The following is a 48323-nucleotide window of genomic DNA, read 5'->3' on the forward strand; positions in this document are numbered from 1 at the left end:
CGGCCGCGGGGCCCCCGCCGAACCGGCGCGAGGGCCGCGCCAACCCACCCCCCCGTGGTCACGGCTTGCGCGTCAGGATCCGGACGTCCCCCGATGTGCTGCGTGCCACGATGGTGCGGCTGCTCTTCTCGTCGTGCTCGACCTCGGACCGCTCCCCGCCGTCCCTGCTCTTGACCGTCACCGCGTACGCCCCCGGCGGCACGGTCGCCGTCACCCGCCCGTCCCGGGACTGCAGGTCGAGACCGGTCGGCTCGCCCGCGAACGTCAGGTCGATCGCCCCGTCGGCGGTTCGGCACCGGACGTTCGCCGACCTGAGCCCGTCACCGGTGATCGAGCCCTCGCTGAGCAGCCGGAGCCGGCCCGAGGTGCCCGACACCTGGATGCGGTCCCGGCTGGACACGTCCACGTCCTGGCCGAGGTCCTTGAGGATGACGCCGTCCGACGCGTCGATCGAGAGCCGCACCCCGGGCGGGACCCTGATGTGGTAGCGGGCGCCGCAGTCGCCGAAGACCATGGAGCAGTTCGCGCTGAGCCGGAGCGTGCCGTCCCGCAGCGACCAGGCGGGGGAGTTCGCCGCCTTGCCGCGTAGCCACCGCTGCACCTCGACCTTGCCCCCGCCGCCCGGCAGGACGCGGACTCCGCCCAGCGAGGATCTGATCTTCAGCTCGGCCCCGGTGAAGGGGAACGACTGGGTGGAGCCGACCTCTACGGCCTCCATCCGCACCCCGCAACCGGCCGTCGCCGCCGCCAGTGCCGCACTCACCGCGAGTGCCACGACTCGCCTCATGGGTCGCCTCATGGGAAAGATCGTGGCCGAAGGCGGAGCGCCCGCCATCGGCCATCCGACCGACCACCATCGACCATTCGGCCAGACGCACAGACCACGGAGGGCACGACGGCCCCAGTGGACACCGGCGGGCCCAGCAGGTCCCAGCGGGCGCGCAGGCGGCTACATGGCCGACAGGATCGCGTGCACGTGCCGAAGCGGATCGGCCCCGAGAGGCCGCAGGGCCACGGTGTGCGCCCCCGCCGCCCAGAACGCCTTCACCTGAGCCGCCGCCTCCGCGGGCGTCCCGGCGGCCATCACCACCTCGTCCGGCCTGATCCCCAGGAACTCGGCCTGCCCCGCCACCATGTCCGCGGTGGCCTCGGCGGCGCCCGCCCCCGTGTGGAGGTAGGTGAACACCACCAGCTCGTGCTCCGCGTCACCGCCGATCTGCGCCAGGATCTCCGGCACCTGCGCGGGCCCCACCCCCTCGGGGACGATCGTGCCCTGCGCCACGCGGCCGGACAGCGCCAGCGAGCGCGGCCCCTTCACCCCGGCGAGCACGGGTGGCGGCTCGGTCGGCGGATGCACGAGCGAGACGCCCTCCAGCCGGACCGACTTCCCGTCCAGGGTGACCGTCTCGCCGCGCAGCAACGCGCGTACGGAGGTGATCGTCTCCTCCAGGAGCGCGAGCGGCGACGGCGCGGCGGCGCCCACCTGGCGCATCCAGTCCTGTACGCCGTGGCCGATCCCGGCCGCCAGCCGTCCCGGGTGCACGCGGGCCAGGTTGGCCAGCTCCATCGCCAGCAGCATCGGGTTGCGCAGGGGAGCCGGCGTGATGCCGATGCCGACGCGCAGGCGGGAGGTGACGGCGAGCGCGGTGGCCGCCGCCGAGATGCCGCCGGTCCAGCCCAGGTCCTCCACCACCCACAGGTCGTCGACGGCGCTCTCGCCGTCGAGTGCCCTGGCGAACGGGATCAGCTGCTCGGGCGGCAGGTCCCTGTCGAACATGACCCCAAGTCTCACGACGTCCTCCAGTAATAGCGGTAGAGCCGGCCGACCTCCGAGTATCCAGCACGGAAGAACGCGTTCGCGGTCGGGACGTTGGCGACGTCCGTGGCCGCGACGATGCGCTGCAGCCCGGCCTCGGCCAGCGTGCGGGTGCCCCTGGCCAGGAGGTCGTCGACGTAGCCGTGGCCGCGGTGCTCGGGGACGACGCCGATGTAGGCGATCGAGTGGTCGTCGGGGGCCACCAGGCCGACGGGGGAGTCGCCCAGGTAGCCGAGCACGAACCAGTCGGGCTTGCCCTTGCGGTTGACGAGGTCGTCGTACATCCAGCGGGCCTCGTGCTCGGGGCCCGCCGTGGCCACCTCGATCTGGGTGTCGTAGTCGAGCGAGCCCTCGGAGATGCGTACGAGCAGGTCGAGCACCTCGGCGGGGTCGTGCCCCCGCGCGGGGCGGTAGGTGAGCCGGCCCGGGTCGGCGGGCAGGTCGGTGCCCGTCACCCATTCGAGCATGAGCCGCTCGACCTCCATGGCGAACCCGGCCAGGGTCAGCGCCTCGTGCTCGACGGCGCGATCGACGACAGGGGTGAGCCCGGGTTTGAGCGAGATGTCGTGGATTATCTTGGTCAGCCCCATCGCGTCGAGGCTGCGGCGCAGCAGACCGGCGGCGGCGACGGGATCGGGACCGGGGTCGAACTGCCAGACGATCACGGGCTCCGAGCCGGCGAAGGGGGCCCAGAACGCCAGGCGGGCCTGCCCTTCCGCGAAGCACCACTCAGGCCGCGTCCTGCCTTCGTCGAAGGCGGACGCGAGCTGGGTGCGCGCGGGCTCGGGGAACTGCTCGAACAACGTGAAAGCCTCCGCGTGTGAGGGGGCTCTCCCGCGACTTCATGCTGCCGTGGGGAGGTGTGCCCGCGATGACATGACCATGTTCTCGCATGTTCTCGCACACCTCCCGTCTCCTACGCCGCGCTCCCGAGTGCCGCGCGCGCCTCGACGAGTGATCCGCTGGTCTCGAAGTGCCGATCGAGATTCGTGATCGTCAGCAGATGACGGATCATGCCCGGCGCGAGCACCAGGATCATGCGCCCGTTCATGTGCTGGACGTAGTTGAGCGTGGCCACCAGCACCCCGAGCCCGACGGAGTCGCAGAACGGCACTTCACTCAGGTCGACAACCAGATTGAGCGGATCGGCGGCGGACACCGCCTGATCGATCTCGGCCCGCAACCGCGGGGCGCCCGCCACGTCGAGATCGCCCACGACGTGCAGGACCGTACAGGGATCCTCATGCCAACACCTGACCACCATGGGCCTCACCTGCCCGTACTGCAGAAAATATAGCTATTTCTTACATATGTTCTGCATTGCCGTTTTGGTGGTGGGTGTAACGCTGGGCTTCGCGGATGGTGTGCCAGTCGACTGCTGTTTCTGGATTTTCGGCTGGTCACTGCCGACGATGACCTCGATGCCCTTGATGTCCACCTTGCGGACCTCGGCTCCCGGGATGGCCCGGGCCACCACGCGGGCCGCGGCCTCGTTGTCGCCGCCGTAGCGCACCAAGGTCTGCTTGTAGTCTTTCTTGCCGGTGTTGCCGGGCTCGCCGGGGACCTTGAAGCCGTACGCCACGAGCGCCGTCTTGGTGCGGGCGCCGAGACCCGTGATGAGCGTGCCGTTCTTGACCTTGAGCGAGATGCGCTCGGGCGGGATCGCGGACGGCTTGGCCGACGGCTTGACCGTGACGGTCGGGGTCGGCTTGGCCGGGTCCTGGTCCGCGTCGATCTTGGCGAACAGGTCGCGGGCCGCCGGCTTGTCCCACAGCACGGCGGACTCGCCCGTGGGCGCCTTGAAGTCGACGTTCGACAGCGGCACCTCGGCGAAGCGCACGTCGCCCAGCGAGACGTCCCTGAGCTGGGTGGCCAGGCCGATCAGCCCGTCGTCCGGATCGACCTTGACCGTGCTCAGCGTCGTGTTGACGAACGATGCCAGCTTGCCCGGATTGGCCAGCGTGTCTGCGCTCAGCGCCCGGTTGAGCAGCGCCGAGATGACCTGCTGCTGCCGGTCGATGCGGTCGAGGTCGGAGCGGGCGGTGGCCCGGGTGCGGGCGTAGCCGAGGGCCTGGACGCCGGCGAGCTGGTGGGTGCCGGCGGGCAGGCTGAGCGCGATCTTGGGGTCGTTGATCGGCACGGGGGTGCAGACCGTGACCCCGCCGAGCGAGTCGACGACGTCGATGAAGCCGAGGATGTTCACCTCGATGTAGCGGTTGATCTGCAGGCCGGTGGCCGCCTCGACGGTCTGCTTGGCGAGCTTGGGCCCGCCGAACTGGTACGCCGAATTGATCTTGTGCTCGCCCTTGCCCGGGACCGTCGTCCAGGTGTCGCGGGGCAGGCTCACCACGGTGACCTGCTTGTGGTCCTCCGACAGATGGATCACCATCATCGTGTCGGTGCGCTGGCCGGACTCGCGGCCGAGCTTGAGCTGGTTCTGCTGGCGGCGGGTGAGGTCGTCGCGCTTGTCGACGCCGACGAGCAGGATGTTCTCGGCGCCGGTGGAGGAGGCGGCGGTCACGCCCGCGTCAACGGTGCCGATCTGGCGCGGCGTCGCCCACACCACGCCGGTCGTGACCAGGACGCCGGTGGACAGGAAGCCGGCGATCAGCACATTGCGCCGCCTGGCCTTCGCGCCCCTCTTGAGCGGCCTGCGGGTGCGGCCGGGTGCGAGCTTGACGCCTCCGTAGGCGTCGCCGCCCACGAGCACACCGGCGTCCTCCTCGTCCGATCCCTGCCCGCCCCCTTCGCGCATGCCCTCTCCTCGATGTCACCCCGGAGGATCGGGCTTTCGATTGCCCTCCTCCCCTGGTCGTACAGTAGCGTGAGCCCCGCCATGAAGCAGTTCCCCGACTCGCCGCACGCGCCCGCGGAGACGCGCGGCTGGCCCCCCATCTCCGTCGTCATGCCGGTCCTCAACGAGGAGCGGCACCTACGCGAGGCCGTCGACCAGGTACTCGCCCAGAGCTACCCCGGTGAGATCGAAGTCGTCCTCGCCGTGGGTCCATCCCAAGACCGAACCCAGGAGGTCGCCGACGCCATCGCGGCGGCCGACCGCCGGGTGACCGTGGTGCCCAACCCGACGGGCCGCACCCCCAACGCGCTCAACGCCGCGATCGCCGCTGCACGCAACGGCATCATCGCCAGGGTCGACGGGCACGCCATGCTGCCCCCCGACTACCTGCGCGTCGCGGTCGAGACGCTGGCGGAGACCGGCGCCGACAACGTGGGCGGCATCATGGCGGCGGAGGGCATCACGCCCTTCGAACAGGCCGTCGCCTGCGCCATGACCTCCAAGATCGGCGTGGGCGCCGCAGCCTTCCACGTGGGCGGCACGGCGGGTCCCGCCGACACCGTCTACCTCGGTGTCTTCCGCCGTTCGGCGCTGGACCGCGTGGGCGGCTACGACGAGCACTTCCAGCGCGCCCAGGACTGGGAGATGAACCACCGCATCCGCCAGAGCGGCGGCCTGGTGTGGTTCCAGCCGCGCATGCGGGTCTCCTACCGGCCACGGCCCAACGTCAAGGCGCTGGCCAAGCAGTATTTCCACTACGGCCGGTGGCGGCGCGTGGTCGCGCGCACCCACGAGGGCACGATCAACCTGCGCTACCTGGCGCCGCCCGCCGCCGTGCTGGCGATGCTGCTCGGGCTGGTCGTCTCGCCGTTCTTCCCGCTCGCGCTGATCGTCCCCGGCGGCTACGCCGTGGCCATCGTGGCGGGCTCGGCGCTGACGAGCGGCGGGCTGTCCGGCGCGGCGAAGCTGCGGCTGCCCATCGTGTACGCGACCATGCACTGCTCCTGGGGCTGGGGCTTCCTGACCAGCCCGAAAAAGCTGGCCAGGCCGCCAGGCTAGGAGCCTGAGACGACCCGCTCGACGGCCGCGTTGAAGCGGGTCAGCGCATCCGGATACTCCGGCCCGAGCAGATGGCTCCTGAGCTTGATCCTGGCTCGGGCCAGAGTGTCCTCCCCGTCCACGAACTCTGTGAGCCCGGCCAGGTCCTCACCGAGCAGCACGCCCGCCTCGGCGCTCGGATAGCGCTCGTGGAAGGCCCGCTCGGGCAGGCTCGCGACGTTCGTCACCGCGTACGGCTTCTCGCTGGCCAGGAAGTCCGTCACCACGCTGGAGATGTCGCTGATCAGCAGGTCGCACTGGTTGAAGCAGTCGTAGAGATGCGGCTCGGGGCCGGTCACGATCAGGTGCCTGATCTCCGAGGTCTCGCCGGCCGCGCTCGACGGGTGCCTGGCCTTCGACTTGGCCAGCTCGACCGCCTCGATCATGGTCACGATCTTCCGGTGCGCGCGGGCGGCGTCCTTGGCGCGGTGGCCGGTCAGCGGGTGCGGCTTGTAGATCACGCGCACCGCCGGCCGGTGGTCGAGCAGGGCGCGCACGATGCGCGGGCCCATGGTGATCAGCGAGGTGTGGAACAGGTCGTCGTTCCAGCCCTCCCAGGTGGGGGCGTACAGCACGGTCCGGTACGGCAGCCCGGGCCCCGCCGTGGAGATGCCCTCCAACTGCGGGCGGCCGACCTCGTGGATGTCCTCGTCCCTGACGCCCACCTTGGCGCGGCGGTAGCGGTCCCGCCCGGCCGGGCCGGCCACCCACACCTCGTCGTACACCCGGGAGAACGGGTTGAACGAGGCCTCCTTGTCGCTGTCACCGTGGTTGAGGAACGCGCTGCGCAGCGTCGGGATGCGCAGCATGTGGACGTTCCTGCCGACGTTGGCGACGTACAGGCACAGCTTGGCGCTGGACAGGGCGCGGAAGCTCATCAGGTCGGCCGACGACGGGATGCACAGCATCGGCAGAGTGGTCGACTCCAGATGGGTGGCCATGCCGCGCTCGCGCAGCACGACGATGGCCCTCCTGCTGATGCGTTCGAGCGTGGGCAGCCACATCCTGGCCTGGTAGGCGGCCGCCGTGGCGCCGGAGAAGTACAGGATGACCTCGGGCTGGTAGGCCCTGACCTGCTCCCCGACGATCTCCAGGACCCGGGCGGTGTCGGTGAGCGGGGTCGTGCGGCGTACGTACGGGATGAGGGCGAGCGCGCCCGCCGCGCCGAGCACCACCGCCAGGCCCGCGCCGAGCGCCGCGGGCGCGGCGCCGACGGCCGCGCCGAGCACCGGCAGCGCGTCCGGGTAGAGGAAGCACACGCTCCTGGAGTCGCGCAGCCAGCGGGGCGGCAGCTTGGGGATGCGCAGCGCGGAGACGTCGATGTTGCGGGTGGTCACCGGCATCCTGCTGAGCATCTGCCTGAGCCGCAGGGCGAGGCCCGTGTGCAGGGCCCGCACGACGTGGATCGCGAACAGGCCGGCCGCCAGCGCGGCGAAGTACGGCGAGTCGGGCCCGGCCGTCCGCGCCACCAGCAGCAGCGCCATGGTCTCCCGGGCCGCGAACCGCATCGTGAGCCCGAGGTGCACCTTCCCGAGCAGGTCGGGCAGCGGCCGGCCGGCCCGCGGCGCGACGCATTCGGCGGCGTAGGAGGCGGCGGCGATCAGCCCGAAGAGCGCCGGGGCCGGCCAGAGCGCCGTCACCAGCAGCGCGGGGTAGCAGCCGAGCAGGACGGCGATCACGATGAGTCTCCCCATGTGATCGCACGGTAACAAGGCTCAGGTCAAGGAGCGTCCACGCCTGCGTCTATGACGTGCCCGGATAGGCCGGAGATGAGGATGTCCAGCGAGGTCTGGGCGGCCAGGTGGGCAGACGCGGTGGTATTGAGGCAGTTGACCCGAATGCCGCCGGCGGCCCACTCCTCGGCCAGTGCCCGGGTGAGCCCGGCCACCGCGCCGGCGGCCGAGGCGTGCAGCGCGCCGGAGCCCTGCGGGACGTGCAGCAGCAGGCTCTCGCGCAGATGCGGATGGGCGGCGCGGGCCACGTTGAGCGCGCCCAGGTAGCCCACGCTCATCACGTCGGCGACGCTCTCGTCGGAGACCTCGGCGAGCCGGCCCAGGTGGCTGACGCCCGCCGCGTTCACCACGTGGTCGACGCTCCCCACCCCGGACAGCGCCTTCGCGACCGAGGCGGCCTCCTCCACGCGCACGCCGTCGGCCCTGGAGAAGGCGTGCACCCGAGCCCCGCGCGCGGCGGCCAGCCCGGCGAGCTCCGCCCCTGCGCCGTAGGAGCCGAAGATCACCACGCTCCTGCCGTCGAGCGCGCCCGCGGCGGCGGCCGGCGCCCTGCGGGCGGCGAGCTGGAAGAGCCGCTCCGCGATGTGCAGGTCGGCGGGATGGGTGACCTTGATGTTCTGCTCGCTGCCCGGCACGAGATGGATCGGCACCTCCGGCAGGTAACGCAGCACCACCCCGCAGTCGTCGGTGGCGGGCCGGCCGGCGAAATCCGGGTCGGCCATGGCCCGCTCGTACGCCTCGCGGATCACCGACAGCCGGAAGCACTGCGGCGTCTGGCTGCGCCGCAGCCGCGACCTGTCCAGCACGTCGCTGATGACCTCGCCGCCCGGCCCGGGAACGGCCACGAACACCGTGTCAGAGCTCGGGATCGCCACGTTGACGGCCGGATGCGTCTCCAGCGCCCGGACACACTCGGTGATGATCCGGGGCTCCAGGAGCGGGCGTACGGCGTCGTGCAGGAGCACGTTGCACTCCTCCGTGCCGAGGGCCCGCAACGCCCGCCAGGTGCTCTCGGTACGGCTCGCGCCCCCGTCCACGACCTGGCTGACCTTGTCGTAGCCGCCCCTCGCCACGATCTCCCGCACCCGGTCGCCGAACCCCGGCGTCATCAGCACCACGATCTCGTCGATCTCCGGCGCGGCCTGGAAGACCGCCAGCGAGTGCTCGATGATCGGCCGGCCCGCGACCTCGATGAGCTGCTTGGGCGTGTCGCGACCGACCCGCTGCCCCACCCCGCCCGCGAGGAGCACTCCTATCGAGCGCAGCCGTGAATCCATACCGCGAGCGTAACGGTCCTGTTCCGTGATATTGCGTTGACCGGTCGCTACGCTGTGTCTACGCACCCCCCACGTCTAAGCACTCCCAAGTCCACGCACTCCCGAGTCAAGCACTCCCGAGCGACCGGGAGGAGGCCTGCGCTTTGCCCGACTCATTGATCAGCGAAAGCACAACCACGTCGGTGGTGCTGCTCGCCACCACTCCTGCCTGCAGACTGTCCTGCGCCGACGGCACCCTGCTCGACAGGATCGGCGACCAGCTCACCGTCCTGCCCGTTCGCGACGTCCAGGTGGTGACGCCGGGCGGCGGTCTCGGAGCCGATCTCCGGGGCGTCGCCAAGATCGCCCGCACGGCCACGGGGGCGGTGGCGGTGCTCCCCGCCGACCTCGTGGCGCACACCGAGGCGCTCGCGCTGCTGCTGGAGCATCCCGCCCGCGACACGGCCGCGCTGATCTCCTACGATCCCGCCGCGGCGCCCATGCGGCCGCCGGTGAGCGTCGAAGGCGGCCGGATCGCCGCCGCGGGCAGCTCCTTCCATCTCGTGCCCGAGGCGAACGCCACGTTCAGAGGCGTGCTCCAGGCGGGCGAGGCCGACCTGGCCTCCCTGGCCGACATCGCGGAGGAGCTGGCCGAGCTGGCCGACACGGGCAAGCTCGGCCCCGTCACCGCGGTCGAGGCGATCGACCTGCTGCTGGTCGGCCTGGTCAGGTCGGGCGTGCCGGTCCGCGCGGCCGGGCTCGGCCCGCTGCACGCCGACCGCGTCACCGGCCAGAACGCCGCCGACATCGCGGTCACCCGGCTGGCCGACGTCGACGAGGCCAAGGTCAGGCTCGACACCTCGGTCAAGGAGGACGACGGCTTCTTCGCCACCTTCTTCGTCTCCTCCTGGTCCCGCCACCTGGTCAAGCCCGCCGTCCGGCTCAAGCTGACCCCCAACACCGTCACCGGCGTCTCCGCCGCCCTGGCGCTGCTCGCGGCCGTCTGGTTCTCCGCGGGCACCCCGGCCGGCCGGCTGGCCGGGGCGCTGCTGCTCTACCTGTCGTTCGCGCTCGACTGCCTCGACGGCCAGCTCGCCCGCTACACGCGCACGTTCTCCCCGCTCGGGGCCTGGGCCGACGGCATGTCGGACCGGCTGAAGGAATACGCCGTCTACGTGGGCCTGGCCTTCGGCTTCGGCGGAAACGACATCTGGTATCTCGCGGTGGCCGCGATGATCCTCCAGGTCGTACGGCACGCCATCGACTACACCTACGCGGGGGCCGTCACCGACGCGAACCGCATCGGCGCCATGTGGGGCCGCCCGGCCCGCTCCCTGCTGGAGTCGGAGGACGCCCGCCGCGCGCCCGGCGTGCTCGGGCTGGCCCAGCTCATGGAGCGCGACACGATCGCGCGCTGGATCAAGAAGATCATCGTGCTGCCCATCGGTGAGCGCATGGCGCTGATCGCCGTCACCGCCGCCGGCTGGAACGCGCGCGTGACGTTCCTGGCCCTGCTCTGCTGGGGCGGGGTGGCGGCCCTCTACCAGCTCGCCGGACGGATCGCGAGGTCGGCAAGGTGATTTCGGTCCACATGACACCCGTCCCCAACAGCACCGTCGTGGCCTACCGCGACGACGGGCCGCTCTCGCGGGCCATGGGCCTGCTCGTGGCCGGGCAGCTCCCGCCGCTGCCGCCGGTGATCGCCGGCACGTTCGTCACCGGCGTCCTGCTGCTCATCGGCGTGGCCGGCTCCGACGGGCTGGCCGTCTTCGCCCCCGCCGTGACGCTGCTGCTGGCCGGGCCGGGCAGCTCCCACCCGCACGACGGGCGCTTCGACTGGCTGGTGCCGCCGATCCTGCGGCTCATCGAGTACACCTTCATCGCGGCGTGCGGGTTCGCGCACGAAGTGCATCCCGTCGTGATCTTCCTACTGCTCGGCGCGCTGGCCTTCCACCACTATGATCTTGTTTACCGGTTGCGGCAGCACGTCTATCCGCCGCCGTGGCTGGCCACCCTCGGGCTTGGCTGGGACGGGCGGATGATGGTCGTCTCGCTGGTCGCCCTCACCGGCTGGCTGACCGGCGGCTATCTGGTGCTCGCGGTCTATCTGTGGGGGTTGTTCGGCTGGGAAAGCCTGACCTGCTGGTTGGCCGCGCCCCGGTCCGGCGTGGAGGCGACCGACATGGGAACGCAAGACTAACGCCGGATTACCCGCGGAGGGGCTAAAGACGAATACTCTTTGGGCTTACGGTGGGCTGCGCTGTGCGCTCGCCGCACGTAACGAGATATGTACGTAGACATGCTCGACTGAGGAGTGCACGTTGCTGGGAATGGTTCTGGCCGCTGGAGCCGGACGACGCCTGCGGCCGTACACCGACACGCTGCCCAAGGCGCTCGTGCCGGTCGACGGCGAAACCACGATCATGGACATCTCGCTGCGCAACCTTGCCGAGGTGGACCTGCGGGAGGTCGTGGTCGTCGTCGGTTACGCGGCCCAGGCCGTGCACGACCGCAAGGACGAGCTGGAGCGGCGCCACGGCGTCAAGCTCACCCTGGTCCACAACGACAAGGCCGAGGAGTGGAACAACGCCTACTCCCTCTGGTGCGCCCGCGACTACTTCTCCCAGGGCGCGCTGCTGGTCAACGGCGACACCGTGCACCCGGTCTCGGTCGAGAAGACGCTGCTGTCCGCCCCTGAGACCAGCGACATCCTGCTCGCCGTCGACAACGTCAAGAAGCTCGCCGACGAGGAGATGAAGGTCACGATCACCCCCGAGGGCTCGCTGCGGCGCATCACCAAGCTGATGGACCCGGCCGAGGCCTACGGCGAGTACATCGGCGCCACCCTCATCAGGCCGGGCGCGGCCGACCGGCTGGCCGACGCGCTCAAGGCGACGTTCGAGCGCGACCCCCAGCTCTACTACGAGGACGGTTACCAGGAGATGGTCCAGCGCGGCGAGGTCATCCATGCCGCGCCCATCGGCGAGGTCGACTGGGTCGAGGTGGACAACCACGACGACCTGGCGAAGGCTCGCACCATAGCCGTTCGCTACTGAGGGGGCGCGGATGCCGCTTCTAGCGAGGATGCTGCCGGCGCCCCTGACGATGGACGTCAGGCGTGGCGCGGTGGCGCAGCTCGGCGCCCTGCTGGCCGACAGCCGCGTGGCGACCTCCGGCAGGGTCGCGGTGGCCGTCGGCCCGGGCCAGGGCGACCACATCGAGAGCCTGATCGCCCCCACCCTGGGCGAGGCAGAGGTGTTCAGGGTGGCCGACGGCACGGTCGACGCGGCCGTCTCGCTCGGCGCCGACCTGCGCAAGGCCGCCTACGAGGTCGTGGTGGGCGTCGGCGGCGGCAAGACGATCGACGTGACCAAATACGCCGCCTCGCTGGCGGGCATCCCGATGGTCGCGGTGGCCACCAACCTCTCCCACGACGGCATCTGCTCGCCCACGGCCTCGCTGGTCTACGAAGGCGGCAAGGGCTCCTTCGGGGTGCCGATGCCGCTGGCCATCCTGGTCGACCTCGACTTCGTGCACAACGCGCCGGAGTCCCTGGTCAGGGCGGGCGTGGGCGACGTGGTGAGCAACCTGTCAGCGATCGAGGACTGGCAGCTCGGCAACGTCGAGCGCGGCGAGCCCATCGACGGGCTGGCCTGCTCGATGTCGCGCACCGCCGCCGAGGCCCTGATCGGGCGCACGGACTCCATCGAGTCCGACGCGTTCCTGACGGTGCTGGCCGAATCGCTGATCCTGTCGGGCATGTCGATGGTGGTGGCGGGTTCGTCCCGGCCCGCGAGCGGCGGAGACCATGAGATCCTTCATGCCGTGGATCAGCTCTTTCCCGGCACCTCCAACCACGGCGAGCTCGCCGGGATCGGTGCCGCCTTCTGCTTCTTCCTCAGGGAGGACGACGCGCGGGTGCGGCAGGTCGTCGGCTGCCTGCGCAAACACGAGCTGCCAGTGGTCCCCGCCGACATCGGGCTGACCAGCCAGCAGTTCGCCGAGGTCGTCGCCCTGGCGCCGGCCACCCGTCCCGGCCGTTACACGATCCTGGAGCACCTGCGCATGCAGGACTCCGAGGTCCGCGATCGGGTGGAGGACTATGTCCGGGCCTTCGGTCACTGACCTGCGGCGGGTGGCCCAGCCTGAGGGCCACCTGGAGCGCAAGAACGGCGAGCACTGGGCCGGCGTCCTCTACATGCGCAGGCTGTCCATCTACGTCACCTGGCTGCTGTCCAAGACCCCCGTCACGCCCAACCAGCTCACCTGGGTGATGACGGTGGCCGGGGTCGTGGCCGGGGTCGTGCTGGCCCTGCCGGGCCTGTGGGCCGCCCTGGCGGCCGCCCTGCTCGTGCAGGTCTACCTGCTGCTCGACTGCTCCGACGGCGAGCTGGCCCGGTGGACGGGCAAGACCTCGCTGGCCGGCGTCTACCTCGACCGCGTCGGCGCCTACTTCACCGAGGCGGCCGTGCTCGTCGGGCTGGGCTGGCGGGCCTCGGCCGTGCTGCCCGACTGGTACACCGTCCTCGGCCTCGCGGGCGCGCTCGGCGCGATCCTCATCAAGGCCGAGACCGACCTCGTGGACGTGGCGCGGGCCAAGGGCGGCCTGTCCTCGGCCACCGAGGCGTCCGTGGCCCAGTTCCGCTCCGGGCTGCTGGGGCTGGGCAGGCGGGTGCTGGGGGCGACGAAGTTCCACCGGATCGTGCAGCCGATCGAGCTGTCGCTGCTCGCGCTCGCGACCGCGGTGATCGATGTCGCGAGAGGCGATCTCACGGCCACGAGGGTGCTCGTGGTCGCCTGTTTCGTCGCGGGTTGCCTACAGGTTGTCCTGCATTTGGTCAGCATCCTGGCATCGAGGCGGCTGGCGTGATCTCATGTCGGAACCGGAGGGGCGTCCCGTCCGTCGTATTCATCGGACGTCCTCCGTTCGGTGGGGGTTCACCATCGGTTCCGATACGCTTAGCTCCACCAATATCAGGAATTATGCAGACCAGCAGACTCGGTGATCATGAAAGAATGCTCCGCCCGTGTTCTCAACGCGTCAGGACGATGATTCGTTGAAGATCTCGTGCGTCATCCTCACCATGGGCAACCGGGTCGCGGAGCTGAACCGGGCAGTCGAGTCCGCGCTCAACCAGATCGACGGCGACGTCGAGGTGGTGATCGTGGGCAACGGGGCTGACGTGCCCTCGGTGTCGGCGACGCCACCCGAGGGGTCGGCCGCGGTCGTGAAAACGATCCGGCTCGACCAGAACACGGGCATCCCCGCAGGCCGTAATCGCGGCGTGGAGGAGTGCTCGGGAGACGTCGTGCTCTTTCTCGACGACGACGGCTGGTACGCCGACCAGAAGGTCGTCGCCCACGTGCGCGACCGGTTCGCCACGGAGCCCGATCTCGCGGTGATCTCCTTCCGCGTGATGGACCCCGACGGCGGCATCGGCCAGCGGCGTCACGTCCCCAGGCTGCGCGCGGGCGATCCGCAGCGCTCCTCGCCCGTCACGACGTTCCTCGGCGGGGCGTCGGCGATCAGGCGGTCGGCCTTCCTCCAGGTGGGCGGCCTGCCCGAGCGCTTCTTCTACGCGCACGAGGAGACCGACCTGGCCTGGCGGCTGCTGGGCGAGGGCTACCGGATCGAGTACGACGCCGAGACGGTGATGTACCACCCGCAGGTCCCGCCGACCCGGCACACCGACTTCTACCGGCTCAACGCCCGCAACCGGGTCTGGCTGGCCCGGCGCAACCTGCCGTGGCCGCTGGCGTTCCTGTACCTGACCAACTGGGTGGTCCTCACCGTCATCCGCGAGCGCGCCTCAGGGGCGCCGCTCAAGGCGTGGTTCACCGGCTTCTTCGAGGGCCTGCGGACCCCGGCGGGCGAGCGCCGTCCCATGGCCTGGCGCACGGCGTGGCGCATGGTCAAGCTCGGCCGTCCCCCCATCGTCTGAGAGCCGTCCGCCATCGCGTGAGAGCCGTCCGCCCATCGTCCGGGAGCCGTTCCCGTCGGCTGGGCGGGGTCGCCCGGTCAGACCTGCGTGGCCTCGCCGAAGGTCATCGCGGCCCGCGAGATGGACGAGCTGAACATGGCCCGTTTGGGCAGCCCCAGCTCGCTCAGCTCCTTGGCGATGGGGTGGTTGCCGAGCCGGATCAGCGCGCCGCCGGGGCGGATCCGGGCGCCGCGGGCGCGTACGGTCCAGGGGACGCGCCGCGTGACCCCCTCCCTGTGCGTGTAGGCGTCGAGCGGCGCCATCGCCGTCGCGCCCGGCACGGGCGCGCCCGGCTTGATCAGCAGGTCGAGCACGAGCCTGCCGTCCTTGCGCAGGACACACCGCTTGTACGGTGAGCCCAGCCGCAGCTCGATGTCCGCCAGCTCCTTGGGGAACCCCCAGAGCGTCCGCCCGGCCTCCAGCGTGAACGCCTGGTCCACGGGCAGCCAGTGCACGAACACCCCGGCCCGGCGCAGGTCTCCGAGCCCCACGGAGCCGGCCGCGCCCGGCGGGCGGACCAGGAAGGCCATGCCGAACTCGTGGTAGGTGTCGAGGTCCCCGTCCCGGTAGTCCACGAACAGCAGGACGCAGACGGCCTTGCCGGGGAGCACCTCGGCCACGTCGAGGCCGGAGTAGGCGATCACCGCCCGGGCTGCGTCGGCCCGCACGGGGAAGAAGGCGCTGCAGACCTCGGCGTCCCTCACGCGCACAGGCATGCCCACCGTCCGGCCCTGGATCAGATGCGATGCCATGTTCCCAGTACATCAACCTGGAAGCCGTGTGACCATTCCCGCTCCGGTCGCGTCTTTGTGTGATGTGACAATCGGAAGAACACGGGGGCCGTCATCATCGAGGAGCTGTACCGCGAGCACTGGCCGCTCGTGTGCGGGTTCCTCCTGCGCAGGACCCGTGACCCCCATCTCGCGGAGGACCTGGCCCAGGAGACGTTCGTCAAGGCGACCAGGGCGCTGCTGGGCTGGCGCGGCGAGAACCCGGCCGCGTGGCTGCTCACGATCGCCCGCAACGTCCTCATCGACCACGTCCGCCGCAGCCGGCGCGAGCTCGCGCTCCCCGATCCCGACGAGGTCGGCGTGCCGCCGCTCCACGTGGCCGCCCTCGACGTGCGCGACGCTCTCGACCGGCTGCCCGAGCAGCACCGCAGGCTGCTCACCCTGGTCTATCTCGAAGGCTTCTCGCTGGTGGAGGTGGCCGCGATGACCGGCAGGAAGCACGCCTCGATCAAGACCGCCGTGTGGCGGGCCCGGACCGCCTTTGCTGACATCTACGGAGAAGCGCCATGACAGATGACTTTCCGGAAATGCCGGACTTCGATCCCAGGCTGACCAGGAAGGCGGTCCGGCGCGGGCTCTTCAGGACCAGTTCCAGCGTGCTCGCGGTCCTGCTCGTGCTCGCCCTGGTGGCCACGTATGGCTCCATGCTGGCGCAGACGCGCGGCGACCGGGAGCAGCGCATGACGGACGTGCTCGGCACCGCCTTCAAGCTGTACAACCCGGCCTACCGGGTGGTCACGGGCACCTGCTGCGAGACCACGCCGTGGTCGATGTCGTTCGAGGTGTCCGCGGCCCCGCTGCGCGCCTTCGGCGGCTTCTGGCCCTCCGGCGGCGAGACCTACACCATCAGCCAGACCCTCTTCGGCCGGGTGGCCCACCTCCCGCTGGGCAGCACCGCCAACACCAGGCTCTCGCTCCAGCTCTACGACCTCGGCGGCACGCTGGCGCGGAAGGAGAACGTCCGTAAGGCCCTGGCCAGGCTCCCCGGCGACCTGCGGGCGCTGGCGGCGGTGGAATTCGCCGCGCCGCTCAAGGGGGCCGAGCTCAAGAGCTTCCTCGACCAGCGGGAGGTGTGCGCGGAGAGCGTGGTCTACGAACGCCGGACGGGCTCGCTGCCCATCACCTGGGGCGAGATCACCTGGGACCGCGGCACGTTCGCCGAGGGGAAGGAAGGGTGCGGCGTCGGCCTGGGCAACTTCCGCTCCTGGGTCTCCATGCTCCGCGACCACGACGAGCCGAACCTGCACCGCTTCGACCTGTCGCTGAGCCGGCTGCGCAAGGCGGCGGCCGACGGCCTGGCCTACGCCTATGTGGACCAGTCCACGTCGATCGCCGAGCTGCGCAAGGTCATCGAGGACCCGCGGGTGCGCACGGTCCGCCTGGCCGACGTCACCTTCGACCTGGACCGCCCGTAGCGCTAGACGGCCAGGGCGTGGGCGCCGATCCCCGCCCACGTCTCGGCCTGGCCGACGAAGGCCGCGGCGTGGTCCGGCCAGTGGTGCCGCAGCCGCGCCGCCGCGTGGCCCCGCGCGCCCAGCTCGGCCCGCCGCGCCGCATCCTCCTTCAGATCCAGTACGGCGTTCAGCACCGCGTCCACGTCCAGGGGCACCACGACCCCGCAGCCGGCGCCCTCCACCATCGAGGCGCCCGGCGGCGTGGTGATCACCGGCAGCCCGCGGCCCATGTAGTCCATGATCTTCGTCGGCGGCGTCCGCACGCTCTCGCCGGACAGCGCGAGCCCGGCCAGGGCGCCCTCGGCCATGCGCAGGGCGTGCCGGTTGGGCACGTACCCGAACCAGTCGAGCAGGCCGACCCGCTGCGCGTCGCGCAGCAGCGGGCGCACGCCGGGCGCGGCCGCGCCGATCAGGTCCATCCTGATCCCGTACGGGACCAGGCGCTCGGCCAGCCCGATCAGCTCGGTCACGCCGCACTCGGCGGACAGGCGGCCGATGTGCACCACCCTGGTGTCGCCGGGAGGAGGAGGGCCGGCCGACACCAGGGTCGCCTCGGGGACCACCGAAGGGCCGATCAGCCGGTGGCGCCGCTCGGCCCTGGCGAGCTGCCTGGGCGTGACCCGCTCGCGCACGTCCCAGACCACCGGCGGCCGCCGGTGGGGGAGCGCCCGCAGCAGGCGGTGGTCGTGCACGATCAGCAGGTCCGCGTCGCGTACGCCGCGCCTGAGCGCCGCGCGGGCCCGGCCCGGCGAGGCGTGGTACGCCACGTCTACCGCGGCCAGCCCCATGACGGGGGTCACGTTGAAATAGGTGAAAGGCGCGACGTAGGTCACCTCGTGGCCCGCGTCGATCAGCGCCCGGATCTGCCTGTGCATGATCCGGGCGTCCTCTGGATGATGGACGGTCGTGGCGACACATGCGCGCATGTGTCGATGCTCCGCGCCTACCAGGTCAAAGGCGTTAATGCGGGAGGAACGCCCGCTTAACTTCGGGAGGGGCGGCGATAGAGCCAGGTCAGGCGAGGCTCGAGGACCCACTTGAAGACCGTGCGCGTCTCCGGCAGGCACAGCACGATGGCCAGCGCGAAGCAGCTGAAGCTGATCGCCAGCACGCCGAGCGGCCCGTGCAGCCACGGGAGCTCCAGCCAGCCCTGATCCTTGGCGATCAGCACGGGGATGCCGTGCAGCAGGTAGCAGTAGAGCGTGCGGGTGCCGAGGTCGGAGAACCACGTCTCGCCCCTGGGCACCAGCGCCAGCACGGCGAAGCACATCGCCAGCGCGCACACCAGCAGGCCGGTGCGCACGCCGAGACCCATCCACCAGGACAGGTCGAGGTCCTGGAAGCTGCTCTTGAAGTAGAACGGGCCGAGCGGCGACCTGGGCGCGATGACGATGGCCACGGCGGCCGCGCAGAGGATCGTGACCGCCGAGACGATCTTGATCCAGCGCCGGTTGAGCATCTCGAAGTGCTCGGGCTGCATCACCAGGCCGATGACGAAGAACGGCATGAGGCCGAAGAAGCGGTCCATGCTGAAGTCGCCCTCGATCTGCGAGAACCCGGCGAACAGGTAGATCGCGACGGCCACCGGCACGGGGTGCTTCATCCGCTTCCACACCGGCGTCGACAGGCGCCAGAACAGCAGCGCCAGCAGATACCAGTTGAGCCACGCCGGGTCGATGATCGTCAGGCTCCACTTCTGGCCCAGCCCGAAGCGGAGTGCGGCGTAGCCGACCTCGACGATCACGTACGGGACGAGGAACGTGTCGACCAGCTTGTTGGTCTTCGCGTTGGAGTTCCAGAAATTTCGCGACAGGTAGCCGCTGATCAGCACGAACAGCGGCATGTGGAAGGTGTAGATGAAGATGTAGAGGGCCCTGGAGGAGTCGGCCGAGAGCGTCGGCACCAGCGAGTGGCCCACGACGACGAGCGCGATCAGGACGAACTTGACGTTGTCGAGATAGGGGTCGCGCTTGCGCTTGGGCGGCTCGGCCTGCTGCTGCGGCTCGGGCTGCGCCTGGGGCGGCTCGTCCTTGACGGCCTTCTGCGGCTCGGTCAGCTCGCCGGGCGAGACCCCGTGGGGATCGGTCGACTCGCTCCAGAAGGTCTCCTCCGGCAGCGGCCACCGGGCTCCGGTGTTGGCGGGCCCTCCGTCCTCGGTGTTCGCCGGCCCCCCGTCCTCCTCAGGGCTACGCGGGGTCGTGACCGGTGGGGAGAATCTGGTGTCAGACACAGGGGAGTCGCTCAGCTTCGCTCGGGGCCGGGGATCACGACGACAACGCGACCGTCGGATGATCTTACAGAACCGTGTCGCGCTGTGTCGCCGACCCCCAACACACTATCCCGCCGTACGGCTCCTGTCTCTTGACCGAGTCGAGAATGCCCGGTTACACAGGGAACTTGGAGGCTCAGGTGCAGGCGTTGCGCTGCTCCGAGGCGGTGATCGTGCTGCGCTCCACGCTGTCGGGGAGCTTGGTCACCTTGATCGAGTCGAAGTCCTCGCCCACCACGAGCTGGATCACCGGAGTGCCCTTCGGGGGAGCACCGGCGGTGGTCACCGAGGTGGTGTAGGGCTGCGGGTTGGTCGCCGTGACCTTGCCGGCCGCGGGGGCGGGCTTGGGCACGACCGCCCCGGCCAGGGTGTCGGCGTGGTCGGGCGCCGCGGTGATCGTCTTGGCGTAGTGGACCTCGCTCTTCGCCAGGCTCTTGCCGCCCCCGGCCGCGTAGTTGCCCACGCCGACGACGTTGAAGCCCTGCTTGGCGAGCTGGTCGGCGACCTCCCTGGCCTTGCCGAACGTGGTCGTGCCGTTGAGCACCTGGACCCTGACCTGCTCGGGCTTGACGGTGACCTTGGGCTTGGCGCTCGCGCTGGCGGACGGCGCGGGGGTGGCGACGTCGACGTCGGTCTTGATCGAGGTGAAGAGCTCGGTGGCGTCCGGCTCCTTCCAGACCACGCGGTTCTCGTCCTGCGGGTCGGGCCCCCACGGGATCGTGGTGAACTGGACGCCCTTGGCCGTCAGCTCCTTGGCGCTGGTGGCGATCCGGATGAGCTGCTCGGTGTCGTTGGCCAGCTCGGGGTCCATGGTGACCGACCCGGCCGCGGCGGCGATGAAGTCCGTCAGCTTGCCGACGTCGGTGAGCAGCTCGCTGCTGGTGGCCTTGGCCACGACCTTGCTGAGGAAGATCTGCTGGCGCTTGATGCGGCCGATGTCGCTGTTGTCGCCGTAGTGGCGCAGGCGTACGTAGCCCAGCGCCTTCTCACCGTTGAGCAGGCTCTTGCCCGGCGGCAGGACCAGCTTGGAGGCCTTGTCGTTGACGCCGGACTTCAGGCAGATCTCGATGCCGCCGAGCGCGTCCACGATGTTCTTGAACCCGCTGAAGTCGACCTCGACGAAGTGGTTGACCCGGATGTCGGTGAGGGTCTCGATGGTGGAGATCGTGCAGGCGATGCCGCCGGAGTTGTACGCCGAGTTGATCATGTCCCGGCGCGGTGGCATCTCCTGCTTGGTGGTCTCGTTCTTGCACTTGGGGATCTGCACCATCGAGTCGCGCGGGAAGCTGATCAGGCGGGCTTTGTCGCGATTGGGGGAGATGTGCATGAGGATGATCGTGTCGGTGCGCTTGCCGCCCGCGTTGGCTTCCCTGGACTGCTTCTGGCCGTATTTGGCGTTGCCGTCGCCCGCGCGCGTGTCGGAGCCGACGAGCAGCACGTTGAGCGCGCCGGTGTCGGCGGGGCGCGGGTTGATGATGTCGTTCTTGACATCCTTCTGCGTGATGTTGCCGAAGGCGTCGCGGTAGACGGTGTAGCCGGTCAGCGCGCCCGCGACCATGAGCGAGGTGACGCCGATGCTGACCCAGGCGAGCACGCGCATCTTGTTCTGGCCGCCGCCTGCGCCGCGGTGGCCGCGTGGGGGCCGGTCGTCCGGCGGCGGGGGCGGAGCCGTCGCGGCGGCCGCCCGGCGGGCCATCCTGCTGCCCGGTTGCGTCGGGGCTGACCGGTAACCATTGTCCGGACTGACCGCCGGCGCGCGCCTGTAGTCGCTCATACGCCCCCCAGCCTCACTTCTTGCGCCTGACGCGCCGGCTTGGTCGCTCCGCGCCACGAGACTAGGTCACGTACGGCGTGCCCGGAGTCATGACCGTGGCAAAGGGTCGTGACCCGAGCGTGATGTTTTCGCGGCACAGCATACTCAGAGCCGGACATTGGGTGGAATATCATCGCCAAACTCTTTCTGGCTGCCGGACTGTTTCGGCACGTCAGGCCTGATGCTGAGGGCCGCCGCCAAACAGGCCAGGGGCACGGCCGGCAACACGTACCGATAGTCGAACTCGGCCGCCGCGGCCGGTGTGACCAGCAGCACGACGGCCACCGACCAGGGCACCAGCCAGACCGGAGCGTCCGCGAGACGCGTTCGCCCGCGCCTGCGCGCGATGGCCGCCAGCGGCGGCACCAGCAGGATCCCCAGGAGCACCGGGCCGGGCAGCCGCACCACGCTCTGGTAGGCCCGCAGCCATCCGGCGTAGGGCTCGACGATCTCCGTGCCGATCGCGCCCCGCTCGTAGCGCTTGGCAAATTCGGCGCCGACCTGCGCGGGGTAGCGGCCGGGCGGCCCGGGCGGCGTCACCGGGAACTGGTAGTAGCCGTAGATCTCCGGGTCGGGATAGACCGGCCGTCCCCAGGCGAACGCGCGGCCGAGCTCCGTCAGCACCGAGGCGGCGTAGTCGAGCGGCTGCTTGACGATCGCCAGCGCGGCGAACCTCGCGGCCAGGTCGTCGTTCTCCTTGGTGAAGGTGATGCCGGGCAGCAGCACCAGCGGGGCGTCCTTGGCCCAGATGTACTCCTGCGAGGGCGGGCGCGCCTCGGGCGGGCGCGGGTCGCACAGGACCTTCAGGTCGGCGGGCGGGGCCATCTTGGCGCAGTCGGCGAACGACATCGTGCGGGCGTAGAGGAAGGCGCCGTTCGCGCCCACGAGGCCGACGCGCTGGTAGGTGGCGTAGAACCAGGCGCCGTAGATCAGGATCGGCACCAGCGCGGCGGCGAGCAGCACCCCGGCCGGCCGGATCCGCCTGCGCAGCACGAACCAGGCGGCCAGCACCACGATCAGCGGCTGGCCGACGGTCCTGGTCAGCGTGGCGGCGGCGAGCAGCAGCCCGATCGCGACGACCGCGGACGGCCGCGCCGTCGTGCACAGCGCCACGGCCGCCACGACCAGGAACATGAACAGCGTGTCGGAGACCAGCAGATGCTCCAGCTCGACCTGGTAGGCGTCGAGCAGCACGGGCACCGTGGCCAGCGTCGCCAGCCACCTGGGCGCCCGGCGCGCGACCCGGTAGATCAGCACGCCGGTGGCCAGGCCGAGCAGGTGCTGCACGGCCGTGACCAGGCCGAAGGAGTGGAACGGCTCCAGCAGCTTGAGGAACATCGAGTAGCCGGCCGGGCGGACCAGGTCGGGGCGCGGCCTGAAGACGGTGACGACGTAGGTGTAGGTGTCGGGGAACCACAGGGCGGGCCGGTAGCCGAGCATCGCCAGGGCGCGCAGCGCCGTGCCCAGGGCCAGGACGGCCAGGAACCATTTGTGCCGACCGGCGAAGCCGCCCCGGAGCAGGGCCGGCAGGTCCCGGCGACCGCGCGACAGGGCGTCCCCGAGCCCGCGCGGCAGGACGCGGGACAGGACCTGCCCGTAGGTGCGTCGTATGCGCCGCCTGCCGCGTGTCCCCGCGGGATTCCCTGACGTCGCCCGCACGTCCCCTCGCTTCGCCAGCACGCCGCGTAGGTGCACCTTCCGCTACCTGCGGTCGTCCGCCGGATGCGGACATCCGTACGCTACCCGGGGTCGCGGGGCGGCCGTGCCGCGGGCTTCGCGGTCGCGGGGTTGGATACGCTCGCTCACCGATGGAACTCCAACGACCCGGCAGGGTGCTCGCCGCGCTCTCGGTGGCGCCCGCGCTCGCCGTGGCGGGCTGGCTGCTGACCGGGCTGCCGCTGCTGCTGCTCGGCCGGTTCGCGCCCCTGCCGGCCACGCTGCTCGGGCTGCCCGCCGCCGCGCTGCTGTGCTGGGCGGGGACGCGCCGCCTCGGCAAGGCGGTCGAGGCCACCACCTGGCAGGTCGGGGGAGTCGTGGCCGTGGCGGCGGCCTCGGGCGTGTTCAACGCCGTCATGCACTCCGAGCAGCTCCTGGTCAGGCGCGATCCGGCCACCTACGCGCAGTACGCGGCCTGGATCGCCGGCCACGGCTCGCTGCCCATCCCCGACCAGGTCGCGGCGTTCGGCGGCGACGATCCCTGGCTGGTCTTCGACGGCGTCGGGTTCTACGACGTGGGCGGCGCGGTGACGCCGCAGTTCATGCCGGGGCCGCCGCTGCTGTTCGCGGCCGGAGACTGGCTGGGCGTCCCCTTCCTGGTGCCGGCCGTGCTGGGCGCGCTGGCCGTGCTCACGCTGGCCGGGGTGGTCGCGCGGCTGGCCGGGGCGCGGTGGGCGGTGCTCGCCGCGACGGCGTTCGCGGTGAGCCTGCCGATCCTCTACACCTCGCGCACCACGTTCAGCGAGATCCCGTCGCTGATCCTGCTGTTCGGCGGGCTGGCGCTGACGCACGACGCGCTGGCTGACTCCGGCCGCCGGACGGCGTGGTGGCGCGGGCTGCTGGCGGGGCTGGTGTTCGGGCTGGCCGTGCTGGTCCGGGTGGACGGGCTGCGCGACGTGCTGCCGGTGCTCGCGTTCGCGGGGCTGCTGATCGCCCTGCGGCGCTTCGCCCGGCCGCAGGGCGTGCTGGGGCCGCCGCTGCTGGCCGGTCTGCTGGCCGGGGCGGGGCTCGGGCTGCTGGCGGCGTACCTGCTGGCCCGGCCCTATCTGGCGTACCTGTCCGGCTCGGTGCGGCCGCTGCTGCTCATCTGCGCGGGCGTCCTCGTCGTCACTCTCGCGGGCACGGCCGCCGCCCCGCTGCTGGCCAGGATCCGGCTCCCGGCCTGGGTGCCCGCCGCCGGGGCCGGGCTGGTCGTGGCGCTCATGGCCGCCCTGTACGCCCGCCCGTGGATGCAGACGGTGACCCGCGTGCCCGCGAGCGTGGAAGACCGGCGCACGGCCGAGATGATCGAGCAGACCCAGCGCGCCAACGGCCTGCCCATCGACGGCACCAGGCTCTACTCCGAGAGCTCCCTGCACTGGGTGATCTGGTACGTCGGCATCCCGGTGGTCGTCCTGGCCACGATCGCGGCGGCGGTGCTGGTGCGCCGGCTGCTGCGCGACGGCACCCCGTTCGAGTGGCTGCTGCCGCTCGCGGTCGTCGGCTGGACGACCGTCACCACGCTGCTGCGGCCCGAGATCACCCCCGACCATCCCTGGGCCGCCCGCCGCCTGGTGCCCATCGTGATCCCCGGCCTGATCCTGCTCGCCATGTACGGGCTGGCCTGGCTGCGCGACCTGGCCCGGCGCCGCGAATCCTGGCCCAGGGTCCGGCGGTGGGCGCTGCCGCTCGCGGTCGTGCTCGTCGTCGCCCCCGCGGCCGTGACCTCGATCGGCACCGCGTTCACGCCGGTCGAGCGGGGCGAGGCGGCGGCGGTGGCGGCCATGTGCGCGAGCCTCCCGCGTGACGCGTCGGTGCTGATCGTCGAGCGGGTCACCGGCGACCGCCTGGCCCCGGTCGTACGCGGCATGTGCGACCTGCCCGTGGCCAGGGTGGCGAGAAAGAACAACGTGGACACCGCGCCCGAGGGCGAGGTCCGCCGCCTGATCGCCCGCGTGCGCGGCGCGGGCCGCGTCCCCGTGGTGCTGGCGGCCGACGACTGGCAGGTCTCCCCGTACGGGCCGGCGACGCGGGTGATGGCGCTGGTCACCCGCCAGGACGAGCGCTCGCTGGTCGATGCGCCGAACGGCACGTGGTCGCTTACAGTCAACGTGTGGATGGCGGTGGCCTGAGCGGCTCGCGAGCCGCCGTCCGGTGGTGTGACCCTGGTGAAAAGTGTGCCGAACCAGGAGCACCCAATGAGGTCATGTGGACTCGCCTTCCGGTTGGGCAGAGTAACCTCGACCCCCGTGAGCACGCTTGAGACCCCCAAGAGTGGAATTGCCGTGGAAGAAGCGCCGTACGTCACGATCGTCCTCCCCTGCTACAACGAGCAGGATCACGTCATCGACGAGGTTGAGCGCATCACCAAGGCGATGGACTCAAGCGGCTACACCTACGAGCTCGTGGCCGTGGACGACTGCTCCACCGACGACACGCTGGCCAGGCTAGAAGAGGCCGCCCCCGAATACCCGAACCTGCGCGTACGCGCCTTCCACCGCAACGGCGGCTCGGGCACCGTGCGGCGGATCGGCACGCAGGAGGCCAGGGGCGAGATCGTCGTCTGGACCGACGCCGACATGACCTACCCCAACGAGCGCATCCCCGAGCTGGTGCAGATCCTGGAGAAGGATCTGACGGTCGACCAGGTCGTCGGCGCGCGCACCAGCGAGGAGGGCTCGCACAAGCTGCTGCGGGTGCCCGCCAAGTGGGTGATCCGCAAGGTGGCCGAGAAGCTGGCCGGCCAGAAGATCCCCGACCTCAACTCCGGGCTGCGGGCCTTCCGCAAGTCGGTGGCCAAGCCCTACCTGCGGCTGCTGCCGCCCGGGTTCTCGTGCGTCACGACGATCACGCTGTCGTTCCTGTCGAACCAGCACGACGTCTACTACCTGCCGATCGGCTACGCCAAGCGGGCCGGCAAGTCGAAGTTCAGCTTCGTGTCCGACGCCTACCGGTACATCCTGCAGGTGCTGCGGATGATCATGTACTTCAACCCGCTCAAGGTGCTCATGCCGCCCGCGCTGTGGCTGGTGTCCATCGGGTTCGTCAAGGGCGTCTGGGACATGATCCGGCAGCCCTTCTACTTCCCGGCCAACACCGTCATGATCTTCCTGTCGGGGCTGCTGATCGGGTCCGTGGCGTTGCTGGCCGACCTGATCGTGCGCTCGCGGGGAGAGTGACGTTGCGGATCGCGATCGTCGGGCCGGCCTATCCGTACAAAGGCGGCGGGGCGCAGCACACCACCGAGCTGGCGCACCGGCTCGCGGCCCAGGGTCACGACGTGGTGATCGAGTCGTGGCGGGCGCAATACCCGTCGTTCCTCTATCCGGGGCAGCAGACGATCTCCGCACCGGAGGGCAGGCCGTTCCCGAAGGTCGTGCGCAGGCTCGACTGGCGGTGGCCGGGCGGGTGGGTGTCGGCGGGGCGGCGGTTGCGGTCGGCCGACCTGGTGGTGCTGGCGGTGCTGAGCCCGGTGCAGGTCCCCGCCTATTTGGGGATTTTGTACGGGATAAGGCGAAAAGTCAGGACAGTTGCGCTTTGTCATAACGTGCTGCCGCACGAGCGGAAGCCGTACGACGAGCCGCTCATGAAGGCGCTGCTCAAGCGGGTGGACGGCGTGCTGGCCCACTCCGAGCCGCAGGCCGAGCTGGCCAGAGGGCTCACGGCCAGGCCGGTCCGCGTGGCCGGGCTGCCGCCGCACCTGCCTTCGACCACGGCGGAGCGGTCCTCGCAGGTGCACCGCAGGCTGCTGTTCTTCGGCATGGTCCGGCCGTACAAAGGGCTGGACCTGCTGCTGCGCGCCCTGCCGGACGGGGTCGGGCTGACGGTGGCCGGGGAGTTCTGGGGCGGGCTGGAGGAGACGAAGGCGCTGATCGCCGAGCTGGGGCTCGGTGACCGGGTGGAGCTGCGGCCCGGCTACGTGGCGGCCGGTGACGTGCCCGGGCTGTTCGCCGCGGCCGACGCGCTCGTGCTGCCGTACCGGAACGCGACCGCCAGCCAGAACGTCTGGCTCGGCCACGAGCACGGCGTCCCCGTGATCGCGACCCGGGTCGGCGCGCTCGCCGACCACGTCACCGACGGCGTGGACGGGCTGCTGGTCGAGCCGGACGACGCCGGGGCGCTCAGGGAGGCGATCGAGCGGTTCTACGCCTCGGGCGAGCCGGAGAGGTTGCGGTCGGGCGTCAAGGCGGTCGATCCCGAGCCGTTCTGGTCGGCGTACGCGGGCGCGCTGCTGGCCGCCTGACGGCCGAGCAGGAACGAGATGCCCGCGGCCGTCACGTCGGCCAGCGTGAACGCCAGCCGTGACACGATCGCCACCGCGAGCGCGACGGGGGTGCCGACGATCGGGCCGAGCACGAGCACCAGCGCGCCCTCCCTGATGCCGACCCCGGCGGGGACCACGACGGTGAGGATCCCGGTGCACCACGCGAACGCGTAGGCGCCGGTGGCGACGAGGTAGAGGTCCCACCGGCCCGCGAGCAGCCAGATGTGCAGGCCGTACACGAACCAGCCGAGCGCGGTCCACGCCACCGCGACGATCACCGTCCGGCCCGGCAGCACGGTCTCCAGCGGCTCCTTGCGGGCGATGCGTAGCGCCAGGTTGAGACCCCAGGTGAGCACCTTGGGATGCAGGCACACGATGATCACCGGCACGAGCAGCACGAGGTACCAGGCCTGCCGCACCGCCTCCAGCGAGTTCAGGGTCGCGGCGGCGATCGAGATGCCGACCCCGAGGTTGATCACCAGCCCGAGCGAGATCGTGGCGAACGTGCGCCGCGGCGGGCTGCCGTGGTCGCGGCCGAGGTCCATCATCGCCGCGTACGCCCAGACCGCGCCCGGGATGTATTTGCCGAGCTGCCCCACGAACATGATCCGCCCGGCCACCCGCAGCGGCACCCGGGTGCCGAGCCCCGCCAGGATCGCGCGCCAGGCCACCAGCATGAAGAACTGGCCGGTCAGCACCGCGAGGAAGGCCCCCAGCACCGCCCACGGCGACATCGCGGCCACGGCGCTCGTGGTCTCGTCCCAGTTGCGGGCCAGGCCGTAGCCCAGGAAACCGAGTGCGACCAGGGCGAGGACGACGCGCAGGAGGCGGCGGAGCATTGGCTCAGGCTACGCGTGGTTCGCCGGGTAAGCCAGACGACGGCCGAGAAGGGCGCCCCGGCCCCCGGCCACCCTGCCCGAGGGCGTTCGACGCCGGATGGACGCGAGGGTCGGTACTGTGGGGACCCGTGGGTAAGCAACGCGTAGCGCAGCTCGAATACTCGGAGTTCCAGTCCGCCATGCTCGACGAGGAGAAGCGGAGGCGGAAGGCTGCGAAGATCATCGCGGTGCTGGAGCACTTCCACGGGCCGCTCGACGGGCTGACCGTGGGCGACGTGGGCTGCTCGGCCGGGTTCATCGCCGACGAGCTCGCGCAGGCGGGGGCCGCGCACACGCTGGGCATCGACATCGACGTGCCGGGGCTGCGCAAGGCGGCCGACCGGTTCGGCGAGCGGGTGGCGTTCGTGTGCGGCGACGGCACGGCGCTGCCCTTCCCCGACGGCTCGGTCGACGTGCTGGTGTTCAACCACATCTACGAGCACGTGGTCGACCCCGACGCGGTGGTGGCGGAGATGCACCGGGTGCTGTCCGACGACGGCGTGCTCTACCTCGGGCTGGGCAACCGGCTGGGCGTGATCGAGCCCCACTACAAGCTGCCGTTCCTGTCCTACCTGCCGCCCGCGCTGGCCGACCGTTACGTGCGGGCGTCCGGGCGGGCCGACCACTACTACGAGCGCTTCCGCACGCGGCGCGGGCTGCGCAGGATGCTGCGGGCGTTCCACGTGTGGGACTACACCTTCCCCGTGCTGGCCACGCCCACCAAGTTCGCCGGGTCCGAGCTGTTCCCAGGGGCGCTGGGGCGGGTCGTGAAGGGCGTGCTGGCCAGGATGCCGCGCGAGGTGCTCAGGCTGCTGCTGCCCGTGGTGCCGACGTACCTGTGGGTGGCCACCAAGACCCCGCGGCGGCCCGTGGGGGCCGCGCTGCCCCAGCCCCCCGAGCGGGTACGCCCGCTGTGAGCCAGGACGCCGTCAGAGAGGACCCAGTGGAGCCAGCGGACCCCGGGGGCCCTGGGGACGCCGCCGAGGCCGTGCCCAGGCGCCGGTCACCGGCGCGCAGACTCGTCAGGTACGCGTTCCTGGCGGTCGCGCTCGGGTTCGGCGCGTGGGCGGTCGGCAGGCAGTGGGACGCCGTGGTGGCCGGCTTCGCCAGGCTGTCGCTGCCGGCGCTGGCCGGCTCGCTGGCCGCGGTGGTCGCCGCGCTGCTGGGGGCCATGCTCACCTGGCGCACCCTGCTGGCCGATCTCGGCTCGCCGCTGCCGCTCAGGCCCGCGGCCAAGGTCTTCTTCGTGGGCCAGCTCGGCAAATACATCCCCGGCGCCGTCTGGCCCGTGCTGGCCCAGATGGAGATGGGCCGCGACCTCGGCGTGCCGCGGTCGCGGAGCGCCGCGGCGTTCTTCCTGATGATGCCCATCCAGCTGGCCACCGGCCTGCTCGTCAGCGTCGTCACGCTCGGCTGGGACCGGTACGGCTGGCTGCTGCTGTTCGTCCCGCTGCTGCTGGTCCTGCTCGAACCCAAGGTCATCAACGCCGTCATCGGCTACGTCCTGCGCAGGCTCAAGCGCGAGCCGCTCGAACGCCCGCTGACCCGGCGCGGCATGCTCACGGCGCTTGGCTGGGCGCTGGCCGGCTGGCTCGCCTACGGCGTGCACCTCTACTTCGTCGCTCCCCAGGGCGGCCTGGTCTTCGCCGTCGGCGCCTTCGCGCTGTCGTGGTGCCTGGGCATCCTGACCTTCGTCATCCCGGCGGGCGCGGGCGTGCGGGAGGCGGCCATGGTCGTGGTCCTGGCGCCCCAGCTGGACTCGGGCGCGGCGATCGCGGTGGCACTTTCCTCCCGCATCGTCATCATCGTGGGGGATCTGATCTGCGCAGGCGCGGCCGGAATCGCAGCGCGTCGCGACTCGGTGTGATTTGGCCCACGATTTAGGGGAGGCTGGTCATAAGCTGAACTTCAGAGGGGGACACCAGGTCCCACGATGATCTTGAGGGGAGAAGATCTTCGTATGCCTCGAGTGCTCGTCGACGCGGCGGCGGTCCCCGCGGACCGTGGCGCGTTGATCAGGTACGTGGACGGGCTCGTCGCGGGGCTCGACCGGGCGGGAGCCGATCTCGCCGTCGTCTGCCAGCGTTCGGAGGCCGAGCGGTACCGGCAGCTCGCGCCCTCCGCGCAGATCATCCCGGGTCCCGTCGCCATCACCAACAGGGCCGCCAGGCTCGCCTGGGAGCAGAGCAGCCTGCCGCTGCTGGCCCGCCAGGCCGGAGCCGACGTCATCCACGCCCCCTACTACTCCATTCCGCTCAGCTCGGGCCTGCCGACGGTCGTGACCGTTCACGACGCCACCTGGTTCACCGAGCCCGACCAGCTCAGCCCGCGGGCGTCGTTCTTCCGCTCCGCGACGCGCACCGCCGTCCGCCATGCCCGGCGGGTGATCGTGCCGTCCAAGGCGACCAGGGACGAGCTCATCCGCGTGCTGGCCGCCGATCCCACCCGGATCGACGTCGCCTACCACGGTGTGGACCTGGCGCAGTTCCATCCGCCGAGCGAGGAGGAGATCCGGCGGGCCGCGATGAGATGCGGGCTGCACGGCCAGCCGTACGTGGCGTTCCTGGGCGCGCTCGACCCGCGCAAGAACGTGCCCAACCTCATCCGCGGGTTCGCCGCCGCGGTGAAGCGGCTGGAGAAGCCGCCCGCGCTGGTGATCGGCGGGGGCGTGCACGAGGCCGACGTGGACGCCGCCTGCCGGGAGGTCGAGGCCACCGTCAAGGTGGTGCGGCCCGGCTACCTGCGCGCGCCCGACCTGCCGGGGTTCCTCGGCGGCGCGCTCGTGGTGGCCTTCCCCTCGCGTGGCGAGGGGTTCGGGCTGCCGGTGCTGGAGGCCATGGCCTGCGGCGCCCCCGTACTGACCACCTACCGCTCCTCGCTGCCCGAAGTGGGCGGGGACGCGGTCGCCTACACCGAGCCGGACGCCGGCAGCATCGCCACGGCGCTCGGCGAGCTGCTGGCCTCCTCCGAGCGCAGGCACCAGCTGCAGGAGGCGGGGCTGGCGAGAGCCCGCGAGTTCACGTGGGAAGCCTCGGCCGAGGCGCATCTCAGCTCTTATCAACGCGCGATCGAATAGTTCGGTAACCTCACGGAGTGATGGAGAGCTCTTTGCCAGACCTCGAGGCGATCCTCCTGGTCGGGGGGCAGGGCACCCGCCTGCGTCCGCTGACACTGGGCACGCCCAAGCCGCTGCTGCCAACCGCTGGGGTGCCGTTCCTGGCCCACCAGCTGGCCCGCGCCCGATCCTTCGGCGTCCGCCGGATCGTGTTCGCGACCTCGTACAAGGCGTCGATGTTCGAGCCCGCCTTCGGCAACGGGTCGGCGTTCGGGCTCTCGCTCGAATACATGACCGAGGAGACCCCGCTCGGCACGGGCGGCGCGATCCGCAACGCCGCGGAGGCGCTCACGGCGGGGCCGTCCGATCCGGTGCTCATCCTGAACGGCGACATCCTCTCCGGCCATGACATCGGCGATCAGGTGCGCACCCATCGCGCCCGGCAGGCCGCTGTAACGCTCCATCTGACCGAGGTCGACGACCCCTCCCGGTTCGGCTGCGTGCCGACCGACGAGACGGGACGCGTGACGGCGTTCCTGGAGAAGACGCCCAATCCGGTGACCAACCGGATCAACGCCGGCTGCTACGTCTTCACCCGGTCGGTGATCGACCAGATCCCGCGCGACGAGGTCGTGTCGGTGGAGCGGGAGACGTTCCCCGGGCTGATCGAGTCGGGGGAGCTGGTCCTCGGCTACGGCGACCGCACCTACTGGCTCGACGTCGGCACTCCCGCCGCCTACGTGCAGGGCTCGCGTGACCTGGTGCTCGGGCGGCTGTCCTCGCCCGCGCTGCCCGGGGCCACGGGCGAATACCTGGCGCTCGAAGGGGCCAGCATCTCGCCGGAGGCCAAGGTCCAGGGCGGCACCGCGGTGGGCGCGCGGGTCGTCGTGCAGTCCGGGGCCACGGTGGTGGGCTCGGTGCTGACCGACGACTGCGTCATCGAGTCCGGCGCCAGCGTGACGGACTCCGTGGTCGGCAAGGGAGCGCGGGTCTGCGCGGGCACGGTGGTGCGCGACGCGGTGATCGGCGACGGCGCCATCGTGGGGCCGGGCAACGAGCTGCAGAACGGCGTGCGCATCTGGCCGGGCATCGAGCTCCCCGAACGAGCGATGCGCTACTCCAGCGACGTCTGACGACGGCGGCGGCGGCCGGTCCCGGAGGCCCGGTAAAGTCTCATTGTGCTGGGCAAGGGTGGTGACGAAGTCCCCGCGAGGGCACGCGACCAGCGGCACCGGTGCCTCCGTCGCGCGTGGGTGCCCGACGGCCCGCTGGACGCCGGGCTGGCGCTGGCCCCGCACAAGCGCGGCAGCGGCGACCCCACCTGGCGCCAGACCGGCGACGGCGCCGTCTGGCGCACCTCCAGGACACCCGGCGGCCCGGCCACGCTCAGGGTGAGCGTCGAGGCCGGGGCCGTGCACGGGCAGGCGTGGGGACCGGGGGCGGAGTGGGCGCTGGAGTCCATGCCGGCGATGCTCGGGGCTCTCGACGACCCGTCCGGGTTCAGCGTCCGCCACGACGTCCTGGCGGAGGCCGTGCGGAGACATCCCGGGCTGCGCATCGGCAGGACGGGCCGGGTCATGGAGGCTCTCGTGCCGGCGGTGCTGGAGCAGAAGGTGGTCGGCCGCGAGGCGTGGCGGGCCTGGCGGTGGCTGCTGAGCCACTACGGCGAGCCCGCGCCGGGGCCGGCGCCCGAGGGGATGCGGGTCGTCCCCGAGCCCGTGGTGTGGCGGCAGATCCCGACCTGGCACTGGCATCGCGCGGGCGCGGAGGCCGTGCGCGCCCGCACCATCGCGAACGCCGCCTGGCACGCGGACAAGCTGGAGGCCGCCGCGACCACGCAGGAGCTCGACCGGCTGCTGCGGGCGCTGCCGGGGATCGGCGTGTGGACCTCGGCCGAGGTGCGCCAGCGGGCGTTCGGCGACCCCGACGCCGTCAGCGTCGGCGACTTCCACCTGGCCAAGCTGGTCGGCTACGCGCTCACCGGGGAGAAGACCGACGACGCCGGGATGCTGCGGCTGCTGGAGCCGTACCAAGGGCATCGGCATCGGGCGACGGTCCTCGTCTGGCTCACGGGGCTGCGCCCGCCCGCGCGGGGGCCCAGGATGCCCGCCCGCGACTACCGGGCCTTCTGACTCACGCCACCTGGGTGCGCGTGGTGAACTCAGCCCGTCGTAGTGTGCCTGTATGAATCTCGTCAGCGATTCCGCGCTCCGCCGTGCTCTCGCCCGTGCCCGCGACGGCAAGACCCTCGACGTCACCGAGGCGACCGTCCTGCTGCACGCGCGCGGTGAGCACCTTGACGCTCTGCTCGAACACGCCTCCCGCGTCCGTGACGCCGGGCTGAAGGCGGCCGGCCGCGAAGGGGTCATCACCTACAGCAAGAAAGTGTTCATCCCGTTGACCCGGCTGTGTCGTGACCGGTGCGGCTACTGCACGTTCGCGACCGCGCCGCACAAGCTGGACTCGCCCTTTCTGAGCCCTGACGAGGTGCTGGAGATCGCCCGGCAGGGTGCGGCGATGGGGTGCAAGGAGGCGTTGTTCACGCTGGGGGACCGGCCGGAGGACCGCTGGCACCAGGCCAGGGAGTGGCTGGACGCGCACGGCTATGACGACACGTTGTCCTATGTGCGGGCCATGGCGGTCAGGGTGCTGGAGGAGACCGGGTTGCTGCCGCACCTCAACCCGGGCGTGCTGAGCTGGCGTGACCTGCAGCGGCTCAAGCCCGTGTCGCCGTCCATGGGGATGATGCTGGAGACGACGTCGCGGCGGTTGTTCGAGGAGAAGGGGCAGGCCCACTACGGCTCGCCGGACAAGGACCCGGCCGTCCGGCTGCGCGTCCTGGAGGACGCCGGGCGGACGAACGTGCCGTTCACCACCGGCATCCTGATCGGCATCGGCGAGACCGTGACCGACCGGGCCGAGTCGATCTTCGCCATCCGGCGGGTGGCGCGCGAGTACGGCGGGATCCAGGAGGTCATCGTCCAGAACTTCCGCGCCAAGCCGGACACCGCCATGCGCGGGCTGCCGGACGCCGACCTCCAGGAGCTCGCCGCCACCATCGCGGTCTCGCGCCTGGTCCTCGGCCCTCGCGTACGCGTGCAGGCCCCGCCCAACCTGGTGGACGCCGAGTACGAGCTGATGATCCGCGCGGGGATCGACGACTGGGGCGGGGTGTCGCCGCTGACCCCCGACCACGTGAACCCGGAGCGGCCCTGGCCGCAGATCGACGACCTCGCGGCCCGTACCGCCGAGGCCGGCTTCCAGCTGCGGGAGCGGCTGACCATCTATCCCGAGTACGTCCTGGCCGGCGAGCCCTGGCTGGACCCCCGCCTGATGGCGCACGTGTCCGCCCTGGCCGACCCCGGCACCGGCCTGGCCCGCGCGGACGCCCTGCCGAAGGGGCTGCCGTGGCAGGAGCCCGACGGCGGGTTCACGGCGTCGGGCCGGGTGGACCTGCACGTCGAGGTGGACACCTCGGGGCGCACGCACGACCGGCGCGACGACTTCGACAACGTCTACGGCGACTGGGAGGCCCTGCGCGACCGCCTGCCCCAGACGGCCGGCGTGATCCCCGGCGACATCCGCCAGGCGCTCAGGCGGGCCGAGGCCGACCCGGCGGGCCTGACCGACGCCGAGGCCGTCGCGCTGCTCGGGGCGGAGGGGGAGGCGCTCGACGAGCTGGCCGCCATCGCCGACGACCTCAGGCGCCAGGCGGCGGGCGACGAGGTCACCTACGTGGTCAACCGGAACATCAACTTCACCAACGTCTGCTACACGGGCTGCCGCTTCTGCGCCTTCGCCCAGCGCAGGACCGACGCGGACGCGTACACGCTGAGCCTGGACCAGGTGGCCGACCGCGCGCAGGAGGCGTGGGAGTCGGGCGCGACCGAGGTGTGCATGCAGGGCGGCATCCACCCCGACCTGCCCGGCACCGCCTACTTCGACATCGCCAAGGCCGTGAAGGCCAGGACGCCGGACATGCATGTGCACGCGTTCTCCCCGATGGAGGTCATCAACGGGGCGAGCCGGACGAACCTCTCCATCCGCGACTGGCTGGAGGCGGCCAAGGAGGCAGGCGTGGACTCGCTGCCCGGCACGGCGGCGGAGATCCTCGACGACGACGTGCGCTGGGTGCTGACCAAGGGCAAGCTGCCGGCCGGCGAGTGGATCGACGTCATCACCACCGCCCACGAGGTGGGCATCCCCACGACGTCCACGATGATGTACGGGCACGTCGACAACCACCTGCACTGGGTGAAGCACATCAAGCTGATCAGGAGCCTCCAGGAGAAGACCGGCGGGTTCTCCGAGTTCGTGCTGCTGCCCTTCGTGCACACCAGCGCGCCCATCTACCTGGCCGGCATCGCCAGGCCCGGGCCGACCGCGCAGGAGAACCGGGCCGTGCACGCGCTGGCCCGGATCCTGCTGCACGGCGCGATCGGCAACATCCAGTGCTCCTGGGTGAAGCTCCGCGACGACCTGTGCCGCCAGGTGCTCCAGGGCGGCGTCAACGACCTCGGCGGCACGCTGATGGAGGAGACCATCAGCAGGATGGCGGGCTCGGAGAACGGCTCCTACAAGACCATCAGCGAGCTGCGCGAGATGGTCGAGGTCACCGGCCGGCCGGTCAGGCAGCGCACCACCGAGTACGGGACGCCGAGCGCCGAGCGGCTGCGGGCCTCCGAGGCCAGCGACGGCGTCTGCCAGAGCGTCCGCAGGGTGCTGCCGATGGCGTAGTTATAACATGTTCTAACAAGACTTGCGCCCGCCATGGGAGGCGCTGGAAGAATCATCACTCCCCTGGGAGAGAGGTTCATCGTGGTGTTGGGTCGGCACCGCGCCGCGCTGTCCCCCGAGCAGCGACGCAGGAAGGCGCTCCAGCGCGGCATGCTGGCGGGGCTCACGGCCGTGGCCGTGGTCGCGGCCACCCTGGTCGTGGTGTTCGGCGGCGGCGCCACGCTGTGCACCACACGAGAGCCTGTTCTGGTCGGCGTGGCGGCCGCGACGGACGTGGCGCCGGCGGTCATGGAGGCCGCCGGGCGCTTCAACGAGACGAAGACGTCGGTGGGCGGCCGGTGCGTGCTGGTGCAGGTGACCGAGCAGCCGCCGGCCACCGTCCTCCGCACGCTGATCGGCGACCGGGCGGGGGTGCTGCGCGAGCGGCCCGACGGGTGGATCGCGGACTCGTCGGCCTGGATCAGGCTGGCCCGCCAGCAGGGCGCGAGCGCGCTGCCGGCCGGGGAGAGCGTGGTGGCCACGTCGCCGCTGGTCTTCGCGACCCGCTCGTCGCTGGCCCAGCGCTTCTCCGTGGGCAAGACCGAGATGAACTGGCGGATGGTCTTCCCGCCGACCGTGCGCGGGCGGCTCACGCCCAACGCGAACGAGCCCGACGTCGTACGCGTCCCCGACCCGTCGCTGGCCGGAGCGGGCATCGCGACCGTGGCCGCCGCCAGGGACGTCGTCGGCACGGGCCCGGAGGCGGACAAGGCGCTGACCGCGTTCGTCCGCTGGGCGCAGGCGGGCTCGGCGCCCGACTACCGCAGCATGCTGGCCGCGGTCGACGACCACACCTTCTGGCAGCGCCCGGTCGTCATCGTCCCCGAGCAGTCGGTGTGGGACCACAACCTGCGGCCCTCGCCCGACCCGGTGGTCGCGCTGCACCCGCGCGAGGGCACGATCAACCTCGACTACCCCTACGTCGTCACCGCCACTGACCCGACGGTCGCCGAGGCGTCCACGCTCTTCGCCGGCTGGCTGACCGACGCGCAGGCCCAGGAGGTGATCCGGCGGGCGGGCTTCCGGTCCGGAGACGGCACCCAGGGCCCGATCTCGCCGGGGCCGCAGATCCCGTCCGCGGCCCCGAAGACCCGGCCGTCGGTCTCGCCGCAGGACATCGACGAGGCGCTGCGGGCCTGGAGCAGGCTGGCCCCGCCGACGAACATCCTCGTGCTGGCCGACACCTCCAAGCACATGGCCGAGTCGATGAACGGCAGCACCAGGGTCAGGGTGGCGCTGGACGCGGCCAAGATCGGGCTGCAGCTCTTCCCCGACTCCACGCACATGGGCATGTGGGAGTTCGCCGACCGGCTGGGGCGGATCAAGGGCTACCAGGAGCGGGTCGGGCTCGGCCCGATCAACGAGCCGGCCAGCGGACAGGTGATCCGGCGCAGCCGTCTCGACGAGCTGACCAGCACGATCACCGCCCATCCCAAGCGGGACAGCTCGCTCTACGACGCGATACTCAGCGGCTTTCGCGAGGTCACGAGCGACTACCGCGAGGAGATGAACAACTCGCTGCTGGTGATCACGGCGGGCCGCGACGACGGCAAGGGCTCGAACCTGACGCAGCTCCTGAACCATCTCCGGCGCGAGTGGAACCCGGACAAGCCCGTCCAGATCGTCATCATCGCCTTCGGCAAGGGCGTGGACCGGGCGAGCCTGTCCCAGATCACCGCGGCCACGAACGGCTCCCTGCACGAGGCCCAGGAGCCGGGCGAGATCATCGACGTCTTCCTCGCGGCGCTGGCCCGCCGGCTGTGCCATCCCACCTGCAAGCCCACGGCCTGAGCACAGAAAAAGGGGGCGCCGGAGCGCCCCCTTCGACTGCGTTCGATCAGACTTTCGGCTTTCGATCAGACCTGCTGGGTTCGATCAGACCTTCTGCCACAGGGCCGGGACGTTGGGCGGCTCCCAGCCGGCGATGGCGGTGTGGCCCTGGAGGCACCGGTAGGTGGAGCCGTTGTAGGTCACGGTGCTGCCGGTCGCGTAGGTGGTGCCGGCCTTCCACGTGCCCGAGGGCGTGGTCGGGGTCACCGTCGGCGTCGGGGTCGGCGTCGGGGTGACGGTCGGGGTCGGCGTCGGGGTCGGGGTCGGGTTGCCGCCACCGCCGCCGATGTTCAGGTCGATGCAGGAGTAGAAGGCGTTGGTGGTGTCGGAGATGTTCCAGATCGCCAGGACCTTCTGCCGGCCGGAGTAGCCGGAGAAGTTGACCGTGTGGGAGAGGGTCGCCGGCGGCTGCTGTCCGTTGCCGTTGAACACGGCCACCCGGGTGTTGCCGATGTAGTACTCGTAGTTGAGCGTGGCGTGCCTGGCGGTGAACGTCCAGGTGAAGGTCACCGTGGTGCCCACCGACGCGACGGGCCACGGCTTGCTCTCGTCGCTCAGCTGGGCGAACTGCCCGAGGTTGGCGTGACAGTTACGCAGCCCCTTGGGGCCTTCCACGCTCTGCGGCTCGTAGATGATGTTGCCGCAGTTGGGGACCTTGCCCTGGGCGCAGTTGGCCTGCCTGCTCGGGGGCGAGTTGACGTAGCCGTGCGCGAACGCCGGAGTGGTGTTGAACAGCGTCGTGGCGACGCCGATCACCACCACGGCGACTAACGTGAGAGTCCTTCTCATGAAGTGGCTCCTTTACATGGGGGGATGGTCCAAATGTAAAGGAAACTTTCCTAACGGTAAACGGTCGGCTGACCGCGGTTTGGAAACCCGGTCAGCGCGTGAGGATGAAGTCCTTCGGATCGCGGGGCGCGCGGTCCCGCGGCGGCGCGGCGGCGTGCCCGACCGCCACGCAGCCCATCGGATCCCATGATCCGGGCAGATCCAGCACTTCGCGGACCACCGGACGGCAGAACATCGTGGACGACACCCACGCCGAGCCGAGCCCCTCGACGGCGAGCTGGATCAGGAAGTTCTCCACGCCCGCGCCGGTCGCGACGATGAACATCTCGCGCTCCGAGGCGTTGCGCCGCTCGTCGCGGTAGGTGTGGGAGCCCTCCATCACCAGGCACGGCACCACCAGGTAGGGGGCGTTGCGCAGCACGTCGCCGCGCTTGACCCGCTTGGCGATCGACTGCTCGGTGAACCCGTCGCCGCGCAGGTCCTCGATCCACGCCTCGCGCATGGCGTCGAGCAGCTTCGTCCTGGTCTCCGGCGACTCCACCAGCACGAACCGCCACGGGGTCGTGTGGTGCGGCGCGGGCGCGGCGATCCCCGCCGCCACCGCCCGGCGCACGGCCTCCGAATCGACGGGCCGGTCGGAGAACTCCCTGATCGTCCGGCGGGCGAACACGACGTCTCGCGACCCGAAGCGGAACAGGTCGTCGTCGGCCGCCCTGACCAGCGGCCGGACACCCGGCCCCGCGTCGTCGGTGACGAGGTGGGCCAGCCCGCGCACGATCGCCACGGGGACCCCGGAGAGTTTGCCCTTGACCAGCTCGGCCGCGCCCGCGATCTCGTCGGCCAGCGCCGTGACGGTGGCGTTGAGCGCGTTGCCGTAGCCGTCGGAGGAGCCGCGGAAGTCGTCGAGCGGCCGCATGCCCGCCACGCCGATGGCCACGTCGGTGAGGCCGTTGCGCCACGGGCGGCCGAACGTGTCGGAGACGATCACGCCTGTCCGCGCCGGCAGGCCCTTCCTGATGCGCTCGGCCGAGGCGTCGGGGTCCTCCGGCAGCAGCAGCACCGTGCCGGGCTCGGTGTTGGAGGCGTCGACCCCGGCGGCGGCCATGACGAAGCCGTGGCGGGTCTGGGAGATCACGGTGTCGCCGCGCCTGGCGACCACGCGCTCGCTCTCGTCCTCGATCGCCTGGACGCGGTCGGGCGCCTGGCGGACGCGGCCCTCGGCCTTGCTCACGATCTTGGAGGTGACGACCACGATGTCGCCGTCGCGCAGGCCGGCGTCCTGGAGCAGCGCCGCCACGTCGTCGCCCGGCCGCACCTCGCCGATGCCCTCGACGGCGATCACCTCGACGCGGCTCGGCACGGCTGCGCGCTCTGCGTCCCGGGGCACGGCTGCGCGCTCTCCGTGCTGTGCGTGCTCCGCGCGCTCTGCGTGGTCTGCGGGGCGGTCGGATGCGGTCATCGGGAGAGCTCCAGGGCGAGGTCGAGGGTGGTGGCGGCGATGGCGGCGGCGGCTTCCGCGTCGTGCATGAGGATCGGGCGGGCGAGCACGCGGACGCCGTCGAGCGCGACGCCCTCGTCCTCCTCGGCCACCAGCCAGCCGTCGATCAGGTCGGAGCCGTACAGGTCGAGGACGGCCTGCGCCGTCGTCTCCACCCCGATGGCCGTCAGGCAGGCGTCGGCCATGCCGCGCACGGGCGCGCCGCCGATGATCGGCGAGACGCCGACCACGGTCTTGGGAAGCAGGGCCGCGCGGATGCCGGGCACCTGCAAGATCGTGCCGATGCTCACGACCGGGTTGGACGGCGGCAGGATGACCACGTCGGCCTGCTCGATCGCCTCCAGCACGCCCGGCGCGGGCTTGGCCGTGTCGGCCCCCACCAGCGCGAACGACTGCGCGGGGACCGAGGCGCGCAGGCGCACCCACCACTCCTGGAAGTGGATGGCGCGCTTGCCCTGCTCGTCCTCGATCACGACGTGGGTCTCGCAGCGGTCGTCGGTCATGGGCAGCAGCCGCACGCCCGGCTGCCAGCGCGTGCACAGCGCCTGCGTGATCTGGGAGAGCGGGTAGCCCGCCTCCAGCATCTGCGAGCGGACGATGTGGGTGGCGAAGTCGCGGTCGCCGAGCCCGAACCACTGCGGCTCGACGCCGTAGGCCGCCAGCTCCTCCTTGACGACGTGGGACTCCTTGGCGCGCCCCCAGCCCTGCTCCTCGTCGATGCCGTTGCCCAGGGTGTACATCACCGTGTCGAGGTCGGGGCAGACCCGCAGGCCGAACAGGGTGATGTCGTCACCGGTGTTGCCGATCACGGTGATGGAGGACTCTGGCGCCGCCAGGCGCAGGCCACGCAGGAAACGGGCGCCGCCGATGCCGCCGGCGAGGGACACGATGTGCATGCGGCCCAGTCTTCCATCGGGCTCTGACAACCCTGTCTCGGGAGTGGTTTTCTCTACCTTGGTATGGGTGTACTTCCTGGTACGGGGCTAATTGAGATGTATGAGGTTCTTGGGACTTCCGCCGAGTAAGCGAGCGATGTGGCAAACTCCCTTCGGACCAAAGGGTCCGTTGGGGGTTAGTTGTGAGCAAACTTGACGTCGCCCGGCTGAGGGAGCCGGCCGCCTGGATCATGCTCGTCACCGGACTGATGAACGTGGTGCTGGCGATCGGCCACATCGTGATCGGCTCGACCGGCTCGTCCTTCACGGACCGCGCGGCACTGAACTTCTCGAGCCTGACCAGCCCGGTCGTGACAGCGCTGCTCCTGGGTGCCGTCGTGCTCGTCACCAAGATCGGCGAACCGTCGTCCAAGGCCAAGCCCATCACGTACGGGGCCGCGGCCGGGCTGCTGCTCGCCGCGGTGTTCGGCATGCTGTCGCTGCTGCTCGGCCTGTTCTCCGGCGGCGGAGCGCGCGGGACGGTGGAGTTCGTGCTCACGGGCGTGCCCACGCTCGCGCTGACCGCCGTGGCGCTGGTCTACCTGCTGCCTCAGGTGCTGCCGGAGCGGCCCGTCGCGCAGGTCTACCACCAGGACTTCGGGCAGCAGGCGCCGTACTTCGGCCAGCAGCAGCCCGGCTACGGCCAGCCTGGTTACGGCCAGCAGCCGCCGTCGGGCCAGCAGCCCGGTTACGGGCACCAGGAGCAGGCTCAGCCGGGCGGCCCCGGGTACGGGCAGCCTGAGCAGGCCCAGCCTGCCGGCTACGGCCAGCAGCCCCCATCCGGCCAGCAGCCCCAGCCCGGCCAGCCCCAGTCCGGCCAGCCTCAGCCCGGCCAGCCCCAGTCCGGCCAGCCTCAGCCCGGCCAGCCCCCTTACGGCCAGGAGCAGTCTTCGCCCTACGGTCAGCAGCCGCCCTCGGGTCAGCAGCCCCTGCCCGGCCAGCAGCCCGGCTACGGTCAGTCCGGCTACGGCCAGCAGCCGCCGTCGGGCCAGCAGCCCGGCTACAGCCCGCAGCCCCCGTCCGGCCAGCAGCCCGGCTACGGCCAGCCCGATCCCGGACAATCTGGTTACGGTCAGCCCGATCCCGGTCAGCAGCCTGGCTACGGTCAGCCTGGCTATGGTCAGCAGCCGCCGTCGGGCCAGCAGTCCGGCTACAGCCCGCAGCCCCCGTCCGGCCAGCAGCTTCCGCCCGGTCAGGGCTACGGCCAGCAGCCGCCGAGCTTCGGCGGCCAGCCCGAGCAGGGCTCCTACGCGCCCGCCGACTTCCAGCAGGCCGGACAGCCCGAGGTCCAGCCCCTGTACGCGCAGGAGACCTACCAGCCGCCGATCAGGGCCGCCCTCCCCGCCGCGCCCTCGGACCAGCGCCAGCCGGAGCAGCCGCAGTTCGGCCAGTCCGACCAGGCCTACCCGCCGCAGGGCTTCGGCCAGGACTCGGGCTTCGGGCAGGACTCGGGCTTCGGCCAGGGGTCCGGCTTCGGCCAGGACTCCGGGCTGGGGCAGTCGTCCTACGCTCCGGCGGACACGGCGCCGTCGGTCCAGCCGGCTCCCGACTACTCCACCCCGCCCGTCGGCGAGTACACCCCCGCTCCCTACGTCCCGGCGGACAGCCAGCCGAACCTCCACGGCCAGCCGAGCCCGAACCCCTACGCGCCCGCGCCGGCCGACCACCTCAACCCGTACGCCCCGTCGGCCGACCAGCAGAGCCAGTACACGCCGCCGGACACCACGCCCAACGCCTTCGCCGCCCCCGTGGAGCAGGCGTTCCCCGTGGGCGAGACCGCGCCGAACGTGCCGTTCCCGCCGGTCGAGCAGCCGCAGCAGTTCGGCCAGGGGTCCTACTTCGGCCCGAGCGCCTTCGACCAGCAGGGCGGCGACCAGCAGGGCGGGTCCCATGGCCCGCAGGGTCAGCCGGGTGGTCAGCCGTTCACCGGGTACTCGGGTCACGAGTACGCCACGCCGGCCGCGTACCAGGAGCCGGACGCGCCCGTGGATCCGCGCTCGCAGCAGCTCATGGACGCCTACCAGCAGGCGGAGACGTACCAGCACTCGTCGGGCCAGCATTCGACCGGCCAGCACTCGACCGCCGGCACCCAGCCCGAGCTGCGCGTGCCCGACTACTCCAGCCAGGCGGGCCGCCCGTACGACGACCCGTTCGGTCACCCGCAGCAGGCCCAGCAGCCCCACCAGCAGCAGCCGGCCGGGTACGAGCCTCAGCAGGGCCAGTACCAGCCCACCCACCAGGCGCCGTCAGGCGGCTGGGCCGAGGCTCAGGGCGAGTCGACGATGCGGCTCGACCCCTCGTCGTTGGGGACGGGCACCTTCGGCGGCGAGCAGCGCCGTCCGGGGGACGACCCGATCGACCCGACCGCCATATACACCCCCAATGAGCCACGCAGGTAACGGACCGGCAATGAGCGATTAGAGAGAAGGTGGGCCACGGGCGGGCGTCTATCCCGCCCTGGTACGGTTCCGACCGCTGACAGCGTTGAACATGCCTGGCCGGGGCCCTCTGCGCAGGGTGCCGACCGGGTGCGAACATCACATGCCGAGCACACCGGGGCGAGATCTGGTCTTTCCCCGGATACCTGCATGCCGCTTGACGTCACGTACGGCACGCGCGTGTAATTACAACCATGTTGTTACGCCTTCCTGTGGGTGGGTAGTAAGGAAGGCGTCCATGGGGGGCTCCATTGCGGGCGGGCGGCAGGGAGGTGTGCAGTGACCGATCCGGTCATCGCACAGGATCAGCTTGACGCTGAAGAACTTGGCTGGCAGGAGCGTGCCTTGTGCGCGCAGACGGATCCAGAGGCGTTCTTCCCGGAAAAAGGCGGCTCTACCCGAGAGGCCAAGAAGGTCTGCCGAACGTGCGAGGTCCGTGCAGAGTGCCTGGAATATGCACTCGAGCACGATGAGCGGTTCGGCATCTGGGGTGGGCTGTCCGAGCGGGAGCGCAGACGGATCAAACGCCAGGCCGTATAGGTATATGGGCGAAGGGGTCACACGGGTTGTCCGTGTGGCCCTTTTTCGCATGTATGTGACCTTCCACCTGTATGGTGGGCGCGCCTGATCAACCCCCCAGGAGTCGTCCACCCATGTCCCGTCCCTACGTCACCGCTATCGTCGTCGCCCATGACGGCGCGCGCTGGCTCGGGGAGACGCTGCGCGCTCTGGTGAGCCAGAGCCGCAGGCCCGACCGCGTGGCCGGCGTCGACAACGGCAGCAGGGACGGCTCGGCCGGCCTGCTCGCCCAGACGCTCGGCAACGCCAACGTGATCTCCCTGCCCCGCTCCACCGGTTTCGGCGAGTCCGTTGCCGAGGTGCTCTCACGGCTGCCGTCCGGCGGTCGCGACGAGTGGATCTGGCTGCTCCACGACGACTGCGCCCCCGACCGGCGCGCGCTGGAGGCCCTGCTCTACGCCGCCGAGCAGGATCAGAAGGCCGCCGTGCTGGGCCCGAAGCTGCGCGACTGGATCGATCGCCGGCGGCTGCTCGAGATCGGCGTGACCGTGGGCCGCACCGGGCGCAGGGACACCGGGCTGGAGCCGCGCGAGTTCGACCAGGGGCAGCACGACGGGACGCGAGAGGTGCTGTCGGTGTCCACGGCGGGCATGCTGATCCGCCGGGACGTGTGGGAGCGGGTGGGCGGGCTCGATCCGTTCTTCCCGCTGTTCCGTGACGACCTCGACCTGTGCTGGCGGGTGCGCAACGCCGGGCACAAGGTGTTGAACGTGACCTCCGCCGTGGCCTGGCACGCCGAGGCGGCCGGGCGCAGGCGGCGGCGCATCGCGGTCAGCGGCGACCATCCGCGCCGGCTGGACCGGCGCAACGCGATCTTCGTGGTGATGGCGAACCTGCCCTTCGGCGCGATGCTGTGGGCGCTGCTGCGCAACGTGTTCGGCTCGGCCTTCCGCACGCTGCTGTTCATCGTGAGCAAGCAGCCCGCGAACGCGCTGGACGAGGTGGTGGCCATGGGCTCGATCCTGGCGCACCCGTTCAGGCTGATGAAGGCGCGAAGAGCACGCCGCCACGGCCGCAAGAAGGGATATATCCGCATAAAGCGGTTGATGACCCCGCGCTGGGCGGCCTATCGACGGCTCATCGACATGGTGCAGAGCTTCCTCTCCGGCGAGGCCCCCGTCGACTCGACCGGACGCCACCACCACGCCTCCGCCCCGTCCTCCCCGGACGACGAGTACGCGGCCGTGCCGCAGGACTCCGGCGCGGTCAAGCGGTTCATCACCCGTCCGGGCGTGGTGCTCATGCTCGCCCTGGCCCTCGTCTCCCTGATCGCCGAACGCTCCCTCCTCGGCGGCGAGCGGCTCGGCGGCGGCGCACTCGTGCCGGTGACGGGCGGCGCGAGCGACCTCTGGGCCTTCTACACCGAGGGCTCCCACGACATCGGCCTCGGCTCGAACGCCTGGGCGCCCCCTTACGTCGCCGTGCTCGCCGTCCTGTCCACGCTGGCGCTCGGCAAGACCTGGCTGGCGGTCTCGGTGCTGCTGCTCGGCTCGGTGCCGCTGGCGGGCGCGACGGCGTACCTGGCCACCCGGCACGTCATCCCGGCGGTGCCCGCGCGGGCGTGGGCGGCGGGGACGTACGCGCTGCTGCCCGTCGCGACCGGCGCGATCGCGTCGGGGCGGCTGGGGACGGCCGTGGTGTTCGTGCTGGTGCCTCTCTACGCCTCCCTCGGCACGATCCTGCTGTCCGCCGAGCGCCGCCAGGCCCGCCGCGCGGCCTGGGGACTGGGCCTGGCGCTGGCCGTGGGGACGGCGTTCGTGCCGCTGGTCTATCCGCTCTTCGCCGTCCTCGGCGTGCTCGGCGCGGTGGCGTTCGGCGGCGGGCGGCGCGGCGTGGTGACGTCCATGGTCATCGCGCTGGCCGTGCCGGTGGCGCTGCTGTTGCCGTGGCTGGCGAGCCTGGTGGCGGACCCGGGCCGGATCCTGCTCGAAGCCGGGCTGCACGACCCGGCCCTCGTCGATCCCGCCCTGCCCGCCGAGTCGCTGCTCGCGCTCAGCCCCGGAGGTCCCGGGCTGCCGCCGTTCTGGGTGAGCGCCGGTCTCGTGGCGGCGGCGCTGGCCGCGCTGCTCATGCGCCGCCAGCGGATGATCGTCGCGATCGGCTGGGGCGTCGCCCTGTACGGGATGCTGGCGGCCATCCTGGTCAGCCGCATCACCGTCGAAGGGGCGCGGGCCTGGCCGGGGGTGCCGCTGGCGTTCGCGGGAACGGGGCTCCTGGTCCTCGTCGGCCTGACCGCGCACCGCCTGGCCGAGCTGCGCGCGGGCGGCGGGCTGCGCCGGATCGGCGCGACAGTGGTCGTGGCCGTGGCGTTCAGCACGCCGCTGCTGGCCGCCGGCTACTGGATGGCGAACGGCGTGCGCGGGCCCCTCGTCGGCGACTCACCGGACGTGCTGCCCATGCTGGCGGCGGCCCGTACCGTGAACGGGGAGCGCACGCTGGTGCTCAAGGGGTCCTCCTTCACCGTGCTGCACGGCCGTACCCCGCTGATCGGCGAATCGGAGCTGCCCGTCGCGTCCGAGGCCCGCACCCGGGTGGCCACGGCGGCGCAGGGCCTCGTCGGCGGGCGCGGCGGCGACGCGGCGACCCTGGCGCAGCACGGCATCGCGATGATCGCCGTGGCGCCGCCGTTCACGGCGGAGCTGGCCAAGACGCTCGACTCCCAGCCGTCGCTGCAGCGCCTGAGCCTGTCGGAGGAGGGCGGCGGGCTGTGGCGCCTGGCCGAGCCGGTCACGCGCGTGCCAGTCCAGCCGGAGAGCGTCCTGCACAAGCCGTGGCTGTGGGCGCAGGGGGCGCTGGTGCTCCTGGCGGCCCTCCTGGCGGCGCCGGGTCGGCGCGAGAACGCGGGGGAGGCCGTGGAAGCACCGGCCCCAGTCCTGGCGGGGGCGCGATGAGGGCGTTCGTGGAGAACCTGGCGGGTGCGTGGTGAAGGCGTTCGTGGAGAACCGGTTCGGGTTGCTGGTGCTGGTCGTCGTGGCGTTGATCGCCATGTACGGCGTCGCCTTCGTCACCAGGCCCGCCCCCGTGGTCCCCGTACCCGAGGGGCCCAGGAAGGTGGCCGTCGAAGCCGTCACCGCAGTGTGCCCTGGGACGAAGGGGGAGCACGTCAACGTCTACCTGCCGGGCACCCTGTCCGACGAGACGATGCGGGACGGGAAGCCGTACGTGACGAGCGGCCCCGGCGGGCTGGAGGCCGGCTACCTCACCCGCGTCACCCAGGGCGGCGGGCGCGGCCTGGCCGGGATCCGCTGCACCGAGCCGTCCCCGGAGACCTGGCTGGTGGGCCCCGGCCCCGCGAGCGCCGACGTGCGCCTGCACCTCACCAACCCGGACAAGGCGCCCGCGCTCGCCGACGTCCAGGTGTACGCGGCCGAAGGCCCGATCTCCGGCGACAAGGGGCTCGGGCTGGAGATCGCGCCCGGCGAGCACCGCGAGATCGACCTCAAAGACCTGGCCCCGTCGGCCGACGTGATGACCGTGAGCGTCACCACCGTCTTCGGCCGCGTCGCCGTCGCCGCCAGGACCACGCTGGAGACCGGAGGAGTCGACTGGCTCCCCGCCGCCGCACCGCCCGCCACGCGCGTGGTCGTCCCCGGGATCCCCGGCGGAGGCGGCGGCCGCGAGCTCCTCGTCGCCGCCCCCGGCGAGAACGACGCCGTGGTGCAGATCAAGGCCGTGAGCGAGGACGCCGAGTACGCCATGAAGGGGCGCGAGACGCTCGACATCCCCGCGGGCAGCGTGGTCTCGCTGGACGTGACCACGGGAGTCGGGGCCTCGTCCGCCGCCCTCGTGCTCACCTCACCGGTCCCGATCGTGGCCGGGCTGGTCATCACGGGTACGGGCCAGCGCTCCGACGTCGCCTACACCGCCGGCACCTCGTCACTGGCGCTGGGCAGCGCGGTGGCCCGCAACGCGACGGGCTCCCGCCTTGTGCTGACGGCACTCGGCGGTCCGGGCAAGGTGCGGGTGCAGGTGGTGCCGGAGAAGGGGACCGGGGAGCCCGCGTTCGAGGTGGAGGTGCCGGCCGGGCGGACCAAGAACGTGGGGATCAAGGCCAAGGGGGACTTCGCGCTCGTGGTCACCCCGGTTTCCGGGGAGGTCTACGGTGGGCGGGTGGTGGAGGAACGCCTGAAGACGGGCCTGCTCATCACGACGCAACCGCTGGCGGCGGCGAGGATGTTCACGATGCTCCCGCCTTTGACGGACAGCCAGCGAGTGGTCGCGCCCTGAGAGTGGGGTTCTGGGGCTCACTGCGTGGTCCTGCGCCTTCGGGGGCGCTGCGCGCGAATCGGGCTCCGGGCTCTGTTCCCCAGGGGGCTGCGCCCCCTTCGACCCCCCTGACTGCGAGGTCCTCGCAGTGGGGTGTGCTTCGCGCGATGAGAGCTTCGGGCTGTGTCCTGTGGGGGCATGCCCCCACACCCCCGGCGAGGGGCCTGCCGGCCCCTCGCGCTCCCCGGCGTTGAGCCTGGTGGCGGGGTGATGGACGATCATCGCCGGGTCGCCGGGTCGCCGGGTTGCCGGGTTGCCGGGTTGCCGGGTTGCCGGGTTGCCGGGTTGCCGGGTTGCCGGGTCGCGGGGCTGGGG

39 protein-coding genes are annotated in these 48323 nt (G+C 71.4%); 23 read left to right on the forward strand and 16 right to left on the reverse strand.

Going from position 1 to position 48323, the window contains the following annotated elements; all coding sequences use genetic code 11:
- Positions 1 to 58 precede the first annotated feature (58 nt).
- From ETD85_RS21565 to ETD85_RS21585, 5 genes are all read right to left on the reverse strand, one after another.
- Positions 59 to 799 (reverse strand): DUF4097 family beta strand repeat-containing protein, encoded by a 741-nt coding sequence (locus ETD85_RS21565; RefSeq protein WP_138691561.1) that lies wholly within the window; start codon positions 797 to 799, stop codon positions 59 to 61.
- A gap of 150 nt (positions 800 to 949) precedes the next feature.
- Entirely contained in the window at positions 950 to 1777 is an 828-nt protein-coding gene (locus tag ETD85_RS21570) for an LLM class flavin-dependent oxidoreductase (protein ID WP_138691562.1), read from the reverse strand.
- A gap of 11 nt (positions 1778 to 1788) precedes the next feature.
- A complete protein-coding gene (locus ETD85_RS21575) occupies positions 1789 to 2619 on the reverse strand; it encodes a GNAT family N-acetyltransferase (RefSeq protein WP_138691563.1) in 831 nt (276 codons plus the stop codon).
- Between the two features lie 113 nt (positions 2620 to 2732).
- Entirely contained in the window at positions 2733 to 3080 is a 348-nt protein-coding gene (locus ETD85_RS21580; RefSeq protein ID WP_138691564.1) for an STAS domain-containing protein, read from the reverse strand.
- 33 nt (positions 3081 to 3113) lie between these two features.
- Positions 3114 to 4571: an LCP family protein gene (locus ETD85_RS21585; protein WP_138691565.1), complete on the reverse strand. Its 1458-nt coding sequence runs from the start codon at positions 4569 to 4571 to the stop codon at positions 3114 to 3116.
- An 81-nt stretch (positions 4572 to 4652) separates the two neighbouring features.
- On the opposite strand from ETD85_RS21585, the gene ETD85_RS21590 reads away from it, so the two are divergent.
- Positions 4653 to 5669 (forward strand): glycosyltransferase family 2 protein, encoded by a 1017-nt coding sequence (locus tag ETD85_RS21590; RefSeq protein WP_138691566.1) that lies wholly within the window; start codon positions 4653 to 4655, stop codon positions 5667 to 5669.
- On the opposite strand, the gene ETD85_RS21595 is transcribed toward ETD85_RS21590, so the two are convergent.
- Together ETD85_RS21595 and ETD85_RS21600 are read right to left on the reverse strand one after the other, a co-directional pair.
- Positions 5666 to 7402 (reverse strand): CDP-glycerol glycerophosphotransferase family protein, encoded by a 1737-nt coding sequence (locus tag ETD85_RS21595; protein WP_240779285.1) that lies wholly within the window; start codon positions 7400 to 7402, stop codon positions 5666 to 5668. The genes ETD85_RS21590 and ETD85_RS21595 overlap by 4 nt on opposite strands.
- Before the next feature lie 26 nt (positions 7403 to 7428).
- Positions 7429 to 8718, reverse strand: a complete 1290-nt coding sequence (locus ETD85_RS21600) for a bifunctional cytidylyltransferase/SDR family oxidoreductase (RefSeq protein ID WP_138691567.1) — start codon at positions 8716 to 8718, stop codon at positions 7429 to 7431.
- A gap of 143 nt (positions 8719 to 8861) precedes the next feature.
- Between ETD85_RS21600 and ETD85_RS66885 the strand changes: the two genes are divergently transcribed.
- The 6 genes from ETD85_RS66885 (at position 8862) to ETD85_RS21630 (ending at position 14639) form a co-directional block, all read left to right on the forward strand.
- A complete protein-coding gene (locus ETD85_RS66885; protein WP_138691568.1) occupies positions 8862 to 10277 on the forward strand; it encodes a CDP-alcohol phosphatidyltransferase family protein in 1416 nt (471 codons plus the stop codon).
- Positions 10278 to 10288: 11 nt separating this feature from the next.
- Positions 10289 to 10897 carry a DUF5941 domain-containing protein gene (locus ETD85_RS66890; protein ID WP_276617246.1) on the forward strand — a complete coding sequence of 203 codons (609 nt, stop codon included), beginning with the start codon at positions 10289 to 10291 and terminating at the stop codon, positions 10895 to 10897.
- A 121-nt stretch (positions 10898 to 11018) separates the two neighbouring features.
- Positions 11019 to 11753 (forward strand): phosphocholine cytidylyltransferase family protein, encoded by a 735-nt coding sequence (locus tag ETD85_RS21615; RefSeq protein ID WP_138691570.1) that lies wholly within the window; start codon positions 11019 to 11021, stop codon positions 11751 to 11753.
- Positions 11754 to 11781: 28 nt separating this feature from the next.
- Complete coding sequence (locus tag ETD85_RS21620) at positions 11782 to 12822, forward strand: iron-containing alcohol dehydrogenase family protein (protein WP_170246784.1); 1041 nt, start codon at positions 11782 to 11784, stop codon at positions 12820 to 12822.
- Positions 12800 to 13567, forward strand: coding sequence for a CDP-alcohol phosphatidyltransferase family protein (locus ETD85_RS21625; RefSeq protein WP_138691572.1), 768 nt, complete (start codon positions 12800 to 12802; stop codon positions 13565 to 13567). The genes ETD85_RS21620 and ETD85_RS21625 overlap by 23 nt, the downstream gene beginning before the upstream one ends.
- Before the next feature lie 187 nt (positions 13568 to 13754).
- Positions 13755 to 14639: a glycosyltransferase family 2 protein gene (locus ETD85_RS21630; RefSeq protein WP_138691573.1), complete on the forward strand. Its 885-nt coding sequence runs from the start codon at positions 13755 to 13757 to the stop codon at positions 14637 to 14639.
- A 77-nt stretch (positions 14640 to 14716) separates the two neighbouring features.
- On the opposite strand, the gene ETD85_RS21635 is transcribed toward ETD85_RS21630, so the two are convergent.
- A complete protein-coding gene (locus ETD85_RS21635; protein ID WP_138691574.1) occupies positions 14717 to 15430 on the reverse strand; it encodes an acetoacetate decarboxylase family protein in 714 nt (237 codons plus the stop codon).
- A 105-nt stretch (positions 15431 to 15535) separates the two neighbouring features.
- Between ETD85_RS21635 and ETD85_RS21640 the strand changes: the two genes are divergently transcribed.
- Positions 15536 to 15979, forward strand: a complete 444-nt coding sequence (locus tag ETD85_RS21640; protein WP_276617248.1) for an RNA polymerase sigma factor — start codon at positions 15536 to 15538, stop codon at positions 15977 to 15979.
- Positions 15976 to 16884, forward strand: a complete 909-nt coding sequence (locus tag ETD85_RS21645) for a hypothetical protein (protein ID WP_138691576.1) — start codon at positions 15976 to 15978, stop codon at positions 16882 to 16884. The genes ETD85_RS21640 and ETD85_RS21645 overlap by 4 nt, the downstream gene beginning before the upstream one ends.
- 2 nt (positions 16885 to 16886) lie before the next feature.
- Here the strand turns inward: ETD85_RS21645 and ETD85_RS21650 are convergent, their stop codons facing one another.
- From ETD85_RS21650 to ETD85_RS21665, 4 genes are all read right to left on the reverse strand, one after another.
- Positions 16887 to 17798, reverse strand: coding sequence for a glycosyltransferase (locus ETD85_RS21650; protein WP_240779286.1), 912 nt, complete (start codon positions 17796 to 17798; stop codon positions 16887 to 16889).
- A gap of 107 nt (positions 17799 to 17905) precedes the next feature.
- Positions 17906 to 19153, reverse strand: a complete 1248-nt coding sequence (locus tag ETD85_RS21655; RefSeq protein ID WP_170246783.1) for an acyltransferase family protein — start codon at positions 19151 to 19153, stop codon at positions 17906 to 17908.
- Positions 19154 to 19328: 175 nt separating this feature from the next.
- The gene (locus ETD85_RS21660) at positions 19329 to 20966 is read right to left on the reverse strand and encodes an LCP family protein (protein WP_138691579.1); all 1638 of its coding nucleotides are present in this window, start codon (positions 20964 to 20966) and stop codon (positions 19329 to 19331) included.
- 144 nt (positions 20967 to 21110) lie between these two features.
- Positions 21111 to 22685, reverse strand: a complete 1575-nt coding sequence (locus ETD85_RS21665) for a hypothetical protein (RefSeq protein ID WP_240779287.1) — start codon at positions 22683 to 22685, stop codon at positions 21111 to 21113.
- 128 nt (positions 22686 to 22813) lie between these two features.
- Here ETD85_RS21665 and ETD85_RS21670 point away from each other — a divergent pair, with 128 nt between their 5' ends.
- From ETD85_RS21670 to ETD85_RS21680, 3 genes are all read left to right on the forward strand, one after another.
- Positions 22814 to 24832 (forward strand): glycosyltransferase family 39 protein, encoded by a 2019-nt coding sequence (locus tag ETD85_RS21670; protein ID WP_138691580.1) that lies wholly within the window; start codon positions 22814 to 22816, stop codon positions 24830 to 24832.
- 117 nt (positions 24833 to 24949) lie between these two features.
- Positions 24950 to 25879: a glycosyltransferase family 2 protein gene (locus tag ETD85_RS21675; protein WP_138691581.1), complete on the forward strand. Its 930-nt coding sequence runs from the start codon at positions 24950 to 24952 to the stop codon at positions 25877 to 25879.
- A 2-nt stretch (positions 25880 to 25881) separates the two neighbouring features.
- The gene (locus tag ETD85_RS21680; protein WP_138691582.1) at positions 25882 to 26943 is read left to right on the forward strand and encodes a glycosyltransferase family 4 protein; all 1062 of its coding nucleotides are present in this window, start codon (positions 25882 to 25884) and stop codon (positions 26941 to 26943) included.
- On the opposite strand, the gene ETD85_RS21685 is transcribed toward ETD85_RS21680, so the two are convergent.
- Positions 26844 to 27803, reverse strand: a complete 960-nt coding sequence (locus ETD85_RS21685; protein ID WP_138691583.1) for a lysylphosphatidylglycerol synthase transmembrane domain-containing protein — start codon at positions 27801 to 27803, stop codon at positions 26844 to 26846. The two genes, ETD85_RS21680 and ETD85_RS21685, sit on opposite strands and share 100 nt — an antisense overlap.
- 128 nt (positions 27804 to 27931) lie before the next feature.
- Between ETD85_RS21685 and ETD85_RS21690 the strand changes: the two genes are divergently transcribed.
- From ETD85_RS21690 to ETD85_RS21720, 7 genes are all read left to right on the forward strand, one after another.
- On the forward strand, positions 27932 to 28759 hold the full coding sequence (locus ETD85_RS21690) for a class I SAM-dependent methyltransferase (protein WP_138691584.1): 828 nt from the start codon (positions 27932 to 27934) through the stop codon (positions 28757 to 28759).
- Between the two features lie 26 nt (positions 28760 to 28785).
- Positions 28786 to 29709, forward strand: a complete 924-nt coding sequence (locus ETD85_RS21695; protein ID WP_240779288.1) for a lysylphosphatidylglycerol synthase domain-containing protein — start codon at positions 28786 to 28788, stop codon at positions 29707 to 29709.
- 93 nt (positions 29710 to 29802) lie between these two features.
- On the forward strand, positions 29803 to 30918 hold the full coding sequence (locus tag ETD85_RS21700) for a glycosyltransferase family 4 protein (protein WP_138691585.1): 1116 nt from the start codon (positions 29803 to 29805) through the stop codon (positions 30916 to 30918).
- Positions 30919 to 30950: 32 nt separating this feature from the next.
- Complete coding sequence (gene manB, locus ETD85_RS21705) at positions 30951 to 32030, forward strand: mannose-1-phosphate guanylyltransferase (protein WP_240779289.1); 1080 nt, start codon at positions 30951 to 30953, stop codon at positions 32028 to 32030.
- A 45-nt stretch (positions 32031 to 32075) separates the two neighbouring features.
- Positions 32076 to 33029: a DNA-3-methyladenine glycosylase family protein gene (locus tag ETD85_RS21710; RefSeq protein WP_338087163.1), complete on the forward strand. Its 954-nt coding sequence runs from the start codon at positions 32076 to 32078 to the stop codon at positions 33027 to 33029.
- A gap of 52 nt (positions 33030 to 33081) precedes the next feature.
- Positions 33082 to 35634, forward strand: coding sequence for a bifunctional FO biosynthesis protein CofGH (locus tag ETD85_RS21715; RefSeq protein WP_138691587.1), 2553 nt, complete (start codon positions 33082 to 33084; stop codon positions 35632 to 35634).
- Between the two features lie 84 nt (positions 35635 to 35718).
- A complete protein-coding gene (locus ETD85_RS21720; RefSeq protein ID WP_240779290.1) occupies positions 35719 to 37464 on the forward strand; it encodes a substrate-binding and VWA domain-containing protein in 1746 nt (581 codons plus the stop codon).
- Positions 37465 to 37548: 84 nt separating this feature from the next.
- On the opposite strand, the gene ETD85_RS21725 is transcribed toward ETD85_RS21720, so the two are convergent.
- The 3 genes from ETD85_RS21725 to cofD form a co-directional block, all read right to left on the reverse strand.
- Positions 37549 to 38292, reverse strand: coding sequence for a lytic polysaccharide monooxygenase (locus ETD85_RS21725; RefSeq protein WP_138691588.1), 744 nt, complete (start codon positions 38290 to 38292; stop codon positions 37549 to 37551).
- A 91-nt stretch (positions 38293 to 38383) separates the two neighbouring features.
- Positions 38384 to 39679: a coenzyme F420-0:L-glutamate ligase gene (locus ETD85_RS21730; protein ID WP_240779291.1), complete on the reverse strand. Its 1296-nt coding sequence runs from the start codon at positions 39677 to 39679 to the stop codon at positions 38384 to 38386.
- Positions 39680 to 39747: 68 nt separating this feature from the next.
- Positions 39748 to 40686, reverse strand: a complete 939-nt coding sequence (cofD, locus tag ETD85_RS21735; RefSeq protein WP_138691590.1) for a 2-phospho-L-lactate transferase — start codon at positions 40684 to 40686, stop codon at positions 39748 to 39750.
- 182 nt (positions 40687 to 40868) lie between these two features.
- On the opposite strand from cofD, the gene ETD85_RS21740 reads away from it, so the two are divergent.
- From ETD85_RS21740 to ETD85_RS21755, 4 genes are all read left to right on the forward strand, one after another.
- On the forward strand, positions 40869 to 43124 hold the full coding sequence (locus tag ETD85_RS21740; RefSeq protein WP_138691591.1) for a hypothetical protein: 2256 nt from the start codon (positions 40869 to 40871) through the stop codon (positions 43122 to 43124).
- 318 nt (positions 43125 to 43442) lie between these two features.
- Positions 43443 to 43703: a WhiB family transcriptional regulator gene (locus tag ETD85_RS21745; RefSeq protein WP_206058445.1), complete on the forward strand. Its 261-nt coding sequence runs from the start codon at positions 43443 to 43445 to the stop codon at positions 43701 to 43703.
- 113 nt (positions 43704 to 43816) lie between these two features.
- Entirely contained in the window at positions 43817 to 46633 is a 2817-nt protein-coding gene (locus tag ETD85_RS21750; RefSeq protein ID WP_138691592.1) for a glycosyltransferase family 2 protein, read from the forward strand.
- A 28-nt stretch (positions 46634 to 46661) separates the two neighbouring features.
- The gene (locus ETD85_RS21755; RefSeq protein ID WP_240779292.1) at positions 46662 to 47969 is read left to right on the forward strand and encodes a DUF5719 family protein; all 1308 of its coding nucleotides are present in this window, start codon (positions 46662 to 46664) and stop codon (positions 47967 to 47969) included.
- Positions 47970 to 48323: the final 354 nt, after the last annotated feature.

It is taken from the genome of Nonomuraea zeae (assembly GCF_005889725.1).
Lineage (GTDB): Bacteria > Actinomycetota > Actinomycetes > Streptosporangiales > Streptosporangiaceae > Nonomuraea > Nonomuraea zeae.

Coding starts and splice junctions, on each gene's coding strand:
- ETD85_RS21565 (WP_138691561.1), bottom strand. CDS start 799: ATGAGGCGACCCATGAGGCGAGTCGTGGCACTCGCGGTGAGTGCGGCA.
- ETD85_RS21570 (WP_138691562.1), bottom strand. CDS start 1,777: ATGTTCGACAGGGACCTGCCGCCCGAGCAGCTGATCCCGTTCGCCAGG.
- ETD85_RS21580 (WP_138691564.1), bottom strand. CDS start 3,080: ATGGTGGTCAGGTGTTGGCATGAGGATCCCTGTACGGTCCTGCACGTC.
- ETD85_RS21585 (WP_138691565.1), bottom strand. CDS start 4,571: ATGCGCGAAGGGGGCGGGCAGGGATCGGACGAGGAGGACGCCGGTGTG.
- ETD85_RS21590 (WP_138691566.1), top strand. CDS start 4,653: ATGAAGCAGTTCCCCGACTCGCCGCACGCGCCCGCGGAGACGCGCGGC.
- ETD85_RS21595 (WP_240779285.1), bottom strand. CDS start 7,402: ATGGGGAGACTCATCGTGATCGCCGTCCTGCTCGGCTGCTACCCCGCG.
- ETD85_RS21600 (WP_138691567.1), bottom strand. CDS start 8,718: ATGGATTCACGGCTGCGCTCGATAGGAGTGCTCCTCGCGGGCGGGGTG.
- ETD85_RS66890 (WP_276617246.1), top strand. CDS start 10,289: ATGACACCCGTCCCCAACAGCACCGTCGTGGCCTACCGCGACGACGGG.
- ETD85_RS21620 (WP_170246784.1), top strand. CDS start 11,782: ATGCTGCCGGCGCCCCTGACGATGGACGTCAGGCGTGGCGCGGTGGCG.
- ETD85_RS21625 (WP_138691572.1), top strand. CDS start 12,800: ATGTCCGGGCCTTCGGTCACTGACCTGCGGCGGGTGGCCCAGCCTGAG.
- ETD85_RS21635 (WP_138691574.1), bottom strand. CDS start 15,430: ATGGCATCGCATCTGATCCAGGGCCGGACGGTGGGCATGCCTGTGCGC.
- ETD85_RS21645 (WP_138691576.1), top strand. CDS start 15,976: ATGACAGATGACTTTCCGGAAATGCCGGACTTCGATCCCAGGCTGACC.
- ETD85_RS21650 (WP_240779286.1), bottom strand. CDS start 17,798: ATGCACAGGCAGATCCGGGCGCTGATCGACGCGGGCCACGAGGTGACC.
- ETD85_RS21660 (WP_138691579.1), bottom strand. CDS start 20,966: ATGAGCGACTACAGGCGCGCGCCGGCGGTCAGTCCGGACAATGGTTAC.
- ETD85_RS21670 (WP_138691580.1), top strand. CDS start 22,814: ATGGAACTCCAACGACCCGGCAGGGTGCTCGCCGCGCTCTCGGTGGCG.
- ETD85_RS21685 (WP_138691583.1), bottom strand. CDS start 27,803: ATGCTCCGCCGCCTCCTGCGCGTCGTCCTCGCCCTGGTCGCACTCGGT.
- ETD85_RS21700 (WP_138691585.1), top strand. CDS start 29,803: ATGCCTCGAGTGCTCGTCGACGCGGCGGCGGTCCCCGCGGACCGTGGC.
- ETD85_RS21715 (WP_138691587.1), top strand. CDS start 33,082: ATGAATCTCGTCAGCGATTCCGCGCTCCGCCGTGCTCTCGCCCGTGCC.
- ETD85_RS21725 (WP_138691588.1), bottom strand. CDS start 38,292: ATGAGAAGGACTCTCACGTTAGTCGCCGTGGTGGTGATCGGCGTCGCC.
- cofD (WP_138691590.1), bottom strand. CDS start 40,686: ATGCACATCGTGTCCCTCGCCGGCGGCATCGGCGGCGCCCGTTTCCTG.
- ETD85_RS21750 (WP_138691592.1), top strand. CDS start 43,817: ATGTCCCGTCCCTACGTCACCGCTATCGTCGTCGCCCATGACGGCGCG.